Annotated in this window: 45 protein-coding genes and 1 tRNA gene (1 of these 46 running past the window's edge); 21 read left to right on the forward strand and 25 right to left on the reverse strand. The window is 61.5% G+C overall.

The features are described 5' to 3' along the window. The first annotated feature begins 83 nt into the window (after positions 1-83). Positions 84-422, forward strand: a complete 339-nt coding sequence (locus AC1RTP_RS23860; RefSeq protein ID WP_055934726.1) for a P-II family nitrogen regulator — start codon at positions 84-86, stop codon at positions 420-422. On the opposite strand, the gene AC1RTP_RS23865 is transcribed toward AC1RTP_RS23860, so the two are convergent. From AC1RTP_RS23865 to trxB, 5 genes are all read right to left on the reverse strand, one after another. After that, a complete protein-coding gene (locus tag AC1RTP_RS23865; protein ID WP_498611132.1) occupies positions 423-1658 on the reverse strand; it encodes a GGDEF domain-containing protein in 1236 nt (411 codons plus the stop codon). It abuts the gene before it with no gap. Continuing rightward, positions 1655-2881, reverse strand: coding sequence for a GGDEF domain-containing protein (locus tag AC1RTP_RS23870; RefSeq protein WP_498611133.1), 1227 nt, complete (start codon positions 2879-2881; stop codon positions 1655-1657). Before AC1RTP_RS23870 ends, AC1RTP_RS23865 begins: the two co-directional genes overlap by 4 nt. A 100-nt stretch (positions 2882-2981) precedes the next feature. Further along, complete coding sequence (locus AC1RTP_RS23875) at positions 2982-3608, reverse strand: trimeric intracellular cation channel family protein (RefSeq protein WP_498611134.1); 627 nt, start codon at positions 3606-3608, stop codon at positions 2982-2984. Between the two features lie 19 nt (positions 3609-3627). Next, on the reverse strand, positions 3628-4326 hold the full coding sequence (locus AC1RTP_RS23880) for a Smr/MutS family protein (RefSeq protein ID WP_498611224.1): 699 nt from the start codon (positions 4324-4326) through the stop codon (positions 3628-3630). Further along, on the reverse strand, positions 4314-5264 hold the full coding sequence (gene trxB, locus AC1RTP_RS23885; protein WP_498611135.1) for a thioredoxin-disulfide reductase: 951 nt from the start codon (positions 5262-5264) through the stop codon (positions 4314-4316). Before trxB ends, AC1RTP_RS23880 begins: the two co-directional genes overlap by 13 nt. A gap of 180 nt (positions 5265-5444) precedes the next feature. Between trxB and AC1RTP_RS23890 the strand changes: the two genes are divergently transcribed. The 8 genes from AC1RTP_RS23890 to AC1RTP_RS23925 all read left to right on the forward strand — a co-directional run bounded on the left by AC1RTP_RS23890 (position 5445) and on the right by AC1RTP_RS23925 (position 13005). Next, complete coding sequence (locus AC1RTP_RS23890; RefSeq protein WP_498611136.1) at positions 5445-7838, forward strand: DNA translocase FtsK; 2394 nt, start codon at positions 5445-5447, stop codon at positions 7836-7838. A gap of 8 nt (positions 7839-7846) precedes the next feature. After that, positions 7847-8467, forward strand: coding sequence for an outer membrane lipoprotein chaperone LolA (lolA, locus tag AC1RTP_RS23895; protein WP_498611137.1), 621 nt, complete (start codon positions 7847-7849; stop codon positions 8465-8467). 3 nt (positions 8468-8470) lie between these two features. Next, positions 8471-9787 carry a replication-associated recombination protein A gene (locus AC1RTP_RS23900; RefSeq protein ID WP_498611138.1) on the forward strand — a complete coding sequence of 439 codons (1317 nt, stop codon included), beginning with the start codon at positions 8471-8473 and terminating at the stop codon, positions 9785-9787. A 64-nt stretch (positions 9788-9851) separates the two neighbouring features. Beyond that, positions 9852-10589, forward strand: coding sequence for an alpha/beta fold hydrolase (locus tag AC1RTP_RS23905; protein WP_498611139.1), 738 nt, complete (start codon positions 9852-9854; stop codon positions 10587-10589). 36 nt (positions 10590-10625) lie between these two features. Beyond that, entirely contained in the window at positions 10626-11114 is a 489-nt protein-coding gene (locus AC1RTP_RS23910; protein ID WP_498611140.1) for a hypothetical protein, read from the forward strand. Between the two features lie 134 nt (positions 11115-11248). Further along, positions 11249-11446, forward strand: a complete 198-nt coding sequence (locus tag AC1RTP_RS23915) for a hypothetical protein (protein ID WP_498611141.1) — start codon at positions 11249-11251, stop codon at positions 11444-11446. Between the two features lie 97 nt (positions 11447-11543). Then, a complete protein-coding gene (serS, locus tag AC1RTP_RS23920) occupies positions 11544-12833 on the forward strand; it encodes a serine--tRNA ligase (protein ID WP_498611142.1) in 1290 nt (429 codons plus the stop codon). 82 nt (positions 12834-12915) lie between these two features. Beyond that, positions 12916-13005, forward strand: a tRNA-Ser gene (locus AC1RTP_RS23925). Positions 13006-13133: 128 nt separating this feature from the next. On the opposite strand, the gene AC1RTP_RS23930 is transcribed toward AC1RTP_RS23925, so the two are convergent. The 5 genes from AC1RTP_RS23930 to AC1RTP_RS23950 are packed head-to-tail and all read right to left on the reverse strand — an operon-like array spanning position 13134 to position 18724. After that, entirely contained in the window at positions 13134-14186 is a 1053-nt protein-coding gene (locus AC1RTP_RS23930) for an alpha/beta hydrolase (RefSeq protein WP_498611143.1), read from the reverse strand. Beyond that, a complete protein-coding gene (locus AC1RTP_RS23935; protein WP_498611144.1) occupies positions 14183-15268 on the reverse strand; it encodes an alpha/beta hydrolase in 1086 nt (361 codons plus the stop codon). Before AC1RTP_RS23935 ends, AC1RTP_RS23930 begins: the two co-directional genes overlap by 4 nt. A gap of 2 nt (positions 15269-15270) precedes the next feature. Continuing rightward, on the reverse strand, positions 15271-16437 hold the full coding sequence (locus tag AC1RTP_RS23940) for a (R)-mandelonitrile lyase (protein ID WP_498611145.1): 1167 nt from the start codon (positions 16435-16437) through the stop codon (positions 15271-15273). A gap of 13 nt (positions 16438-16450) precedes the next feature. Next, complete coding sequence (locus AC1RTP_RS23945; protein WP_498611146.1) at positions 16451-17863, reverse strand: MFS transporter; 1413 nt, start codon at positions 17861-17863, stop codon at positions 16451-16453. A gap of 9 nt (positions 17864-17872) precedes the next feature. Continuing rightward, positions 17873-18724: an aldo/keto reductase gene (locus tag AC1RTP_RS23950; protein WP_498611147.1), complete on the reverse strand. Its 852-nt coding sequence runs from the start codon at positions 18722-18724 to the stop codon at positions 17873-17875. A 123-nt stretch (positions 18725-18847) separates the two neighbouring features. On the opposite strand from AC1RTP_RS23950, the gene AC1RTP_RS23955 reads away from it, so the two are divergent. Next, complete coding sequence (locus AC1RTP_RS23955) at positions 18848-19816, forward strand: LysR family transcriptional regulator (RefSeq protein WP_498611148.1); 969 nt, start codon at positions 18848-18850, stop codon at positions 19814-19816. 32 nt (positions 19817-19848) lie between these two features. Here AC1RTP_RS23955 and AC1RTP_RS23960 read toward each other — a convergent pair whose 3' ends face one another. The 4 genes from AC1RTP_RS23960 to AC1RTP_RS23975 form a co-directional block, all read right to left on the reverse strand. Further along, positions 19849-20820, reverse strand: coding sequence for an XdhC family protein (locus AC1RTP_RS23960; protein ID WP_498611149.1), 972 nt, complete (start codon positions 20818-20820; stop codon positions 19849-19851). Further along, entirely contained in the window at positions 20820-23015 is a 2196-nt protein-coding gene (locus AC1RTP_RS23965; protein WP_498611150.1) for a xanthine dehydrogenase family protein molybdopterin-binding subunit, read from the reverse strand. The genes AC1RTP_RS23960 and AC1RTP_RS23965 overlap by 1 nt, the downstream gene beginning before the upstream one ends. Beyond that, a complete protein-coding gene (locus AC1RTP_RS23970) occupies positions 23012-23470 on the reverse strand; it encodes a (2Fe-2S)-binding protein (protein ID WP_498611151.1) in 459 nt (152 codons plus the stop codon). Before AC1RTP_RS23970 ends, AC1RTP_RS23965 begins: the two co-directional genes overlap by 4 nt. Before the next feature lie 107 nt (positions 23471-23577). Next, entirely contained in the window at positions 23578-24462 is an 885-nt protein-coding gene (locus AC1RTP_RS23975) for an AraC family transcriptional regulator (protein ID WP_498611152.1), read from the reverse strand. A 129-nt stretch (positions 24463-24591) separates the two neighbouring features. Here AC1RTP_RS23975 and AC1RTP_RS23980 point away from each other — a divergent pair, with 129 nt between their 5' ends. Further along, the gene (locus AC1RTP_RS23980; protein WP_498611153.1) at positions 24592-25641 is read left to right on the forward strand and encodes an NAD(P)-dependent alcohol dehydrogenase; all 1050 of its coding nucleotides are present in this window, start codon (positions 24592-24594) and stop codon (positions 25639-25641) included. Further along, on the forward strand, positions 25638-26837 hold the full coding sequence (locus AC1RTP_RS23985; RefSeq protein WP_498611154.1) for an MFS transporter: 1200 nt from the start codon (positions 25638-25640) through the stop codon (positions 26835-26837). Before AC1RTP_RS23980 ends, AC1RTP_RS23985 begins: the two co-directional genes overlap by 4 nt. Here the strand turns inward: AC1RTP_RS23985 and AC1RTP_RS23990 are convergent. Further along, positions 26827-27720, reverse strand: coding sequence for a LysR family transcriptional regulator (locus AC1RTP_RS23990; protein WP_498611155.1), 894 nt, complete (start codon positions 27718-27720; stop codon positions 26827-26829). The two genes, AC1RTP_RS23985 and AC1RTP_RS23990, sit on opposite strands and share 11 nt — an antisense overlap. Before the next feature lie 63 nt (positions 27721-27783). After that, complete coding sequence (locus tag AC1RTP_RS23995) at positions 27784-29319, reverse strand: alpha-L-fucosidase (RefSeq protein ID WP_498611156.1); 1536 nt, start codon at positions 29317-29319, stop codon at positions 27784-27786. A gap of 197 nt (positions 29320-29516) precedes the next feature. Between AC1RTP_RS23995 and AC1RTP_RS24000 the strand changes: the two genes are divergently transcribed. The 6 genes from AC1RTP_RS24000 to AC1RTP_RS24025 all read left to right on the forward strand — a co-directional run bounded on the left by AC1RTP_RS24000 (position 29517) and on the right by AC1RTP_RS24025 (position 41625). Further along, positions 29517-31508 (forward strand): sialate O-acetylesterase, encoded by a 1992-nt coding sequence (locus AC1RTP_RS24000; RefSeq protein WP_498611157.1) that lies wholly within the window; start codon positions 29517-29519, stop codon positions 31506-31508. A gap of 26 nt (positions 31509-31534) precedes the next feature. After that, the gene (locus AC1RTP_RS24005) at positions 31535-33433 is read left to right on the forward strand and encodes a glycoside hydrolase family 97 protein (protein WP_498611158.1); all 1899 of its coding nucleotides are present in this window, start codon (positions 31535-31537) and stop codon (positions 33431-33433) included. A gap of 12 nt (positions 33434-33445) precedes the next feature. Then, positions 33446-36379, forward strand: coding sequence for a TIM-barrel domain-containing protein (locus tag AC1RTP_RS24010; RefSeq protein WP_498611159.1), 2934 nt, complete (start codon positions 33446-33448; stop codon positions 36377-36379). Between the two features lie 30 nt (positions 36380-36409). After that, complete coding sequence (locus tag AC1RTP_RS24015; RefSeq protein ID WP_498611160.1) at positions 36410-37771, forward strand: glycoside hydrolase family 27 protein; 1362 nt, start codon at positions 36410-36412, stop codon at positions 37769-37771. A 90-nt stretch (positions 37772-37861) separates the two neighbouring features. After that, positions 37862-39034: a helix-turn-helix domain-containing protein gene (locus tag AC1RTP_RS24020; protein ID WP_498611161.1), complete on the forward strand. Its 1173-nt coding sequence runs from the start codon at positions 37862-37864 to the stop codon at positions 39032-39034. A gap of 230 nt (positions 39035-39264) precedes the next feature. Next, a complete protein-coding gene (locus tag AC1RTP_RS24025) occupies positions 39265-41625 on the forward strand; it encodes a dockerin (protein WP_498611162.1) in 2361 nt (786 codons plus the stop codon). A 68-nt stretch (positions 41626-41693) separates the two neighbouring features. Here the strand turns inward: AC1RTP_RS24025 and AC1RTP_RS24030 are convergent, their stop codons facing one another. Both AC1RTP_RS24030 and AC1RTP_RS24035 read right to left on the reverse strand, forming a co-directional pair. Continuing rightward, positions 41694-44087, reverse strand: a complete 2394-nt coding sequence (locus AC1RTP_RS24030; RefSeq protein ID WP_498611163.1) for a dockerin — start codon at positions 44085-44087, stop codon at positions 41694-41696. A gap of 121 nt (positions 44088-44208) precedes the next feature. Continuing rightward, the gene (locus tag AC1RTP_RS24035; protein ID WP_498611164.1) at positions 44209-45264 is read right to left on the reverse strand and encodes a glycoside hydrolase family 62 protein; all 1056 of its coding nucleotides are present in this window, start codon (positions 45262-45264) and stop codon (positions 44209-44211) included. 242 nt (positions 45265-45506) lie between these two features. Here AC1RTP_RS24035 and AC1RTP_RS24040 point away from each other — a divergent pair, with 242 nt between their 5' ends. Further along, positions 45507-47093 (forward strand): GH39 family glycosyl hydrolase, encoded by a 1587-nt coding sequence (locus AC1RTP_RS24040; RefSeq protein ID WP_498611165.1) that lies wholly within the window; start codon positions 45507-45509, stop codon positions 47091-47093. A gap of 25 nt (positions 47094-47118) precedes the next feature. Here AC1RTP_RS24040 and AC1RTP_RS24045 read toward each other — a convergent pair whose 3' ends face one another. The 7 genes from AC1RTP_RS24045 to AC1RTP_RS24075 form a co-directional block, all read right to left on the reverse strand. Then, positions 47119-47742, reverse strand: coding sequence for a glutathione S-transferase family protein (locus AC1RTP_RS24045; RefSeq protein WP_498611166.1), 624 nt, complete (start codon positions 47740-47742; stop codon positions 47119-47121). Between the two features lie 13 nt (positions 47743-47755). After that, positions 47756-48760 carry a GlxA family transcriptional regulator gene (locus AC1RTP_RS24050; RefSeq protein ID WP_498611167.1) on the reverse strand — a complete coding sequence of 335 codons (1005 nt, stop codon included), beginning with the start codon at positions 48758-48760 and terminating at the stop codon, positions 47756-47758. A 12-nt stretch (positions 48761-48772) separates the two neighbouring features. Further along, positions 48773-50209 (reverse strand): efflux transporter outer membrane subunit, encoded by a 1437-nt coding sequence (locus AC1RTP_RS24055; RefSeq protein WP_498611168.1) that lies wholly within the window; start codon positions 50207-50209, stop codon positions 48773-48775. After that, the gene (locus tag AC1RTP_RS24060) at positions 50206-53301 is read right to left on the reverse strand and encodes an efflux RND transporter permease subunit (RefSeq protein ID WP_498611169.1); all 3096 of its coding nucleotides are present in this window, start codon (positions 53299-53301) and stop codon (positions 50206-50208) included. The genes AC1RTP_RS24055 and AC1RTP_RS24060 overlap by 4 nt, the downstream gene beginning before the upstream one ends. Then, positions 53298-54392, reverse strand: a complete 1095-nt coding sequence (locus AC1RTP_RS24065) for an efflux RND transporter periplasmic adaptor subunit (protein ID WP_498611170.1) — start codon at positions 54390-54392, stop codon at positions 53298-53300. The genes AC1RTP_RS24060 and AC1RTP_RS24065 overlap by 4 nt, the downstream gene beginning before the upstream one ends. 263 nt (positions 54393-54655) lie before the next feature. After that, complete coding sequence (locus tag AC1RTP_RS24070; RefSeq protein ID WP_498611171.1) at positions 54656-55297, reverse strand: HD domain-containing protein; 642 nt, start codon at positions 55295-55297, stop codon at positions 54656-54658. Beyond that, complete coding sequence (locus AC1RTP_RS24075) at positions 55294-56175, reverse strand: NmrA family NAD(P)-binding protein (protein WP_498611172.1); 882 nt, start codon at positions 56173-56175, stop codon at positions 55294-55296. Before AC1RTP_RS24075 ends, AC1RTP_RS24070 begins: the two co-directional genes overlap by 4 nt. A gap of 181 nt (positions 56176-56356) precedes the next feature. Here AC1RTP_RS24075 and AC1RTP_RS24080 point away from each other — a divergent pair, with 181 nt between their 5' ends. Next, positions 56357-56971 carry a TetR/AcrR family transcriptional regulator gene (locus tag AC1RTP_RS24080; RefSeq protein ID WP_498611173.1) on the forward strand — a complete coding sequence of 205 codons (615 nt, stop codon included), beginning with the start codon at positions 56357-56359 and terminating at the stop codon, positions 56969-56971. Positions 56972-57249: 278 nt separating this feature from the next. Next, positions 57250-57671: the 5' portion of a substrate-binding periplasmic protein gene (locus AC1RTP_RS24085; RefSeq protein WP_498611174.1), read on the forward strand. It continues 337 nt past the right edge of the window; the window shows 422 of its 759 coding nt (coding positions 1-422); it begins with the start codon at positions 57250-57252; its stop codon lies beyond the right edge, outside the window.

Here is a 57671-nt window from a genome sequence, read left to right on the forward strand (position 1 = left end):
AGGCCGGATATAGAACTGCGACTTTCCTCGTCTACGAATCGCTGGAAACACCTTGCAAAAGGGAGGCGTCCATATAGAACGCAATGAAGCAAATTACCGCCATCATCAAGCCATTCAAACTGGACGAAGTGCGTGAATCGCTGGCCGAAGTCAATGTGACCGGCCTGACCGTGACGGAAGTGAAAGGCTTCGGCCGTCAGAAAGGCCACACCGAGCTGTATCGCGGCGCGGAATACGTGGTCGATTTCCTGCCGAAGGTGAAGGTGGAAGTGGTGGTGGACGACAGCGTGGTCGATACTGCTGTTGACGCCATCATCAAGGCTGCGCGTACCGGAAAGATCGGCGACGGCAAGATCTTCGTGCAGAACATCGAGCAGGTGATCCGCATCCGCACCGGCGAGACCGGCCCCGACGCAGTTTAACTAAGCGTAGCGAACGCAATCACGGCCGTCGTTCTTGGCCGTGTACAAGGCCCGGTCGGCGCGCGCCAGCAGCATGTCCGGCCCGGCATCCCCCGCCTCAAGGCAGGCAATCCCGATACTCAGGCGCAGTGCCACGTGCTGTCCCTCATGCAGTACTTGCAGCGCCTGGGCGCCAGCCCGCAGGCGTTCCGCGACGGCCTGTGCTTCGGCCATGCCGGTTTCCGGCAGCAGCATCGCAAATTCTTCCCCGCCCAGGCGGCCCGCCAGGTCGCTGCCACGGCACGCCGTAGCGCAATGGCGGCCGACGGCAATAATCGCCAGGTCGCCGGTAGGGTGGCCGAATCCATCATTGATCGACTTGAAGTGGTCGATATCGATCATCAGCAAGGACAGCTTGTGGCCATAGCGCCGCGCGCGTTCGATTTCCTGCCCGGTGGTGGCGATGAACTGGCGGCGGTTGGCGATGCCGGTCAAGCAATCGGTGGTCGCCAGTTCGTGGAGTTCCTGGTTGCGGTCCTCGATGGTCTTTTCCAGTTGCAGGCTTTCGACTTCCAGCGCTTCGGCCCACGATTGCAGTGAGTCGCGCGCATTGTCGCTCTCGATGCGGAACTGGGTGGCGATCACCAGGATGATGCTGGCGCCGCTAAGCAGGTAGGAGGCCGCCTGCATGGCGTCGGTCTGCAGGAAGTCGTTGATCGTTGCATGACCCGACATGCTCACCAGCGCCTGCAGCACATGCCAGCCGGCGCCAATGCCGAACAAGGCGCACAGCACCACGCGGCCATTGCGCGGCGCGTGACGCGAAAGGAAAACGAAAGCCGCCACCAGCAGTGGAATGCGGATCAGCGAAGTCAGGACGATGCGCGCGTGGATATTGTTGTCGCCGTAGCTGTACCAGGCGTAGGGCAGGGCGGTCAGCAGCAGGAAGAGCGCCCACGGCCAGACCTTGAGCAGGATTGGCCGCGGCTCTGGTGCGTAGCGCACCGCACCGCGCAGCAGCAGCACGGCATTGGCGCTGAGGAGAACTTTCGCCAGCACGATGGACAGGGCCATTGGCAGCTCGCTGCGCATGCTGATCAGGATCCACGCGACGCCCTGGCAGATCGCGGCAAGGCTCCAGTTCGAGCCGGCGGAACGATCATCGCGCACCGCGTGCAGGCCGAAGAAGGCGACGCCGATCGCCAGGCAGGCGATGCCGAGGGTCAGGGCGCAGGTGCCGACGTGCAGTGGATTCACGCCGCCTCCACCCGGTTACGGCCGCCGTGCTTGGCGCGGTACAGCGCCGCATCGGCGCGCGCCAGCAGCGTGTCGAGCGATGTATCGCGCGAATTGAGCGTAGCGACGCCGAAGCTGGCGGTGATCGGATGCAGCACGCCCGACTGCGCCGGGGCGATATTGGTAATCGCACGGCGCAGGCGTTCGGCGGCCAGGTGGGCGGCAATCGCACCGGTCTCCGGCATCAGCAGGGCGAATTCTTCGCCGCCAAGGCGGCTGGCCAGGTCGACGTGGCGTGCGCTGGACTGGCAGGCTTGCGCGATCACTTGCAGCAGCTTGTCGCCGGCCGGGTGGCCGAAATTGTCGTTGACCTGCTTGAAGTGGTCGATGTCCAGCAGAAGGATGGCCATCGGCAGGCGGTAGCGCGTGGCGCGTTCCAACTCCTGCCGGCCGCGCTCAATGAAGTGGCGGCGGTTGGCAATGCCGGTCAGGCTGTCGGTGGTGGCGAGGCGCGTCAGTTCGGAAGTGCGTTCAACGACAACGGTCTGCAGCATGTCGCGTTTTTCCTTCAGGCGTTCGGCGTGGGCAGCCAGGTCGTCGCGTACCTGCTCGCTCTCCAGCCGAAACTGGAAGGCATTCACCAGCATGTGCAGGATGCCGCTCACGGCGAACATGACGGCGAAGGTGGCGCCGCCTTCGAGGAAGTTGGTGACGTGGTCGCCCGACATGAGAATGCTGGCCAGCCGCACCAGGCTCCAGGCGGCGGCCAGTGCCAGGATGTCGCTCAGGTGGCGCGTGCCGGCGGGCAGGCCTGGGCGGTTCAGCAGCATCATGAGAGTGGCGCCGTAGAACAGGCCGCGGAAGGCGGAGACCAGGCCGATGCGGCAGTACAGGCTGGGGTAGCCGTAAGTGAACCAGGCGAAGCCCGCCACTGCAAGCGCCACACAGGCAAGGTAGCCCCGGTCGTTGTGGCGCGCGCCGACTAGCATGGCCGTGCCGCGATGGATGAATGCGAGGCTGACCACTGTCAGTGTGTTGTCGCCAACCGTGCCGACGAAATGGGGCAGGCTGGGGGCGGAAGCGGTGATCAGTGCTGCGACGCCGCCGGTAAAGGCTGAAATGGCCCATTGACCGCCGGGCGAAGTCGCCAGCGCGCGGTCATGCAGTCCGCGGAAGGCGCAAGCAATCAGGATCGACAGGAAGCCGATCAGAGTGGTTGCAGTGGCGACATCAAAAGTAAACACGGTCAGGCAGGCGCAGCTATGAATTGCGCCATTATATCTTTCGTTTCCCTACCGTAAGTTTTAACTTTTCAATTGAAAGTTTATGGATGATACCGTTACCCTATGGCCGGCTGATCTTCAGGTCGAAGCGCCAGGCCAAGAGGCGCATCACCGTGATCAGGCCCGCGCTGGACCACAGGGCCACATCGTCCGACACTTGGGTATATTGCAACGCGATATAGAACCAGCAGCCGAAAAAGGCGCAAATCGCATATGGTTTGCCGTCGCGGAAAACCATTGGCACTTCGTTGCAGATAATGTCGCGCAGGACGCCGCCGAAGATGCCGGTCACCACCCCCATCATCACGGCGACAAAGATCGGCATGTCGGCCGCCAGCGCCTGTGCCACGCTTGCCACGGCGAACAGGCCCAGGCCGACCGCGTCGGCGATCACGATCAGCCGTTCGGAGACGATGTGCCGGATATGCTTGACGAAAGGCGCGGCCACCAGGGCCACCACGAACAGCAGGATCGTATATTCCTGGTGGGCTACCCAGAACAGGGGGCGCTTATCCAGCAGGATGTCACGCACGGTACCGCCGCCGAAAGCGGTAATGAAGGCGACAATGAAGACGCCCACGATGTCCATGCGCTTGCGGCGTGCTTCGATGAATCCGGAGAATGCCCCAACCAGGATTGCAACGACTTCGATGACGGTGATGAGGGAGACGGCGGGGACTATTTTCATAGTCCGAACGATAACATTGCTACCTGACTGGCTGCAAGGCGCTGCGCAACAACACCATGATGGCGCCTTCGCCGCCTTCTTCGGCGCGGGCCTGGCAGAAGGCGATCACGCCGTCGGTCTGCACCAGCCAGGAATGGACCATGGATTTCAGCACCGGCTCGCCGCCGCGCGAACCGAAGCCGCGGCCGTAGATCACGCATACGCAGCGGTAGTTGCGGCGCTTGGCCTTGAGCAGGAAGTCGTCAACCGCCTGGCGCGCCTCGTCGCGGCGCTTACCGTGCAGGTCCAGTTCGTCCTGCACCGGCCAGTGGCCCTTGCGCATTTTCTTCATCACGTCCGGGCCGATGCCGGGCGCGCTGAAGTTCAGGGACGGGTCTTCTTCCAGGTAGTGGTCGACCTCGAACATGTCGGACAGCATGGACTCGTTCAGTACCGCTGCATCGTCGGCTGCCTGTTCTTCGGCAGTCAGTGGACCGCGCTTGCCGCCCAAGGTAGGGCGGTTCGCCACGGCCGGGCCCTTGGCGGGCGGCGGCACGTAGCGGTCGGACGGCTTCATTTTCTGCACGCCGGCCATCGAGGACTGGAACACATTGGCAGCGGCGGCAGCGGCCTTCTGCTGCTTGGCGGCCTCCTTCTCGGCGGCCGCGCGCTGCTCTCCCTGCTCCTTGAGCTCTTTACCCAGTCCTTTCAGGTCGGCGAAGCTTTTCACTCTTGCGATTCCAGGTAGCGCTGCGCGTCGAGTGCGGCCATGCAGCCAGTGCCGGCGGAGGTGATGGCCTGGCGGTAGATGTGGTCCTGCACGTCACCGGCGGCGAACACGCCCGGTACGGAAGTGGCGGTGGCCATGCCTTCGGTGCCGGTGCGGGTCTTGATGTAGCCGTCCTTCATTTCCAGCTGGCCTTCGAAGATGCCGGTGTTCGGCTTGTGGCCGATTGCGATGAACAGGCCGTGCACGGCGATGTCGGTCAGGCCGCCGTCATTGTGCTTGACGGTGATCGCGTTCACGCCGGACTGGTCGCCCTTCACTTCGTGCAGGGTGGAGTTCAGTTTCAGCTCGATCTTGCCTTCTGCGACCTTGGCCATCAGGCGGTCCACCAGGATAGGCTCGGCGCGGAACTTCTCGCGGCGGTGCACCAGGGTGACTTTGGTGGCGATGTTCGACAGGTACAGGGCTTCTTCAACAGCGGTATTGCCGCCGCCGACCACGGCCACTTCCTGGCCACGGTAGAAGAAACCGTCGCAGGTGGCGCAGGCGGATACGCCGCGGCCCATGAATTCCTGCTCGGTCGGCAGGCCCAGGTACTGTGCCGAGGCGCCGGTGGCGATGATCAGGGAGTCGCAGGTGTAGGTATTGCTGTCGCCCACCAGGCGGATTGGCTTCTCGTTGAGGTGGGTGGTGTGGATGTGGTCAAACACGATCTCGGTCTTGAAGCGCTCGGCGTGCTGCAGGAAACGCTGCATCAGATCCGGACCCTGGACACCCATCGGGTCGGCTGGCCAGTTTTCCACGTCGGTGGTGGTCATCAGCTGGCCGCCTTGCTCGACGCCGGTCACCAGCATCGGGTTCAGGTTGGCGCGGGCGGCGTAAATCGCGGCGCTGTATCCTGCAGGACCGGAGCCGAGAATCAGGACTTTGGCGTGTTTGGTAGTAGTCATATGCGGATTCTTTACCTTGTTGGAGTGTCTTGTATATGGGTGCCGGACTGGAAAGCTACAAGTCCGGGCCCAAGCAAACCGAAATTATATGCGAAGCATGCATTTAACATGTACCGGAAGGCCGTTTAACCTTGATATGCCTTAGAATAAGCGCAATTATGGAATTTTTGCCTCCAAGCAATGAGTAAGAAGAGTCAAAAGAGTCAAGAGACAACTTCTGGTTACACTCGTGCCGCCACCGAACGCCAGCCGCTTCCCAATCGGCTGGTGCGCCTGCTGTCGGAGGCGCGCTTCTTCGCGCTGTTCGTCGTCTGCGTCTATTTCATCCTGATTTTGGCCAGCTATAACCGGCTGGATCCGGGCTGGTCGCACAATAATGTGGTGCCCAAGGTGTTCAACCTGGGCGGCCGCGGCGGCGCCTGGCTGTCGGACCTGATGCTGTTCATCTTCGGCTTCTCCGCCTGGTGGTGGTGCGTCTATATGCTGCGCGTGGTGTGGCAGGGCTATCGCCGCCTGACCAGCAAGTTCGTGCTGGAGAAGGAAGAAGACCCGGAACACAAGCAGGTAGGCATGATCCGCCTGGCCGGCTTTGCGCTGATGCTGATCGGTTCCATGGGACTGGAATTCCTGCGCATGTACACCATGAAGGTGCAGCTGCCGCGCGCCCCGGGAGGCGTGCTGGGTGAGCTGATCGGCCATGGCGCCCACGTGGGCCTGGGCTTTACCGGCGCCACCTTGCTGCTGCTGCTCTTGTTCGGCACTGGCTTCAGCCTGTTCTTCCACGTGTCGTGGATGTCGGTGGCCGAGAAGATTGGTGAAGTCATCGAGATGGGCATCGACTGGTTCCGCGCCCGCATGGAAGACCGCGAAGACCGCCGCCACGGCGATGTGGCCGTGGTCAAGCGCGAAGAGAAAGTCGTGAAAGAGCGCGTCAAGCACGAAGAGAAGCATCCGAAACCGGTCGATGTGCCGGCCGATGCGCCGCCAGCACCTATCGTCAAGATCGAACCGCAGGTGACCCAGGTGGTGCAGTCCGAGCGCGCCATCAAGGAAAAGCAGGGCACCCTGTTCCAGGAAATCGAAAACACCGACCTGCCGCCGCTGTCGTTGCTGGACGAGGCGCCGCCGCAGCAGGAAACCGTGGCCGTGGAAACGCTGGAGTTCACCAGCCGCCTGATCGAGAAAAAGCTGTCCGACTTCGGCGTGGAAGCGAAAGTGGTGGCCGCCTATCCGGGCCCGGTCGTCACCCGCTACGAGATCGAACCTGCCACCGGCGTGAAGGGCAGCCAGATCGTCAACCTGGCGCGCGACCTGGCGCGTTCGCTGTCGCTGACTTCCATTCGCGTGGTGGAAACCATCCCCGGCAAGAACTACATGGCGCTGGAGCTGCCGAATCCAAAGCGCCAAATCGTGCGCCTGACCGAGATCCTCGGCTCCAAGGTCTATAACGACAACCACTCGCCGCTGACCGTGGCGCTGGGCAAGGACATCGCCGGCAAGCCGGTGGTAGCCGACCTGGCGAAGATGCCGCACTTGCTGGTAGCCGGTACCACCGGCTCCGGTAAGTCCGTTGGTATTAACGCCACCATCCTGTCGCTGCTGTACAAGGCCGACCCGCACGACGTGCGCATGATCCTGATCGACCCGAAAATGCTGGAAATGTCGGTGTACGAAGGCATTCCGCACCTGCTGGCGCCTGTCGTCACCGATATGCGCCAGGCCGGCCACGCCCTGAACTGGGCCGTGAACGAGATGGAACGCCGCTACAAGCTGATGTCCAAGCTGGGCGTGCGTAACCTGGCTGGTTATAACGCCAAGATCGCCGATGCCGCCAAGCGCGAAGAGAAAATCCCGAATCCGTTCTCGCTCACGCCGGACGCGCCGGAACCGCTTGAAAAGCTGCCAACCATCGTCATCATCATCGACGAGCTGGCCGACCTGATGATGGTCGTCGGTAAGAAGGTGGAAGAACTGATCGCCCGTATCGCCCAGAAAGCCCGTGCGGCAGGCCTGCACTTGATTTTGGCGACGCAGCGCCCATCTGTAGACGTGATCACTGGCCTGATCAAGGCGAATATCCCGACGCGTATTGCGTTCCAGGTATCGTCCAAGATCGACTCGCGCACCATTCTTGACCAGATGGGTGCGGAAGCGCTGCTGGGCATGGGTGACATGCTGTATATGCCGCCGGGGACTGGCTTGCCGATCCGTGTGCACGGCGCTTTTGTGTCCGACGATGAAGTTCACCGCGTGGTGAACCACCTGAAGGCGCAGGGCGAACCGAATTACATCGAAGGCATCCTGGAAGGCGGCACGCTGGAAGAGGGCGGCGGCGATGCCATGGCCGGCGCCGGCGGCGGCGGGGACACGGAGTCGGACCCGATGTACGACCAGGCCGTGCAAGTCGTGCTGAAGCACCGCAAGGCCTCGATCTCGCTAGTGCAGCGCCACCTGCGCATTGGCTACAACCGGGCCGCGCGCCTGCTGGAACAAATGGAAAACAGCGGCGTTGTATCGGCCATGCAGTCGAACGGCAACCGTGAAATCATCGCGCCTACCGCTTCGGCGGAATAAGGATTCTTATGAAGCACACCAAACAATTCGCGGCCGTGCTGGCCGCCGGCCTGCTGTTTGCGGGCGTGGCCAATGCTGCGGCGTTGGACCAGTTCAAGGCCTTTGTGAGCAGCACCAAGGCCGCCAAGGGCGAGTTCACGCAAAAAGTCGTGGCGCAGGGCAGCAAGGACAAGCTGTCTTCCGGCACCTTCGTGTTCGCCCGTCCGGGTAAATTCATTTGGTCTTACACCAAGCCTTACGACCAGGTGCTGCAAGCCGACGGCGAACAGCTGTTCATCTACGACAAAGACCTGAACCAGGTCACCACGCGCAAGCTGGGCGACGCCCTGGGCTCCTCGCCGGCCGCCATCCTGTTCGGTTCCAACGACCTGGAAAAAAACTTTACCCTGTCCGAAGCCGGCGCCCGCGATGGCCTGGAATGGCTGAAAGCCACGCCCAAAGCCAAGGACTCCAGCTTCGAGCAAATCCTGATCGGCCTGAAAAACGGCACGCCGGAAGCGATGGAGCTGAAAGACAGCTTTGGCCAGACTTCCGTCCTGTCGTTCAAGAAGTTTGAAAAAAATCCAGCGCTGAATGCAACGTCCTTTAAATTTGTCATGCCGAAGGGCGCGGACGTCATCAACAATTGATGCATGATGACGCAAGACCTGTTCGCACCCGAGCCCACCCCGCCGCTGGCCGAAGCGCTGCGTCCGCACACCGTTGCGGACGTGATCGGCCAGAGCCACCTGCTGGGCGAGGGCAAACCGCTTAACCTGCTGTTCAAGTCCGGCAAGCCGCATTCCATGATTTTGTGGGGGCCGCCGGGCGTGGGCAAGACCACGCTGGCGCGCCTGTCCGCACGCGCCTTCGACTGCGAGTTCATCGCCATTTCGGCGGTGCTTGGCGGGGTGAAGGATATTCGCGCCGCCATTGAACAGGCGGGGCAGTTTGTCGCCAACGGCAAGCAGACCATCCTCTTCATCGACGAGATCCACCGCTTCAACAAAGCGCAGCAGGATGCACTGCTGCCGTATGTGGAATCGGGCTTGGTGACCCTGATCGGCGCCACCACCGAAAACCCATCGTTCGAAGTCAATTCCGCATTGCTGTCGCGCGCCCAGGTCTATGTGCTGAAGGCACTGACCGAAGAGGAAATGCGCCAGCTGCTGGCCCGCGCCCGCGAACGCTCCATGCCGGACCTGGAATTCGACGAGCTGGCGATCGACACCCTGATCGGCTATGCCGACGGCGATGCGCGCCGTTTCCTGAACCTGCTGGAGCAGACCAAGACCGCTGCCGCCACTGCCCGCACCGACAAGGTAACCGGCGAGTTTGTGCAAAACGCGCTGACCCTGAACGCGCGCCGCTTCGACAAGGGTGGCGACAACTTCTACGACCAGATCTCGGCCCTGCACAAATCCGTGCGCGGCTCCAATCCCGACGGCGCCTTGTACTGGTTCTGCCGCATGATCGACGGCGGCGCCGACCCGCGTTACCTGTCGCGCCGCATCGTGCGCATGGCCTGGGAAGATATCGGCCTGGCCGACCCGCGCGCCCTGACCATGGTCAACGACGCCGCCGAAACCTACGAACGCCTTGGCTCGCCGGAAGGCGAGCTGGCGCTGGCCCAGGCCGTGATCTACCTGGCCGTCGCCGCCAAGAGCAACGCCGGCTACAACGCCTACAACGCCGCCATGGCCTTTATCCGCCGCGATAAATCGCGCGAAGTGCCGGTCCACTTGCGCAACGCCCCGACCAAGCTGATGAAGGAGCTGGGCTATGGCCATGAATACCGCTACGCCCACGACGAACCGGACGCCTATGCCGCCGGCGAAACCTATCTGCCCGATGGCATGGCCGAGCCAGGCTGGTACCAGCCCGTCCCGCGCGGCCTGGAAACCAAGATCGCCGACAAGCTTGCCTACCTGCGCAAGCTGGACGAAGAGGCGCGTAAGCGAAACCCTTAGATAGTCTATTTACTTTCCCTCCGCCTGCCGTTAAAGTGTTGTAAATATTTTAATGGAGGGCGGGATGGTGCAGCGTCTGATAGTTGATGGGGTGACCGTGCATATCGACGGCGCTGGTGACGACGTCATCATGATGATCCACGGCTGGCCGCATGACCGCAGCCTGTGGGACGCCCAGGTCACTGCTTTCTCGTCCAACTACCGTTGCGTACGATTCACCTTCCCCCAGCGCGCCAAGGGCAGCCACACCATTGATGAGGTCTCCCGGCTGTACGCCGATACCGTGAATGCCGTCAACGGCGGCCGCCCCGTCATTTTGATGCTGAGCGACTGGGGTTGCGTATTCGGCTATCAATTTGCACTTCGCTATCCGGAGCTGGTCAGCAGGGTAATTAGCGTTGGTATAGGCGGTTCCAGCCAGATGACTTACCGCGCCTCCCTCGACTGGAAAACCCGGCTGCGCCTGGCTTTTGCCCACCGCCGCCTGGCGGCCGCCAGCGGCAACAGCCACTCCGCGCGTGAGGCAAGCTCCAAGTTGCAACTGCCCCACGTGGTGAGCTGGCTGCGCGCCAGTTCGCCTGCCGCGGGAACGCTGCCATTCAAGCTGCGCTGGCCCATGCTGTATATCTATGGCAAACACAAGCCATTCCACTTCCATACTCGCAGTTTCGAAGCCGCCGTGCAGGCCAAGCCCGACAACAAGGTGATCGCCTTCCGCAGCGGCCACTGGGTCATGCGCGAAGCACCGGAAGCCTTCAACAGCGCCGTCCTGGGCTGGCTGGCCCAGGTGAAGGCCGCATGATTTGCAATTGTTAGTCCGGCACTTTATAGTGCTGTAATGAAATTTTCCAAACTCATTTTCCTGCTGTCCTCGCTGACAGTTTCGCTGGGCGCCACCGCTGGTGAGCGACTCTATCTGCAAATCCCGGCAACATTCGCGCAGAACGCGCCCGTCATGCCCCGCATTAAGTCCGAATGCGACCTTGAGCGGGAAATGGCCGTCGGTGCGGAAGCCGGGATCAGCAAGCGCTACAGTCCCGTTACACTCGCCACCAAAGACGAAGACGTTGGCAACGATAAGTTGGTCAAGGTGACCATCCTATCCGTCGATGGCATTGGTGGCGGTATTTGGACGGGAGGCAAGTCGATGACAATTAAGGCCGAGCTCACGCAGGGCGAAGCTGTGCTGCGATCGAGGACGTTCCAGCGTGAGGCGGGCCACTCCGGCTTTTTCGGCGGCACTTGCGAGATGCTGCATAAAGTGACTCGTGCGCTGGGCTCCGACGTGGGCGTATGGCTGAAGAAAACCACCGACGATCCAACGTAACAACAGCATTTCAGCGTTTCATCCCGCGTTTTTTGCACTTCGTCGCAAGTGCAAGGCGGGGCAGGGAGCCTTTAGGTACAGTGTAACCATGGAAGCACGGAAGTACTTTAAACACTGACCTGAAGGAGAACATCATGAAAGCCCTGAAACACTTCGAAGCTACATTCGTTATCGCAGCCGCCCTGGCCATCGTGACCAGCTTCGCGACCGCCACCACCCCAGTGCTGCACGTAGCCGCCGACCCAGTGGTCGCAAAAGCAGACAGCAGCATTCCAACCGTGGTCGTGGCAGCGAAACGCCTGACCGCAGCCGAAAAAGCAGCACTGATCTGACAGCACGACGCCGGAGGGCGCAAAACTCGGTTGTTGTGCTGTCATCTTGGTACAATTGCTCCTTTCGACTAAACCTCGCAGCGGCAGCAATAACAACATGATTGACATCCAACTTCTCCGTAAAGACATTGATACTGTCGCCGCCAAACTGGCGACCCGCAAGTTCCAGCTCGACGTAGCTGGCTTCAATGCCCTGGAAGGCGAACGCAAGGCCATCCAGATGCGTACCGAAGAACTGCAAAGCAAGCGCAACTCGCTGTCCAAGCAGATCGGTATGATGAAGGGCAAAGGGGAAGACACCACCGCCGTGATGGCCGAAGTAGGCGGCCTGGGCGACGAACTGAAGGCCAACGAAGTGAAACTGGCCGACGTGCAGCTGAAGATGAACACCTTCCTGCAAGCTGTACCGAACCTGCCGCACGAATCCGTGCCAGCAGGCGCCGACGAAACGGGCAATGTGGAAGTCCGCAAATTCGGCACCCCGCGCAGCTTCGACTTCGAAGTCAAAGACCACGCCGACGTGGGCGCCCCACTGGGCCTGGACTTCGAGACCGCCACCAAACTGACCGGTTCCCGCTTCAGCGTCATGAAGGGCGGCATCGCACGCCTGCACCGCGCACTGGCGCAGTTCATGCTGAACACCCACACCGACAAGCACGGCTACACCGAGTGCTACACCCCGTACATGGTCAACGCCGAGTCCCTGATGGGCACCGGCCAGTTGCCTAAGTTCGAAGCCGACCTGTTCTCGGTGAAGAAGGGCGGCGCGGAAGGCGAAGGCCAGAACTTCTACCTGATCCCGACCTCCGAAGTGTCGCTGACCAATATGGTGCGCGACGAGATCGTGGCCGTCGAGACCCTGCCGATCAAGGTCACCGCTCACACCCCGTGCTTCCGCTCCGAAGCCGGTTCCGCCGGCCGCGACACCAAGGGCATGATTCGCCAGCACCAGTTCGACAAAGTTGAACTGGTCCAGGTGGTGCATCCTGAGAAGTCGTACGAAGCGCTGGAAGAAATGGTCGGCCACGCCGAATTCATCCTGCAGTCCCTGGGCCTGCCATACCGCGTAATGCAGCTCTGCACCGGAGACATGGGCTTCGGCGCCGCCAAGACCTACGACCTGGAAGTGTGGCTGCCGGCGCAGAACACCTACCGTGAGATTTCCTCGCTGTCGAACTGCGAAGCCTTCCAGGCCCGCCGCATGCAGGCGCGCTTCCGCAACGCGCAAGGCAAGCCGGAACTGCTGCACACCCTGAACGGCTCCGGCCTGGCAGTGGGCCGCACCCTGGTCGCCGTGCTGGAGAACTACCAGCAGGCCGACGGCTCGGTGGAGATTCCAGCGGTCCTGCAGCCATACATGGGCGGCCTGACCAAGCTCGTTGCATAAAGATGAAAATAGCCCTTCCATTTTCCGGAAGGGCTGCTATAATCTTGGCTCTCAACGGCGACCACCGTTGCTAGCAGTACCTGGAGAGGTGGCAGAGTGGTCGAATGTACCTGACTCGAAATCAGGCGTACGTTAAATCGTACCGTGGGTTCGAATCCCACCCTCTCCGCCAAGAACACTGAAAAAGCCCTTGTAAATCAAGGGCTTTTTCTTTTTTCTTCATCTGACTTCTACGGCCTATCCACCTTCCAGCGCACCGCAGTTCGAATCCCTCTCATTCCGCCATAATTGAAGGCTGACTCATAGCGTCTTGGCGAAGAATGGCGTCAACTGGGCTAATGCAGCCTCAACGAATTTCGGTACCCAGTAAGTCTCAATATGGGTTGCGCCTTCAATCTTGAACAGCGTCTTGTTCTTTGCGCCGGTAGCCTTGGCGAAAGCTTCCTCCGTCATGTACAGGCTATCGGCTCGGCTCCCCGCAATCATCAATAGTGGCTGCTCGATCAGCTCAATTTGGTCAGTGGCATCCCAGCGCATCAAATCCAGCAAGCTGCTCATTGTGTATCTAAAGGTTGATCCGGGGTGCGCGTGTGTTCGCCAATAGTATTCATACCCCTGTCGATACATCGCGAAAGGGAGGGCTGCGATCTGCTCGTCGGTCATGTTGGCGTCGCCCGCATAGATGATCTTTCCCCCAGCTTTCTCTTGAGCTCTCGCATCGGAAGCTTGCTTCAGACGTTGTTGTACCGTAGCGAGCTGTGAGTCTGCGAAGCCATTGCGGCGAACCCGTCCAGAATTGAACATGCTGAGCGTTGCAACTGATTTGAATCGCTTGTCCGACTTTGCGGCGGACAGCGAATAGCCACCGCCTCCACAGATACCAAACAGTCCAAGGCGTGCGGCATCGACACCGGGAAAGCGGGTGATGAAATCCGCCATGCCATGAATATCTTCGATTCTGAAAGTAGGTTTGTCCACGCTGCGAGGTTGACCGCCGCTACTACCCTGGTAAGCCGCATCCGCAGTGATGGTGATATAGCCGCGTTCAGCCATATGCTGGGCGTACAGGCCAGCAACCTGCTCCTTCACACCACCATTGGGATGTGCGACGACAATTGCGGCATATGATTTTTTTGGGTCGTACCCTGGAGGAGTGTAAACATTGGCGGCAATACTCAGGTCGTTGAGATTGTAGTGAACCGTGTGGATATTGACCTTTCCCGGTTCGTTCTTTGTGATCGCGCCATCGTAGGCGAGGGTGAATGGATTCTTTTTGAAGTCGGCCGCGATGCCTGCCTTCGCAAGCACGACGGACAGGACGGAAGCTCCAAGAATCTTATAAATGGTATTCATTTGATCTTCTCTGCAAGGAATTGCGACACGTGATCGGCAATCTGGGTGTTGTTGAGGTCGGACATCAGAAAATGGGTGTTGCCGCGTATGCCGATCTCGGGAAGATGTACGAGACGAGCATCGCCTCCATGCCTGTTGATAGCGGCGACCCACAGGCGGGCCATCGCGAGTCGCACACGCCAGTTGTCCTGACCGCGTTCGGAGGTTGGCTGTTCTGGAAAGTTGTCGCCGTAGTAGATGACGATCGGTATCCGGGTGAGCTTCTGGAAATCTTCTGGCGACACGGTTTCTGGCGATAGCGTTCCCGCAGCGCTCGGCATCGCGGGTGGCAATTCGCCGTGTGGGAAGATGAATCCGCTACCCGGCTCAAAGGCCACAATCGCTTTAACATTGGGGTTCTTGATCGCTGTCAGCCAACCGGGCCCGCCGCCCTGCGAATGTGTGAACAGGATCGCTGGCCCGATCTTGGTGAATAGCGCGGACATGGCATTCGAAATGACGCCAGCGTCATAAGAACCAGTGTTAGGCGTAACTGAGCGGAAGAACTGGTTGAGCGTTTCCGGCTTGCGGTCAAACTGCACGTTGTCGAAGTAGTTTGGCCATTTTCCAAGGCGGAATTGGTCGAAGAAAAGCTGATCGTTTGGCACCGGCTCAATCGTTATTGCGACCATGCTGTTGCCGGCCCGCCCCCGGCGTGGCTGGTCAACCAGATAAACGGGGAAGCCCCGACGCAAGAACATCGTCTGGAAACCTTCGCGCCCATCCGAGGTGGTTTCCCAGCTACGCGCCGATTGGAACGCGCCATGCAGCATGACGATGGGTAAAGCCTTCGCATTCTGCGGAATCTGGTAGAAGGCGTAGAGGTGATCCCCGTGGAAGCTTTGTCCCGTTGCGGTCGGTTTGTTGTTGTCGTAGATGCCGTCGTTCTTATGTTGGGCCCCACCTACTGCAAAGCTGCCTTGGGTTTGGATCATCAAGGGTTCCAGAGCGCCGCCGCGTCCATCGGATGGGGCAGCGCACCCGCTGAGCAAAGCCGCCATGGCGATGACAACGGCGATTAATGATGTGGCTTTGATTTTCATTCTTAACCTTTCGTTGTTGCGGCAAGGGCCTGCGTAAGTGCGTCTTTCGCGCGGCTGGCGCTATCTGGATTGCCAAGCGTTGAGAGGATTTGAATCAGTTGCCGTAGCTGTGCGACGCTCAGGCCCACGCGCATGCTGGCTCGCATGTGGGAACGTAGCTGTGCCTCGACGCCAGGCATGGCAGCGAGTGCTCCGAGCGTGGCTAGTTCCCGGCTCTGCCAATCCAGGTTGTCGCGTTCGAAGATGTCGCCGAATAAATGCGTTTGGAGGAATTGGTTGATGACAGGCGCGAAGTCGAATAGCGGACCCTGTACCGCTCCTCCAGAGATTTCGGCCTGATTTGCTTTGCCTTTCGCAAGGAGAGCACTCCCAGTCGCGGTTGCTTTGCTTGGTTCGCGGCCCGGCTCATCATGGATTCCGCGTTGTTTACGGGCGTTGACAACTTTCATTAACTCGCCGAGCGCGTTGAGACTCTTTGGAAATCCCGCATAGGCATAAAGCTGTATCAGGACCTCCTTAATTTCACTGACTGTCATCCCCGCATCGAGCCCTTTGTTTATTGCGGCGTTGAGTTTTTGCATATCGCTGCTAGCCATGAAGGATGCGATCAATGGAATGGCCTGCTGTTTTGCCGAAAGCACTTCCGCGGAGGGACGTGCGGGTTCGTTCGCCGCGGTTAATCCCGCGCTAACAAGTGCGGCTTGATATTCCTGGTCCGACACCTTGGTTTGCCAGGCGACCGAGTTCCCGTCCAATTTTTCGGCGATCGCGACATGGGCCATGGATCCTTGGGAGGCCGCCCCATGCCAATAGCGTACGTTGGCAGGAATCGTGGCGACGTCGCCGGGGCGCATTGCGCGGGCCGGCTGCCCCTCTTGCTGAACCAGGCCCATACCGTCTGTCACGATCAGGGTTTGACCTAGCGGGTGAGTGTGCCAAGCGGTTCGGGCACCAGCCTCAAAGGTCACGATCGCGCCGCCCGAGCGTCCTGGTGACGATGCCTGGAAAGGTGTGCTGATTCGGACTATGCCGGTAAAGACGTCTGCTGAACCTGCGGTAGTCGACATGGTGGCGGCAGCACGTACTTCTACAACGGACGTCGGTTCTTCCGCTTGCGCCGATGAAACAGCCACCAGTCCGCCTACAAGAATACAAAGAAATGACCTCACAAAGATCTCTCCGTCAATGGGATTGAGTTCTGCCTCGCGGCGAAACGATGAACGTCCAGGACACACAAAGCGCCAATGCAAACAAAAGGGCTGCAACGTCCATCACCGCTGAAATTCGATGAGAAAGTGCCTGGCTGTCTTCTGCGCCGGCGGGTGCCGCGTTGGCGAAGATGAACACCAATAAGCCAAGCCCAAGTGCGCCACCTATTTGATGGGCGACGTTGACAAGGCCGGACGCAGCGCCTGCGTCTTCGCGGCTGACACCAGCCACTCCGGCGGCCGTCAAAGGCCCCAGCAGCAGGCCCTGGCCCAGCCCGATAAGAAGCATGGGCGGCGCGACATTGGTCCAGTACAGGGCATTGGCATCGGCCTGGCCTAACCAAAGCAGACCCGCGATGCCCAATGAAAGACCAACCAGGATGAGCCGCTCATGGCCGAAGCGTCTTGCCAACTTGGGTACCGCAATTGCGGCCGCAAAGTTTGGCAGGGTTACCGGCAAAAATGCGAGGCCAGCCTGCAGAGGGCGCAGATGCAATACGCTTTGGAGGAACTGGGTGGAGAAGAACCAGAAACCGACGGCGCCGCCAAGGAATAGCATTCGAGCGAGGTAAGCGCCCGCACGGTTTCGATTGGCCAGCAAGCGAAGTGGAAGGATGGGCTGAGGAACCTTGCGCTCGATCAGGACGAATATGGCGGTCATTACCACACCACCGAGCAGTGAGGCTTGCGCTACTAAGTCATGCCAGCCGGATTCCGCCGCCTGTACAAGGCCGTATACAAGAGAAGTCATTCCCATGGTGGAGAAAATGGCGCCCATCGCATCGAGTTGACCGGGCCGCAACGGTGTTTCGACGATATGCCGCCGTGCGGCGAAGATCAGCAGCAAACCGATGGGAAGATTGATGAAGAATCCCGCCCGCCACGACAGCAGGTCGGCGAACAAACCTCCCAGCACCAGGCCCAGTGTCGCGCCGACGCCAGCCGCAGCGGCATACAACGACAAAGCGCGGGTGCGTTCGGGACCCTCGGCGAAGTTCGTGGACAGCAGGGCCAGCGTGGACGGCGCCAGCACTGCTGCACCAACGCCTTGGATAGCACGTGCTACGAGCAACCACGTCGCCGACTGGGCAGCGCCAATCGCCATGGAAGCCAATGTGAATAGAGTCAGGCCCACGATGAACATACGTCGCCGGCCGAGGATATCGCCGGCCCGCGCGCCGAGCAAAAGCAGACCGCCGAAAGCAAGGGTGTATGCATTGGTCACCCATGAAAGCTGCGCCGCGCTGAAGCCGAGGCTAGCCTGAATACGTGGAAGGCCTGTGATGACGATTGAGATGTCGACCACGATCATCAGGTAGCTGGCGACGATGATCGCCAACACCTTGTTTGAACTTTGTGTCGGCGGATGTACTGCAAGGTTAGTCATGGCCATCGTTCAGATGTCCAGTTTGCGCTCGGACATCCACTTGACGATTGCCGGATCCCGGTGCGAGAAGAAGCTGCTGGTGTTGGTGTCGAGAGTCTGGATGCCTGCCATGTCCGCGTCATCGAGTTCGAAGTCGAAGATGGAGATGTTTTCCAACATGCGCTCCTTGCGCACTGATTTCGCCAGCGAGACGATGCCGCGCTGCGTTAGCCACCGAAGCACTACCTGGCCAACCGTTTTTCCGTGACGCGCGGCGATGCCCAGCAGCACCTCGTTTTGGAAAAACCCATTGCGACCTTCCGCGAACGGAGCCCATGCTTCGGCCTGCACCCCGATATCCTTCATGAACGAGGCGCTCTCCAATTGTTGCTGGAATGGATTTACTTCGACCTGGTTGACCGCAGGCGGGATCTCGTTGAAAGCCTGGATATCCATCAGGCGGTCCGGATGGAAGTTGCTGACGCCAATGGCGCGCAGCTTCCCTGCGCGATAGGCGTCCTCCATCGCGCGCCACGAGCCATGGACATCCCCGAATGGCTGGTGGATCAAGTAGAGGTCCAGGTAGTCGAGCTGCAGCCGGCGCAGTGATTTCTCAATGGCTTGCTGCGTACGCTCGTAGCCTGTCTCCTGGACCCAGAGTTTGCTGGTTACGAAGAGTTCCTCGCGCGGAATCCCGCTCGATTGAAGGCCTTTGCCGACTGCCTCTTCATTCATATAGGAAGCTGCAGTATCAATCAGTCTGTAGCCGGTTTCGATAGCGTCGACGACGCTGCGTTGGCACTCGCTGGCGTCAGCAATCTGGAAGACGCCATAGCCGGCGATAGGCATTTCGAGGCCGTTGTTCAATGTGACATGTTTCATAAGTCGGTTTCATTGGTCGGTGATGGGAGTTCACTTTAGTCAATCGACTGACATCTGAATAGTGATAAATCGGTTGATTTATCCGCATCAAACTGATGATAATTGCCCGAGGAGGATGCGCTTATGGCAATCAACGAGCTTCGGTCAATCACGACCTTCATTAAGGCCGCAGAGCTGGGCAGCCTGCGCAAAGCTGCGCAAGACTTGGGTATAAGCCCACAGGCAGCAAGCAAAGCGCTCTCCCAACTGGAGGCCCATCTGGACGCCCGCCTGTTTCATCGCACTACGCGGATGATGTCACTGACCGACGCCGGTCAGCGTTTGCTTGAAGACGTACAACCGGCCGTACTGGGCATGCAGCGCGCCCTGTTGAATGCGAAAACAGCAAGGGATGAGTTCGCCGGACCGTTGCGAATTGCTGGTCCCCGGTCGACGTTCCAGCCGATACTTTGGCGCCTGGTCGAGGAGTTTTGCGAAATGCACCCGGGTATTCAGCCTGACATTTTGCTGGAAGATCGCGTTGGCAACTGGGTGGAGGATCGTGTCGATGTAGGGTTCCGGCTTGGGCGATCTCCTCACGAAGGTGTCATTGCGCGCCGGCTGTTTCCCCTGCAGTTGGTGACTTGCGGTGCTCCAGCCTATTTCGAACAGCATGGTGTGCCGAAGAATCTGGGGGCATTGTCATCGCATCGCTGCAGTGCATTCAGGAATCCCGGTACGGGTAAGGTCGTTCCTTGGCATGTAAAGCTCGGCGAGCAGACCGTGGACCAACCGGTCGTACCCGCAATTTGCAGCAATGATGAATTGTTCGAACTTCAGGCTGTCCTTGCCGGCAAAGTGCTGGCGCAGTTGGCCGGAGTGACTGCGGCGCCCCTAATCAGGTCAGGCCAGTTGGTCCCCATCCTTCTTGATCACATGCCGGACATCGCCAGTTACTTCGTATACTTTGGCAGTAAAACCTCTCAACCGGTCCGGGCACGCGCGTTTATTGATTTGGCGGTTCAAAGATTGGCGGACAATCCGGATTATGTACTAGGCAAGGACGAATTATTAAGTGCCCAAAGAAGGGCAAGTCGCGCAATGGGTGAATAATGTGACAGTCATCGGGCCGCACGAAAGGTAGATCAAATGCTGCCGGGGCGCAGCGCAATCGGCGCTCCGTTGCGTACTGCCGTCAATTCCGCCACGATGGCGACGGCAATTTCCGGCGGCGTATGGCTGCCGATGGGCAGGCCGATAGGGCCATGCAGGCGCCCCAGTTCCTCGGAAGAGAAGCCGAAGTGGTGCGTGAGCCGCTCGCGCCTCCTGCTGTCGTTGAGGCGAGAACCGACTGCGCCAACATAAAAGGCGGGCGACCGCAAGGCCTCCAGCAGTAGCATGTCGTCCAGCTTGGGATCATGCGTCAGCGCCACGACGGCGCAGCGTGAATCCGGGCGCATGGATAAGAAGGCGTCATCAGGCATGGAGGTGACAATCCTGGTGCCCGGCACACGCCATTCGGCGCCATATTCTTCGCGCGGCTCGCATAGCGTGATCTCGTAACCAAGTGCCTGCGCCATCTGGGCAAGGTAGTAGGAAATTTGGCCTGCGCCGACGACGAATAAGCGCCATTGCGGGCCGTGGACCGTTTGCAGTTGCTGGCCGTCCCAACTCAGTGTGTCGGCGCGCTGCGCCTCACCCAGTGTTGTGCTGCCCTGCGCCAGGTTCACTTGCCGCAGCACCAACTCGCCACGCTCCAGCCGCGCCGCAAGTTCATCCAGTTGCTCTGCGTCCAGCTGAGGTTCTACCACCAGTTGCAGCGCTCCGCCACACGGCAGGCCAAAGCGCGCCGCCTCGTCCTGGGTGACGCCGTAATCCAGGCTGAATGGCAGGTGCTCGCCCAGGCGGCCGTCGCGCATGCGGGCAATGATATCGTCCTCAACGCAACCTCCTGATACCGAGCCAACCGCCACACCGTCGTCACGTATCACCAGCCATGAACCGGCAGGGCGGGGCGCGGAACCCCAGGTGTGCGCTACCGTGATCAGAGCGTAACGCCGTCCTTCGGCCGCCCAGCGGCGGGCGGCCTCTAATACCTGTAAATCGACACTCTCCATCAGGCCTTCAACTCCTCCGTGCGGATCGGCAGGCTGCGTACCCGTTTTCCGGTGGCGGCAGCCAGTGCGTTTGCCAGAGCCGGGGCGAGTGGCGGCACGCCAGGTTCGCCAATGCCGGTTGGCTTCTCGGCGGACGGGACGATATGAACTTCCACCTTGGGCATTTCGTTGATGCGGATAGGTGCGTAGTCGTGGAAGTTGGACTGCTCGACTGCACCGGCCTTCAGCGTGATGGCGCCATGTAACGCCGCCGACAAGGCAAAGCCGACGCCTCCTTCAACCTGCGCGCGCACGACGTCCGGATTGACGACCATGCCGCAGTCGACAGCGCAAACGACGCGATCGACAGTGAAGCTGCCATCGGCTCCCACGGTCACTTCGGCCACTTCGGCGACGTAGCTGCCAAAGGCTTCATGAACCGCGATGCCGCGTCCGCGCCGCGTGCCGTCGGCGCCTGCCGGCAATGGCTTGCCCCAGCCGGCTTTTTCGGCGGCGAGCTTCAGTACGCCGGCGTGGCGCGGATGCTTGTCGAGCAGGGCGAGGCGGTAGGCCACCGGGTCTTGGCCGGCGGTGTTTGCCAGTTCGTCGATAAAGGTTTCGGTGGAATAGGCGGTGTGGGTCGAACCGACCGATCGCCACCAGTGCACCGGCACCGGAATATCGGACGGCGAGTGCAACTCGACGCGCATCGCAGGAATACCATACGGCAGGTTTGCCGCCCCCTCGACGGAAACGGCATCAATGCCATCCTTGATCATACCGCTGAAGACCGTACCGGCCAGGATCGACTGGCCGACCAGGCGGTGGCGCCATGCGGTGGGACGGCCATCCTCGCCAAGCGCGGCTTCCAGCGCATGGTGGAAAGCAGGGCGGTAATAGGCGCCGCGCATGTCGTCTTCGCGCAGCCAGACCATCTTGATGGGCGCTCGGGACTTGCTGGCCCTGGCGATCTGCACCGCCTCCAGCACGTAGTCCGCGTCTTTGCTGGCACGGCGGCCGAAACTGCCGCCGGCGTAGAGCATGTTGATCTTCACTTTCTCCGGAGGGATGCCAAGCAGCGCGGCAACCGCTGGCTGGTCGATGGACTGGAACTGCGCGCCGTACCACAGCTCGCATTCGTTCTCGCCAATGCGAACGACGCAGTTCAGCGGCTCCATCGCCGCATGGGCGAGGTAGGGGAAGTCGTAGGATGCGCGCAGCACGCGGCCAGAATGCGCGAAGGCAGCGTCGGCATCTCCCGAGTTGTGTGCCACCAGGCCAGGCTGCGGCGCCAGCGTGTGGAAGCGCGCGAAGATTTCCTCGCTGCCCAGCTTGAAGGCTTTGGATTCATCCCATACGATCCTGAGCGCGTCGCGGCCCTTCTTCGCGCTCCAGGTGTCGTGTGCCAGCACGGCTACGCCGGTCGGCATTTGCACCACGCTGACCACGCCTTTGATGGCTTTGGCCTTGCTGGCATCGAAGGATTTGACGGTGGCGCCAAAGCGCGGCGGGTGTGCGACCACGGCAGTCAGCATGCCGGGAAGGTGCACGTCCTGGGTGAATTGCGCGCGGCCATTGACCTTGTCGGCGCTATCCTTGCGCGGCGCGTGCTTGCCGATCAACTTGAAGTCCGCAGGCGATTTCAGCGGCACGTCGGCCGGTACCGGCAACAATGCCGCGGCCGGCGCCAGTTCACCAAAAGTGGCTTTGTGCCCGCCGTGCGTGACCACGCCTTCACTTACCCGGATCTCGCCGGCCGGGACTTTCCAGTGTGCGGCGGCGGCCGACACCAGCATGGCGCGAGCGCTGGCGCCAGCCTTGCGCATCTGCTCCCAGGAATTGGCCATGGCGGTGCTGCCGCCAGTGCCCTGGAACGGGCCGAATGCGAGGTTGTTGTAGCGGCGCGCGTCGGCCGGTGCGCCTTCCACGCGAACCTGGGACCAGGCCGCGTCCAGTTCTTCAGCGACCAGGGTGGCCAGGCCGGTGTAAGCACCCTGGCCCATTTCAACGTGTTTGGCGATGACGGTTACAGTGCCGTCCGTTCCGATGCGAACGAAGGCATTCGGTTCGAATTCAGGCGCGCCGGCAGCGGCAGGAACAGCGGCTTGCGTGCCGGGCAGGTAGATGGCCAGCGTCAGGCCGGCGGCTGCTTGCACGGCGCTGCGCAGGAAGTCGCGGCGGCTGCCGTTTTCAATGCGAGGGGAAGTGATGGTCATACCAGCTCCTGTGCAGCTTCGTGGATGGCGGCGCGGATGCGCACGTAGGTGGCACAGCGGCAGATATTGCCCGCCATGGCAGCGTCAATATCGGCGTCAGATGGCTTGCGATTGCCTTCCAGCAGGGCGACAGCGCTCATGATCTGGCCGGACTGGCAGTAGCCGCACTGCACCACGTCGAGTTTTTTCCAGGCATCCTGCACCACCTTGCCAATGCGCGCGCGGTCGACGCCTTCGATAGTGACGATTTTTTTGCCGACTGCCGCGGATACCGGCGTGCTGCAGGAACGAATCGGTGTGCCATCCAGGTGCGCCGTGCAGGCGCCGCACAAGCCCATGCCGCAGCCATATTTGGTACCAGTCAGCTGCAGCTTATCGCGCAGGACCCACAGCAATGGGGTATCGGCTGCGACGTCAACGCGTGTCGTCGTGCCGTTGATATTCAGTGTGATCATTCCGTACTCTCCGCTCTGATGGAAATGCAAGCTTGCATTCTAGGGAGCGGGATTTCACAACTGATAGCACGATTCCACCGATTTCTTGCCTGATCCTCTTTGGCGTATCAGGCTGCGGCGGCTTCGCGCCGCATGGTCTCGATATCGCGCTTGGGCGGTGCACCGAACAGGCGGCTGTATTCGCGGCTGAACTGCGATGGGCTCTCATAGCCGACCTTGAATGCTGCACTGGCGGCGTCCAGCTGCTCGTTCAGCATCAGGCGGCGCGCCTCATTCAGGCGCAGCCATTTTTGGTACTGCAAGGGGCTCATCGCCGTCAGCTGGCGGAAATGCAGGTGCAGGTTGGATGCGCTCATTTTGACGTGAGCCGCCAGGTCGTCGACGCGTAAGGGCTGCGCGTAGTGCAGGCGCAGCCAGTCGAGCGCACGTGCGATGCGGAAGCTCTGGCTGCCGGTGGAAGCGATCTGGCGCAGGCGTGCGGACTGGTCGCTGAGCAGCAGTCGGTAGTGGATTTCACGTTCAATTAACGGCGCCAGCACGGGCAGGGATTCCGGTTCGTCCAGCAGTGCGATCAGGCGCCGGAATGGATCCGCCAGAGCGGGCGTCAGGCTGCCGATAGCCGCCAGGCCCTGGCTGGAACTGTCGGCCGGCGCCGGTAGCTTGCTGTGCGTCGACAGTTCGGCGATGGTGCGCAGGTCAAGCTTGTAGACCAGGCCGAGGCAAGGCTGCCCGGGGCTTGCTTCCAGCACCTGCGAGCTGCCGGGGAGGTTGAGCGCAGTCACCATGAAGCGCTGCGCGTCATAGCGGTAGTTTTGCTCGCCGATGACCAATTGCTTGGCGCCTTGGGCGACCATGACGATGCTGGGCTCAATCAGGCAGACGTGCGGCGTGGTCGGCGCATTGCGCCGGTACAGGTACAGATTGGCAATGGGGGACTGGTAGTCTTCCTGGTCCACAGTCCATTGTGCGATAGCGTCAGCCAGGGTTTTCATGCGGCTAGCATAACATCGCAGCCGGATTCATTCATGAGCCGGATTGATAAGGCCATGCAAATACCACAGCGTTTTAGCCGTGCTTTTCTCTTTATGATGCGGCCTTTAAGTTTTTAAAGGAAGCTTGCCATGACGGTCAAAGCATATGGCGCCCACGCTGGCGACCAACCCCTCGTCTCCATGGATATCACCCGCCGCGAGCCGGGCGCACACGATGTGCTGATCGATATCGCCTTCTGTGGCGTTTGCCATTCCGACCTGCATACCGTGCGTGCGGAATGGGCAGGCACGCAGTTCCCTTGTGTTCCAGGCCATGAAATCGTTGGCCGCGTAGCCGCGGTCGGCGCCCATGTGAGCAGTCACACAGTTGGCGACCTGGTTGGCGTGGGCTGCATGGTGGACAGCTGCAAGCACTGCCAGGACTGCGATGAAGGCCTTGAGAATTATTGCGACAATATGGTCGGTACTTACAACGGCCCGACCGCGGATCTTCCAGGTTGGACCATGGGCGGTTACTCGCAACAGGTTGTGGTGCACGAGCGCTATGTGCTGCGCATCCGCCATCCGGAGCAGGACCTGGCAGCGGTGGCGCCATTGCTTTGCGCCGGCATCACAACTTATTCGCCATTGCGGCACTGGAGTGCCGGCCCAGGCAAGAAGGTAGGCGTGGTCGGCATCGGCGGCCTGGGCCACATGGGCATCAAGCTGGCGCGTGCCATGGGGGCGCATGTGGTGGCGTTCACCACTTCGGAATCGAAGCGCCAGGATGCACTGGCCCTCGGCGCCAACGAAGTCGTCATATCGCACAATCCGGCGGAAATGGCATCCTATGCCCAGAGCCTGGACTTCATCCTCAATACGGTAGCGGCCCCGCATGACCTCGATGCTTTCCTGGTTCTCCTGAAGCGTGATGGGACTATGACGCTGGTCGGCGCGCCTGCGACGCCGCATCCGTCACCCAATGTCTTCAACCAGATCATGAAGCGCCGCGCCATCGCCGGTTCGATGATCGGTGGTATTCCCGAGACACAGGAGATGCTGGATTTCTGTGCCGAACACGGCATCGTGGCCGATATCGAGTTGATCCGTGCTGAAGAAATCAACGCCGCCTACGAACGCATGCTCAAGGGGGACGTCAAGTACCGCTTCGTGATCGACAACGCGACGCTGGCGAAATGAACCCGGTTACGATGACGGCAAATGCCCGAGCGCCGGCGCGGGAGGCGTGGGGCGCGGTGCTGGCGATGGCGCTCGGTGCTTTCGTGCTGGTGGCATCCGAATTCATGCCGGTCAGTTTGTTGACGCCTATCGCCGCCGACCTGCATATCACCGAGGGTCAGGCCGGGCAGGCAATCTCGATCTCCGGCGCTTTCGCCCTGCTGGCCAGCCTGTTCATTGGTTCGCTGGCGGGGCGGCTGGACCGCAAGCTACTGCTGCTGTCCATGACGGTGCTGATGATGGTTTCGGGATCGGTGGTGGCGTTCGCACCGAATTACCTGGTCTTCATGTCGGGTCGGGCTCTGATCGGCGTTGCCATCGGCGGCTTCTGGTCGCTCTCGGCGGCGACTGCAATGCGCCTGGTTCCCGAGCCGCAGGTGCCGCGCGCGCTGGCCATCGTCAATGGCGGCAATGCGCTGGCCACCGTCATCGCCGCGCCGCTGGGCAGTTTTCTCGGCGCGAGCATCGGCTGGCGTGGCGCTTTCTTTTGCGTGGTGCCTGTCGCGGCGCTGGCCTTCGCATGGAAGTTCGCCAGCCTGCCTGCCATGCGCAGCGAGGCGGAGCAGGGCAGCGGCAAGGTGTTCCGTTTGCTGGCACGGCCGGTGGTGGCCTGGGGAATGCTTGCGGTAAGCCTGTTCTTTATGGGGCAGTTTGCCTTGTTCACTTACTTGCGCCCATTCCTGGAGAGCGCAACGCAACTCAGTGTATCTGGCCTGTCGCTGATGCTGCTGTTGATGGGTGTAGCGGGTTTTGCTGGCACTAGCCTGATTGGCAGGTTCCTCGGGGATAGGCTGTATCGCACGCTGGTTGTGATTCCGCTGGTGATGGCGGCGATCGCCGTTGCTCTGGTTACATTCGGCAGTAGCCGGGAAGCGGTGATGCTGTTGCTGGCGGCCTGGGGCCTGTTCGGCACCTCGGCACCGGTCGGCTGGTGGACCTGGCTGGCGCGCACTTTGCCGAGCGATGCCGAAGCAGGCGGCGGGCTGATCGTGGCCGTTGTCCAGTTGGCGATCATGCTGGGCGCCACGGTTGGCGGTCTGGTGTTCGATGCCCACGGCTATTGGGCTACCTTCTATATGAGTGGTGCCTTGCTGGTAGCAGCCGCTGTCACGGCCTGGCTGGCGGCGCGGGCCAGCCGCACTGCCATCAGCCCTTGAACCTGATCGCCTCGATCACCAGCGCCAGTGCGCGTGAAGAATTGCGCCGGCTTGGGTAGAACGCATGCAGACCTGGGAAGGAAGGGCACCACTCCTGCATGACGCTGACCAGGTGGCCCGCGTCCAGGTGCCCGCGAACCATGTTCTCCGGCAGGAAGGCGATGCCGCAACCGGCCAGTGCTGCATCGAGCATCGGATAGACACTGGTGAACAGGGCTTGGCCGCGCAGCCGCGCTTCAATCGGACGACCCTGGTCCAACAGCTCCCAGGCATAGATCCCTCCGCTGCTAGGCAGCCGCAGGCAGATGCAGTTGTGGCGCATCAGTTCCTGTAGCGAGCCTGGGGCAGGGTGTTGCCTGAAATAAGCCGGCGAGCCGACGATCAGCATTGGCACATCCGCCGTCAGGCGCACTGCAACCATATCCTTTTCCACCTGGTCGCCATGGCGTACTCCAATATCGTAGCGCTCCGCAGCGATATCGATCAGGCGGTATTCCGAATTGATTTCGACATTCAGGTCCGGGTACTGCAGGAGCAATGGCGCGATGCGCGGCCATAGCACGGTATTGACGGTGTGGTCGATAGCGGTGATGCGCACCGTGCCGGACGGCTTGTCGCCAAGGTCGCTGATGGCCGTAATTTCTGCCTCAATTTCTTCCAGACGGGGCGCCACATTTTGCAGTAACCGCTCGCCGGCTTCAGTCGGCGAAACACTGCGTGTAGTGCGCGTCAGCAGGCGCACGCCAAGCCGGCTTTCCAGGGAGCGGATGATGTGGCTAAGCGCCGACTGCGTCATGCCAAGCTTCGCTGCGGCTCGGGTGAAGCTTCGCTCCCTGGCAACAGCAAGGAAAACAAGGATATCGCTGATGTTATCGCGCGCCATTCGGTGGTCCGGTGTTGATTTGGGCCAATAATACACCCCGGCTACGGCCCAAGGGGCGTGATCTTAGAAGCTGATCCGGAAGCTCGATGCCATGCCAGTCGGCAGCGTGGCCGGCACCTGGATCGTCAGCACCTCATCGGACTGCTCCCAGCGCATCGGCTGCGTGCTGCCCAGCAGCGTGACGGACTTCACCGGGCGGGACTCCAACCCTGCTTTCCGGCCCAGTGATTGGATGCGCACCGCGGCAGCCGGCGTGCCAAGGGTGATGGCATAGAGCGCTCCGTCTTTGGTGGTAAAGCGAATGTCTTGCGGCGTGTAGGCGGCGTTCTCGTTGAAGTGGCCGGACAAGGCCTTGGTCGGTCCCTCGCCAAACACCTTCCAGGGGCGCGTCCCGTAGATCGCGTCGCCGTTGACCGCCATCCATTCGGCCATCTCCTGCAGGAAGCGCATCGGCTCCGGCGGCAAACTGCCGTCCGGGTACTGCACCACGTTCAGCAGCAGGTTGCCGTTCTTGCTGACGATATCGGCCAGCATATGCACCACTTCGCTGGTGCTCTTGTATTTGTAGCCTTCGCTGTAGAACCAGTCGCCGATCGAGGTGTCGGTTTGCCACGGCAGGGGATTGATACCGCCCATCACGCCACGTTCCATATCCTGCACGCCGGCCTCGCGGATGAATTCACCGGAGCCGATGTCCTTGTGGTTGTAGACCGCCTCCAGTTTGCCGCCGTGGTTGGCGATGCTGGCGTTGTAGAAGTTGGCCAACAGGGTGCGGCCCACCTTATCGAAAGGAATGCCGCCGTCGGAATAGAGCAGGTCGGGTTGATAGCGCGTCACCAGGTCGGTGATGCGGTTGAACCACTCCTGGTGGAAGCGCGCATCGCTGGTGTACCAGGTGCTGGAATCGCGGTAGGGCTGGCCGGTCGGGCGGTGATACAGCGCCGCATATTTCGGATCGGCGCCGTCATACGGTACCCCAAACATGGGCCAGATCTGGTCGTAGCCATGGTTGGGCGCCCACCAGGCGTAGCTGGCGCCAAGGTGTTCGGAAACGCCAAAGCGCAGGCCGGCCTTGAGGGCGGCCTTTTTCCAGTCGCCGACGATGTCGCGTTTCGGGCCCATCTTGACGGCGTTCCATTCGTGGTAGCGCGAGTCCCACAGGTCGAAATTGTCGTGGTGGACGCCCATGCTGACGAAGTAGCGTGCGCCGGCCTTTTTGTACAAGGCCATCAATGCATTCGGGTCGAACTTCTCCGCTTTCCAGAGCGGAATGATGTCCTTGTAGCCCGACTTGGATGGGTGGCCATAGTGTTCAAGATGGTGTTTGTATTGGTCGGTGCCGTAGATGTACATATTGCGCGCATACCAGTCGCCGGCGCGCGGTACCGATTGCGGCCCCCAGTGCGACCAGATGCCGAACTTCGCATCACGGAACCAATCGGGGGTCTGGTAAGCCTTAAGTGATGCGGCATCGGCCCGGAATGGCCCGGATACGGTACTTAGCTGGACGGGAAATTCTTCGGCGTGGACTGCCGGGATGGGCATCAAGCCAAGCAGTGGGGCGGCAAAGGCGAGCAGCGTGGTGCGGCGATTCGGCATTGGATTGTTCTCCGGATTCTGTGAATTTCTATTGACGGGGAAAGAGTAGGGACAATCTGCTGCCCGGGCAAGCGATAGCAGGGCTTTTTGGGCGAGAGTGCGAAATATCGTTGGTCCGCTTGATAACTTTCGCAATTGCCACCCCTCTGTAGCTACTCGCACAATGGAACGATCCACTTTGTCCAGAGACGCAAAGAATGATATCGCCAACAAAGAAGTACAACCGCCTAGGATTCAAGCGCGCACTGTTCGGCGGGCTGGGTGCATTTGCGATTGCCGCAAGCATGCCGTCCGCAGCGGCCACACCGGCTCCCACTTTCGCCGCGATTTTCGGCGATCATGCGGTACTGCAGCGCGACCGGCCAATTGAGGTATGGGGAAGGGCACAGGCAGCAACTGTGGTCAACGTTAAGCTGGGCAGCGAAACTGTGCAGGCCACCGCCGACAGCGCCGGGAAATGGCGGGCGCAGCTGCCGGGCATGCCGGCAGGCGGCCCCCACGTGCTGAGCGCCAGTACGGACGGCGGCACGACCACCTTGCATGACGTCCTGGTGGGCGATGTCTTCCTCTGCGGCGGGCAATCGAATATGGAACTGGCGATGGCCAACGCGACCAATGCGCCGATGGACGTGGCATTCTCCGCCAACCCGAACATCCGCTTTGCCAATATTCCCCGTGACAGTTCCGCCCAGCTTCATGAAGAATTCAAGACCGCTCCGCAATGGCAGGTGGCGGGCCCGCAGAGTACCGGGCAGGCCTCCGCGGTGTGCTATTACATGGCCCGCAGCTTGCATCGCCAGTACAACATCCCGGTAGGTTTCATCAACGCCAGCTGGGGCGGCAGTTCGATCCAGAGCTGGATCAGCGGTGAATCGATGCGCAAGCTCCCCAGCTATGGCCGGGCGCTCGACGTGGTCAATAAATACGCAAGCGATGTGGCGGCGGGCATGCGGGCCGAGGAAGAACGGCAGGAAGCATGGTGGGCCGGCGTGGATCCCAAGGCCCGTGCGCAGCATGCCTGGGCCAGCCCGAAATTCGACGACCGTGGCTGGCCGAGCATGGAGCTGGGACAGCGCTGGAGCGAATCCGGCATCGAAGCGGTCAGGAAGCATCGCGGCGTCGCCTGGTTCCGGACGACGGTGGAATTGACCGCGCAGCAGGCCGCTGGCGCGACGCATTTGCAGCTCGGCCAGATCGCCACCGCCGACTCGACCTGGGTCAACGGGGTGTGGGTCGGCGCCAATACCAACTGGTGGTCGGGACGCGACTATGCGCTGCCGAAGGGCGTGCTCAAGGCCGGGAAAAACGTCGTCGCCGTGCGCGTCCTGGACGACGATAACGGCGGTGGTATGGTGAGTCCGGCCGACCAGCGCGCCTTGCGTGCGGACGACGGCACAAGAATCGTATTGCCATCGCGCTGGAAGTACCAGATCGGTTCCCACGTGAACGCCAGCCAACCGCCGACCCCGTGGGAGCCTCCGACCAGCCTGACCACGCTGTACAACGGCATGATCGCTCCGCTGCGAGGGTACAAGTTCAAGCTGGTGGCGTGGTACCAGGGCGAAGCAAACGCCGGTGCGGCGGATGAATACCGTACTTTGCTGCCGCTCCTGTTCGAGGATTGGCGCAAGACCTTTGCCCAGCCTGAGCTGCCGTTCATGGTCGCGCAGTTGACGTCCTTTGGATCGGTGGCGACCAAGCCCGGTTATTCGTCGTGGGCGGAGCTGCGCCAGGCTCAATCGCTAGTGGTGCGCAACGATGCGCACGCCGGATTGGCAGTGACATTCGACTTCGGCGACCGTTCCGATATCCATCCCGCGCAAAAATCCATTGTCGGCACACGCCTGGCGCGCGCGGCCCGTGCGGTGGTGTACGGCGAAAAGATCACGCCCGGCGGGCCGGAAGCAATGTCGGCAAGCCGCAGCGGGAACGATATCCTGGTCCGGTTTGCCAATACCAACGGCGGCCTGCGCACCTATTCGTCGGACGTTGCGATTGGATTCGAAGTATGTGAAAAAGATGCCTGCAAGTTCGCCCCGGCAGTGGTGGAAGGCGATGCGGTTCGGCTGAAGGGCGCTGCGACAGCGGGCGCAAGCAAAGTGCGCTATGCCTGGGCCGATGCGCCGTTTATCAACCTGTTCAGCGCGGACGATTTGCCCGCCGACGGTTTTGAAATGGATGTCAATTAATGAAGACGATGATGAAAATGAAGACAATGAGCGTGTTATTGGTTTTGACCGTGGCCAGCGGTGCGGCGCTGGCGCTGGAGAGCCCGAGCAAACAACTGGATGTATCGGTCGTCGTCAAGCCCGACAAGACCCTTTCGTACAGCATCAAGCGCAATGGCCAGGCAGTGCTCTTGCCTTCCCCGCTCGGCCTGAAGCTGGCAGGCGCGGATTTCACGCAAGGTTTGAAACTGGTGGAGACTTCCACGGTCAGGCAGGTGTCCGACCAGTATTCGATGGCGGTCGGCAAGCGGCGCGATATCCAGTACCGCGCCAATGAACAGGTGTACTCGCTGGTCAACGCCGCCGGCAAGAAGATGGATGTGACGTTCCGCGTGTCGGACGATGGCGTGGCATTCCGCTATGTCGTCGCCGATTCGGCAATCCCGGTGAAGCGCTTTGTCGGCGAGGCCACCGGTTTTGCCTTCGATCCGAAGGCGCGCGCCTTCCTGCAGCCGATCGCGGTGGCCAAGAGCGGCTGGGGAAAAACCAACCCGTCCTACGAAGAGCATTACCAGGTCGATATTCCGGTCGGGCAGCCGTCGCCACTGAAATCGGGCTGGGTGTTCCCGGCCTTGTTCCGCAGCGGTGACACCTGGGTGGCGCTGACGGAAGCGAATATGGATGGCGGCTTCCACGCCTCGCGCCTGGCGACCGACTCGCCGGGCGGCTTGTATCGCATCGATGGGCCGACTGCGAAGGAGGTTTTCACGAACGGTAAGCTTCTCGCGGAAACCAAGGGCACCCTGGCGACGCCATGGCGCGTAGTCGCCGTAGGAGCGCTCGACACGGTGATGAACTCCACCCTCGGCACCGACCTGGCGGCTCCCGCCATCAAGTTCGACGCCAAGCTGGTGCAGCCCGGCCATGCCTCCTGGAGCTGGCCGCTGCTCAAGGACGGGGCTACGGTATTCGATGTGCAGAAGAAGTTCGTCGACTATGCGGCGGACATGAAATGGGATTACACGCTGGTCGATGCCGAATGGGACAAGCAGATCGGCTACGACAAGATGGCTGAACTGGCCGGATATGCCGCCGCCAAAGGCATCGGCCTGCTGGCTTGGTACAACTCCGCCGGCGACTGGAATACCGCGCCGCAGACGCCGCGCAGCAAGCTGCTGACGCACGATGCGCGCGTGAAGGAATTTGCGCGTCTGCACAAGATGGGGATCAAGGGCGTCAAGGTCGACTTCTTCGGCGGCGACGGCGTTTCGATGATCCAGTACTATGTCGGCATCCTGAATGACGCTGCCGATGCAGGCCTGCTGGTGAACTTCCATGGCGCCACGCTGCCGCGCGGCCTGGAACGGACCTACCCGAACCTGATGACGGCCGAGGCCATCCGCGGCCTCGAGTTCACCACGTTCGATCAGAAGGACCACGATGCCGTGCCGGGGCATGCGGTGAACGCCGCCATGATCCGCAACCTGTTCGACCCGATGGATTTCACGCCGATGGTATTCGGGGACATCCCGCAGATCAAACGCATCACCCGCAATGGCTTTGAGTTGGCCGAATCGGTGTTGTTCCTGTCGGGTATCCAGCACTTCGCCGAAATCCCGGAGGGGATGGCGACGGTGCCTGAATACGTCCGCGGCTTCCTGCGCGATTTGCCGCGCCGCTGGGACGACAGCCGTTTCCTGGCGGGCTATCCGGGTTCGCATGTTGTCGTAGCGCGCAAGGCCGGCAACAGCTGGTATGTGGCGGGCATCAATGCCGACCAAGGCGAACGCTCGGTCGAGCTTGACCTGTCCTTCATCGGCAACCGAAAGGGCGCGATGATCACCGATGGGGCGGGGCAGCGCGACTTCAGCCAGAAGGAGCTCGCCTCCGGCAAGGTGCGCGTGACGCTGAAGCCGCGCGGCGGTTTTGTCGCAGTGTTTCGCTGACCGGGCGGCATCATGAGCCATCTGACGAAGACCATCTTGGCCGCCTCCCTCGCGCTGGCGTTCGTTTGGACCGCGCCGGCCGTCGCAGCCGCCCCGGCCGCCAGTGGACTGGACGAGAACGGCCACCTGCTGGCTGTATCTGCCGCCGCCCACGAAGGATTCAGTTACGTGCGCCTGGAGCACGGCGTACAGTTCCGCATCGGTGGCATCACGAAGAACGTGATCTTTTACGGGCCCGAGACGGCCCGCGTCAATGCCAACCTGGGTGAGAATCACTGGACCAGTCCGAGCATCGTTGTGGTGGCCAAGCCGGCTTCCGTGCCCTTCACGCTGGAAGAGGGGGCGGACACGCTGACCATCAAGAGCGCCCGCCTGTGCATCGCGGTCGACCGCAAGACGGGCGCCCTGACTTTCATGGACGGCGCCGGCCGCCTGTACACACGGGAGTCGGAGCAGCCGCAGTCGGTCAAGCCGGTCCAGTTAGCGGGCGCTGCGTCGTATGAGGTGGAGAACCGCTTTACCCTCAAGGCGGACGAGGCGATCTTCGGCTTTGGTTACACTGACAGCGACGCCGTCAACCGCCGCAACCAGGATCTGCTGCTGGTGCAGACCAATCTGGGCGTTATCATTCCCGTCATGATGTCTTCCGAGCGCTATGGCATTTTGTGGGATACCTATTCCAAGATGCGTTTCCACGATGGGACGGACGGCGCCAGGCTGTGGGCCGAAAACGCTCCTGGCGGCGTTGATTATTACTTCATGGGCGGCCGTTCGATGGACGACGTGGTGGCCGACTATCGGCGCCTGACCGGTGCGGCGCCTATGTATCCGAAGCAGGCGTTCGGCCTGTTCATGAGCAAGGAGCGCTATCCGACGCAGCAGCGGCTCGTCGAAGTGGCCGAAACGTTCCGCAAGGAGCGTTTCCCGCTCGATTACATCGTGCAGGACTGGCAGTACTGGGGTAGCGACAAGGACGGCAGCTGGAGCGGCATGCGCTGGGATGAGGTGCGCTATCCCGACCCGGCCGGTATGACCGACCGGCTGCACAAGCTTAAGCTGAAGCTGATGGTCTCGATCTGGCCCTCGGTCGGCAACGACACGGAACTGGGCCGGGAGCTGGACCAGCACGGCCTGCGCTTCGAGCCGCTGCACTGGATTTCGCAAAAAGCGCGCGTCTACGACGCATACAGCCCGCTGGGACGGCAGATCTATTTCAAGCATGCGAAGTTCGGCCTGTTCGACAAGGGCGTGGATGCGCTGTGGATGGATGGCACCGAAGTGGAGGTCGGGTCCGCAGCATGGGACGCGGCTCAGAATGAAGCCGACATCAAAGCGCTGGGCAGAAACGCGCTGGGCGATTTTTCCCGCTACCTGAACCCCTATACGCTGCTGACGACGCAGGGCACATACGACGGCCAACGTGCCACCAGCAACAAGCGCGTGTTCACACTGACCCGCTCGGCCTGGGCCGGCGCCCAGCGCACCGCCGCCGCATCGTGGTCCGGCGACATCTTCGCCAACTGGGATACCTTGCGCAAGCAGGTGAGCGGCGGCGTCAACGTCACCATTACCGGCAACCCGTACTGGACCCAGGATACCGGCGGCTTCTTCGTCGCCCGCGATTTCCCGGGCGGCGAGAAAGACCCGGCTTACCGCGAATTGTTCGCGCGCTGGTTCCAGTATGGCGCGTTCAATCCGATCATGCGCGTGCACGGCACCGACATCGAGCGCGAGCCCTATATTTTCAAGACGCTCGATCCGGAGGTCTACAAGTCCCTGCTCGACGCCGCCAACCTGCGTTACCGCCTCCTGCCGTACACCTATGGCCTGAGCGCCAAGGTGACCAGCGACCATTACACGCTGATGCGCGCCTTGCCGATGGACTTTGCGCAGGACCAGGGGACCTATGGCATCAACGATGCGTTCATGTTCGGCCCTTCGTTGCTGGTGCACCCTGTCACACGGCCGATGTACCGCATCCAGCCGCCGCCGCCGGCAACCATCCCGAGCGAGTACCTGCGCACACCGGACGGCCAGCCCGGCCTGGCGGGCCAATATTTCGAAGGGCGCAACTTTGAGGTCCCGAAAGGCTATGTGATCGACAAGGTAATCGATCATTCCTGGCCGGCCCCGCCGCTGGCCACCATTCCGGCAGGATTGAGCCAACTGGACGACTTCTCCGCGCGCTGGACCGGCACGCTGGAGGCGCCGGAGGATGGCGAGTATGAAATCGGCGTGGAAGGCGACGATGGCTACCGCCTGTCCCTCGACGGCGCGGTTGTGCTTGAGCGTTGGGAAAACGGCGGCAAGCGGCTGGCCAGCACGCGCCAGCTGCTGCGCAAGGGCCAGCGCGTCAAATTGACGCTGGAGTATTACCAGGCCACTTCGGACCGCAGCCTGCGCCTGGCCTGGCGCACGCCAAGCGCTATCCGCTCCCTGGCGGAGAACAAGCCTGCGGCCGACGCGAGCATGCGCACCTACCTGCCGAAAGGCACTGCCTGGTACGACTTCTGGACCAATGAGCGTCATGAAGGAGGCCAGAGTGTGGTGCGCGACACGCCGCTCGATATCGTGCCGTTGTATGTGCGTGCCGGCGCCATCCTGCCTATGGGACCGGTGCTGCAATACGCCACCGAGCAGCCGGACGCGCCTTACGAAATCCGCATCTACCCGGGCGCCGATGGCAGCTTCACTTTATACGAAGACGACAACGAGACCTATGCCTACGAAAAGGGCCAGTCCGCACGCGTCGCTCTTGGCTGGAACGACAAGTCCCGGACGCTGACGATCGGTGCCCGTAAAGGCAGCTTCCCGGGCATGGCGAAAGGCCGCACCCTGAACCTGGTGCTGGTAGACCAGGCCAATGGCAAAGGCATCGCCACCGCCAAGGCGACAAGGAGCGTGCGCTACGAAGGTAAGCCGATGGCCGTGAAGCTCGGCCAATGATGACCACAACTTCTAACCGAATCGAATCCTATGACTAAGCTGTCGCGACGCCAACTCCTTACCTCCATGGCCACTGCCGCCGCAGTCGCGCTGCCCGGCGCAACGCTGGCGGCTGCCACAAAGTCCGCCAGCCGCGCCGCACTGGCGCCGACGCCGCCGATGGGCTGGAACAGCTGGAACTCTTTTGCCACCACCATTACCGAAGCCCAGGCGCTGGAAAATGCGCGCATCATGGCGCAGAAACTGCTGCCGTCGGGCTATGATGTCTTCACGGTCGACATCCAGTGGTATGAGCCGAATGCCACAGGTTACGAATACCGCAAGGACGCGGAATTGGCGATGGACGAATACGGTCGCCTGCTGCCGGCGCCGAACCGGTTCCCTTCAGCAGCGCAGGGCAGGGGATTCAAGGGCCTCGCCGACCAGATCCATCGCATGGGGCTGAAATTCGGCATCCACGTCATGCGCGGCATCCCGCGCCAGGCAGTGCGCTTGAATACGCCGATCCTTGGCACCAGCCTGCGCGCTCAGGATATTGCCGACACCAATGCGGTCTGCACCTGGAACGGGGATATGTACGGCATCGACATGACCAAGCCGGGTGCGCAGGAGTATTACAACTCGATTTTCAAGCTGTACGCCTCGTGGGGCGTCGACTTCGTCAAGATGGACGACCTGGCGCGCCCCTACGACAAGAACTGGCGCGAGATCGAAGCCGCCCACAAGGCGATTCTTGCTTCGGGCCGGGCAATTACGCTCAGCATCTCGCCCGGCGAGACCGACCTGAAATGGGCCAGCCATGTGCCGCACTATGCGCAGATGTGGCGCATCTCCGACGATTTCTGGGACGAATGGAAGCTGCTGAAGGAACAATTCGACCGCCTGGAAAACTGGAATCCCGTCATGGGCGAAAACTCCTGGCCCGATGCCGACATGCTCCCGCTCGGCCGTCTCGCGATGGGTTCGCGCGATACGAAGTTCACGCCGGACGAACAGCAGACGTTGATGACCTTATGGAGCATCGCGCGCTCACCATTGATCATGGGCGGCGACCTGCGGCGCCTTGATGCCGCTACGCTGGCCCTGCTGACCAATCCGGAAGTGCTGGCCGTGAACCAGAAGAGCCAGCAGAACCGCCCGCATCGCGCTGACCCTGGTACGCGCATCTGGAGCGCGCAGCCGAAAGGCGCCAAGGGAGTCCATTACCTGGCACTGTTCAACACTGAGGATGCGCCGACGGAGATCGCGTTTGACTTGTCGCGCCTGAACCTGGGTGATAGGACCGTTGCCTTGCGCGACCTGTGGCGGCGCCAGGACTTGCCTGCCGTGCATGGAATCATCCGCCAGAAATTGGCCCCGCATGGTGCGATCCTGTTGCGGCTGATCTCGTGAGGTGCAGCCGCTTCGCTCGTTGAACTGATATGATCCAATGCACTGGCCCAGCAAGAGGCTTGGCATTTGGAGACAGATTAAGCAACGAGAATGATGCAAAAATTCTATAAACAGGCCTTGTTGGCACTGATTGGCCTGGTGATCGCCGATGCGTTGCTGGCGTTCTTCCTGATCAACCAGAGTTACTTATCGATTCCCGTGTTGGCAGCCGAGGTCCCGGGTGCTGGTTGGCAGTACATGACCAACACCGACCAGACCGTCGGCGGGACTTCGAGCGCCAGGATACCGGATCCGAAGCGCAGGCAGCTGCGCTTCGATTTCAACGTGACCAGTGTTGTACAGTTCCCCTTCGCCCAGGCTGGGATGATACTGCGCGATGCCAAAGGGCGGGTGGCGCATGTTGACTGGACCAGGTACAGCGAGATTTCCTTTTTAGCGAAATGCGCACCGTCGAATTCGATGACCCTCTGGATTTCGACCTTCGACGACAATGTCTCGAAGCCCGACGACTTTCTGACGTACCGCACGCCGGGGACTTATTTCTCCTGCAATGAACGGGGTGTCCCGGTTTCGCTGGACTTGTCGCGCCTTGCCATTCCGGACTGGTGGTTCTATTCGGTCAAGCTGGACCTGTCGCACCAGGGATATAGCTTGAACAAGGTTTCGAAGGTCATGTTCGGGACCAGCAGCCAAAGCCCTCTGAACGTCGATTCTTACCTGGATATCAGCGAACTTACTTTGCATGGGCGTGACTATCGCTATGTAGCCGCCCTTGTCATTATCCTGCTCGCGAATTGGCTGGTATTTGCGCTGTGGTTTTTCCGCAGCCACGCAGCCGCACTGACCTCAAGCCTGAACTCCAAAATGAAGGCGGACCTGCCGCTAATGGCCTATCGGGAACTGACTTTGGAGCCGTATAAAGACAAGGAAAAAGCTGCGGTACTGCGATACATCGCCACAGATTACACCGATGCCGAACTGGACCTGGATAGCGTGGTTTCCGCGACCGGGACTAATCGTAACAAGGTCAATGAAATCTTGAAAACAGAATTGGGGATGACCTTTACCAGTTACCTCAATAAATTGCGCTTGACCCAGGCCGCCCGGCTGTTGGTCGAGAAAAGCTCCGCGACGATTTCAGAAATCGCCTATTCAGTCGGCTACTCCAACGTTTCCTATTTCAATAAACTGTTCAAAGAGGAATACGGCTGCACGCCGAAATATTTCCGCTCCTTGTCCAGCCAGCAGAGGCAGGACGAGTGACTCCCTTGCACTATTGGTGCAATTCATTGCAGACCGGGTTAACACTGGCGCTTCGCACTCTTCAACTTTCTGCAGAATGCAAAGCGTTGGCGCGGAATTTCTATGGAAGATGGATCGACGCTGGGTAATGTTGTTTGGAAAATCACCGAGTCTTACCTGCCGCATTTGCTGGTGCGGGCTCGGGGTTTTTACATTCAAACATTGATCCATTTCTATGGAAGGAAGACAGGATGAAAAGGCAATACAACGCGAAGTACGACGTCAAGCGCGCGGTTCCGACCCTGTTGGCAGTACTGGTCGCAGGCGTCGTGGCCGGTTGCGGCGGCGGCTCCGGCAACTCCGGCTCCGGCGCCGGCGTCAGCACGGCGGCAAGCGTTACTGTCCAGGCCGCAGGCGTCGCAGCCGGCAGCTGGAGCAGCGTGAAGTGGGGCGGCGGCGGCTACGTCACCGGCCTGGTCTATCACCCGGCCAACGCCAGCCTGCTGTACGCCCGCACCGACGTCGGCGGCGCCTACCGCTGGAATGCGGCCGATTCGACCTGGACGCCGATCACCGACGGCCTGGGCTTCAGCGGCGGCGAGGGCCGGTACCACGACGTGGAGAGCCTGGCCCTGGATCCGGCCAATGACCAGAAGGTCTACATCGTCACCGGCGACACCACGAAGAGCGGCGCCAATGGCCGCCTGTATATTTCCAGCGACCGGGGCAACAACTGGACCTGGGTCAGCCTGCCGTTCCTGGTGGGCGGCAACGATACCGGCCGCGGCGTTGGCGAGCGACTGAAACTTGACCCGACCAATCCATCGACCATGTTCTATGGCTCGCGCACCGCGGGCCTATGGAAGAGCACGGACTCGGGCCAGACCTGGGCCCAGGTGACCTCGCTGTCTTCCACCACGATTTCCGGCAGTTCGCCGCCGATCGGCGTCGAGCACCTGATGTTCGACAACTCGGGCGTGGGCACCGGCCAGACGACCTGGATCATGTATGCGGCGATCGCACCCGACTACGCCAACGCGGCGGGGCTGAGCTCCGTGCTGTACAAATCGACCAATGGCGGCGCAAGCTGGACGCCGGTACCGGTGCCGACCCAGGCCGCCGGCTTCCACATCCCGCACATGGTGCGCGCCAATGACGGCAACTTCTACGTGGTGTTCAACAAGAACGCCGGCGAAGGCCCGAGCGGGCCTGGTTATCTTTATAAGTTCGGTGGCACGGTTGGCAACGGCAGCTGGACCCTGCTAAGCACCAGCAACCAGGGCGGTTACGGCGGCTTGTCCGTCTATGGCACAGGCTCGACCGCCCGCATCGCGCTGGGCGTGACCGGCACCTGGGGCAATTACTCAGGCAAGCAGGTCGTGCAATTGTCCGACAACGGCGGCCAGAGCTGGCGCGAAATCGCGGCGAACATGCCGGGCGACATCGCCTCGGGCTGGGTCGACGATGTCGAGATCGATCCGGCCAACCGCGACCACGTCATGCACGTGCACGGCGGCGGCATCGTCGAAACCTGGAATGCTTCGGCGGCCACGCCAACATGGGCGAACAAGGTCAACAACCTGGAAGAGACTGCGACGCTGGCCCTCACCACCCCGCCTGCTGGCGCGACCTACAAGTTCATCAACAGCTCGGGCGACATTGGCACCTGGGTCGATACCGACCTCGCGACGAAACCAACGAAAGGCCCAATGAACTGGTGGAGCAGCGGCAACGCGGCCGACATGGCTTGGTCCGATCCGCAATACATCGCCGCCGTCGGCGTCGATAATGCGAACAATCACGTGGGTGTCGGCCACTGGTCCGGCGACGGCGGCAATACCTGGGCCAAATTTGCCACCCTGCCAACCGGCGCCGCTGCCGGAACCGACGGCGCGGCCAACGTCGCCGTCACCAGCCGCAACAACGTGATCTGGGCGCCGAACGATGCGATACCGTCCTACACCACTAATAATGGCGCGAGCTGGAGCGCGACCAACCTGCCGGCGCTGACCCTGATCGGCGGCGCACCGCGCAGCTACCGACTGAAGGTGGACCGCAAAAATCCGAACAAGGTGTATGCCTACGATTCGGGCGGCGCATGGTGGAACCAGTGGTCCGATACCGCGCACTTTTGGTACTCGGCCGATGGCGGCCATACCTATACCGAGCGCACTTCCTTCAAGGCGACCAGCCCGATGGTGACGTTCTTCGGCAATACCTCCATGGCGGTGAACCCGAATGTGGAAGGCGACGTATGGCTGGCCGACGGCAATGCCGTGTACCATTCGGTCGATGCCGGCGCCAGCTGGGCCAAGCTCAGCACCTTCGCGTCGATCTGGGGCAGCAACAGCTGGCCGGACGTGCAGGGCGCCACCGTGGTCACCCTCGGTAAAGCGGCTGTCGGTTCGCCGTACTCGGCCGCCGTGTACGTGGTGGGCGTGGTCAATGGCAAGTGGGGTGTGTACCGTTCCGACGATGCGGGCGCCACCTGGTCGCGCTTCAACGACGACGCGCACCAGTTCGGCGGTATCTACCACCTGGCTGGCGACTGGAATACCTACGGCAGGATCTATGCCGCCGGTAACGGCCGCGGCGTGCTATATACCAACTAAGCAATCGCGGGAATGAAAAAATGGCGCGGGCCGCAAAGCCCGCGCCATTTTTTATGGGGAGAAGGAACTTAGTTGGAGTACAGCAGGCCCCGTCCGGTGCCGGAAACGTAGATCCGGCCATAGGTGTTCTGGTCCGCCGCCATTACGCCGATGCCGCCGAACTGGTGGGCGTCGTCGTTGAAGCGGGTCCAGCTGGCGCCGGCGTCGTCGGAGCGGTAGACGCCCCATACGCCGTTGACCACGCCCACCACGTAGATCGCGGCCGAATACTTGGCGCCGTTGGCTGCCTTGCCCAGTGCGATCAGGCTCGCGCCCTGCGTGCCCGCGCTCGTCGCGAAGTTGTTCAGCTTGGTCCAGGTGGCGCCGGAATCCACCGAGTGGTAGACGGTGTTGCCGTCAGCCAGCCACAGGTCGCCTTCTGCGTTCGGGTTGACTGCAACCGAAGTCTCCCAGAATGCTTTAGGCGCCAGGTTGGCCGTTACCGAGCCCTGGCTTAAGGTGAAGTTATGGCCGCCATCGGTCGATACATAGAACTTGCCTGCCGTAGCCCAGCTTGCACCGCCCGAGTCGTAAGCATAGACCTTGTTCGGGTTCTTGCGGTCGGCGACCAGGTGGTAGCCCCGGTCCCAGCCTGGCGCGACCGCCGGAAGCGACGGCAGGTTGGTTGCGGTCCAGCTTGCGCCATTATTGGTGGTGTAGGAAGGTACCGAATTGGCTGGCGCCCAGATGATGCTGTTGCGAGCGGGGACTGCGACGCTGGCGGCGGCGCCGGTATTGGCCTGTGCGCCGGCAGGCAGGGTCGCGAAGTTCGACCAGGTCTTGCCGCCGTCGCCGGACCAGAAACCGAAGCCGCCTGCGCCGGACCAGTTCGCCACGCCTGCGCCGGCAATGAACAGCGGATCGGCCCAGGCCATGTCGGCGGTGTTGCCGTTGCTCCAGTTCGGGGTAGGGCCCATGGTCGGCTTGGTGGCCATGTCCGTCTGCAGCCAGGTGCCGATGTCGCCGGCGCTGTTGATGAACTTGTACGGCGCGCCGGCTGGCGCGGCGGTCAGCGCCAGGGTGGCGGTTTCCTCGATATTGGTGATCGCGCCGCTCCAGCTTGGGGTCGCCGCGGAGGCGTTCCTGGTCTCGATGATGCCGCCGCCGTGCACATGCAGGATGTGGTCGCGATTGGACGGATCGATTTCGACGTCATCGACCCAGCCCGACGCGGTTTCGCCAGGTGTCATCGCTTCGATTTCGCGCCAGGTCTTGCCGGCGTCGTCGGACAGCTGCACGATCTGCTGGCCGCTCCAGTTGCCCCAGGAGTTGGTCACGCCCAGTGCGATGCGGGTGGTGGCGCCGCTGCCTTGCACCGATACGCCGCCAAGGCCGAAGTTGGTGCCGCCATTCGGGTCTTCGCTCTTCAGCAGGGTCCAGTTGCTGCCGTCGAACTTGTAGAAGCGGCCCGGACCGCCGGCGCCTGGGCCGGTATCCTTGGTGAATACGACGTAGAACATGCCGTCCGCCGCGCGCACCATGTGCGGGATATGGTAGCCGGACACTGGTGTCGCCACCGGAGCCCACGTTGCGCCGCCATCAGTGGATTTGTACATATTCGAGCTCAGGCCCGCAACGCTCACATAGTCCGGCGCGACGGCGGCGTAGATGGTCTGGGTGGCCGTGCCGCTGCCCTTGGTGCCGGTGTCATACACCACCAGCTCGACGCCCATTGCGCCGCCGGCTGCACTGATCTGGTCCGATGTCATCTTGACGGACGACAGTGCCGTCACCTGGGCCCAGGTCTGGCCCGAGTCGGTGCTCTTCCACAGGCCGGAGGCGCGCGAACCGTAGAACAGGGTAGAAGGTTTGTTAGGGTCGACCATCAGGCGTTCGCCCATTGCCCGGCCCGGATTGTTGCCACCCAGCGCGAAGGGCAGGTCGACGTGCGTCCAGTGGTCGCCGCGGTCGCTGGAAAGATACAGGCGGCCGTTGCCTTCGAACGTGTACATGCCGGTCGCCATGTAGACCAGCTGGTCGTTGTTCGGATCGACGGCGATGCTTTCGATGCCGTGGTATTTGCTCTCGGCCGCGCCGAAGCCCAGGCCGTCGGTAATTGGCGTCCAGGACGAGGTGGCCTGGTTCCAGCGATAGGCGCCGCCGATGTCGGTGCGCGCATACAGTAGATTGGCGGTGGTCGGATGGAAGATCAGGCCGGTGACATAACCGCCGCCGCCCCATTTCACGCTACTCCAGGTCGTAGCCTTGCTGGCGGGGGGGCTGCCGGTGTTGCCGGTATCGGTTCCGGTCCCGGTTCCGGTGCCCGCGCCGGGCGTGCTACCGGTGCCATTTGAAGCCGGGGGAGGGCTGGTGTTGCCTGGTGCGCCTGTACTACCTGAGCCGCCTGAACCGCCTCCACAGCCTGCGGCGAGGCCCGCTGCGATGAGCGAAATGACGATCGCCCGCATCTTGAATGTCTTCATTTGATTCTTTCCAATAGTGTTTGTCTCCAAGTCGATTGTGGGAGGAGCCGCATTCCATGGCAATTCTCAAGATCGCCAATGCGCTGAATGAAATTTCACAACGGGGCACGTTGAAGTGAAGTCAGTTGCGTGGGCCGGGACAGAGTGCGCTCACTGGATTTTCCCCCTTCGCGGTGATTACTCCGAGGCGATAGGGGATCTTGATGTAATCGCCGATCCTCACTGCCGGGTCATTGCCCTGGAAGAGGTACTCGAGCGGACGGCACGGATCGATTGTCATGGTTTGATCGGGATTCGTTCGAATCATCTCGCCATGGGAAATGCCATCCGACCAGCGTTGTTCAACGTTGTCGCTGCTAGCGAAAGTGTTCATTGGCGCGGAAGAGAAGGGTTCCCATTTTCCATCCAGGCCATTGCTCTTCCAGATTCGGAAGTAACGCCCTTTCGGCGAAATTGCCTCGACCAGGGTGATGTAGGTTTGTGTGTTCGCAATCCGGTAGGTATTGCTGGCCTCAAACAAGTCCTCGGTCTTTTCGTTCATGACGGCGACCGTGTTACGGAAGCCATTGGGGAACTGACCTAGATCGGTTTCGGAACGCAGCAAGCGTCCGTGGTCATCGGTATTGAACAGATAGCATTTTTTCTCATCGCAGATCACCCAGAAATCCAGCCAGCCATGGCCTTGCGGTTGCTTGATGATGTCGGGCGCGACGGGCAGCAAAGGTTTGGGTGCGCTCCACGATGTGGGGTCGCTGATATCGTTCGAGGTCGAGTAAAGCGGGTCGCCGCCTTGGTAGATCAGGTACCAGGTCTTCTGCGGCGCGAAATAGAATACCTGTGGTGCCGCTCGATAACCTGGCCCCATCGGGGACCTATCAAGTGGCGCAATCATTGCGGACGGTGCATCCGACCACTTATCGAAGCTGGTGTACGCGAGTCCCCAGCCCGACGAACCGGCGGTCGTCATGAAGACATGGTATTTGCCGTTCACGTGGACGATCGACGGATCTTTCACGGCATAGATTGTCTGGCCCGGATCCGATTGAGGAGAAACAAGCGGCGGGCTGGATACCCAGTTAAATGCGGCTGCTGTGGACGTTGGCGCCTGCAGGGCAGTGCTACACCCTGCCAGGATGTTCAACAGGGACAAGCCGATAATGCATTCGATAATTTTCATATTCACATATCCGAGGAAGGAGTCATCGCCGACCCTGCGGTGGGGAGCTTCTCTAGTATCTTGAATGTAATATTTGTCCTTGGAAATCATAAAAAATACCAACCACCTTTATGATTGTGAGGGGGTTATGAAAATCACCGATCCCCTGAATGATTTAGTCCAAGCCCGATCCCATTCGTATCCAGGCTGAATTCCCGGTGTTAGCATCGCCGCATCATAAGAAACCATCAGGAGTCAGTCGGATGAAGCACCTGCAGCACATTTGTCTCGCGGCCTTGGGCGCTGCCTGCCTAACGAATTCCGTGGCGATGGCCGCCACGCCCTCCAAACCTGCCGCACGCCAGATCGTGCTTGACGCCGCCAAGGCGGAGCAAACGGTGGACCGCTTCTTTGACTTGTCGGTCGGTTCCGATTACCCGGGCACCTTGCGGCGCGACGACAGCATGGCGCAGCTGAAGACTTTGGTTGATGAAACCGGTTTCCGCTACATCCGCTTTCATGCCATTTTCCACGACGTGCTGCAGACCGTGAAGAAGGAAAACGGCAAGCTGGTTTACGACTGGACAGGCATCGACAAACTGTATGACGACCTGCTGGCGCGCAAGATCAAGCCTTTCGTCGAACTTGGATTTACTCCTAACGCGCTGGCTACTTCGAAAGCGAAGATCTTCTATTGGGAGGGCAATACCTCGCACCCTGAGCTGAATGGCTGGCGCGAGCTCGTCACCGCCTTCGTCCAGCACTGCCAGCAACGTTATGGCAAGGAGGAAGTGCGCAGCTGGTTCTTTGAAGTCTGGAATGAGCCGAACCTGGACGGCTTCTGGGAGCATGGCGACCAGAAGGCGTACTTCGAACTGTACGACGTTACGTCCAACGCGATCAAAGCCATCGATCCGGCTTTACGCGTGGGCGGCCCGTCCACTGCGGGCGCGGCGTGGGTGCCTGAGTTCCTTGACCATGTCGCCAAAAGCGGCGCGGCGGTTGATTTCGTGACCACCCATACCTACGGGGTCGACAGCGGCTTCCTGGACGAGAAGGGCGTGGAAGACACGAAACTGTCGCCGTCGTCGGATGCCGTCATTGCCGACGTGCGCAAAGTACGCAATGAGATCACTGCGTCGAAATATCCGAAGCTGCCGCTGTATTTCACTGAGTGGAGCACCAGCTACAACCCGCGCGACAAGGTGCACGATTCCTATATCGGCGCGGCCTATATCCTGAACAAGCTCAAGGGAACGCAGGGCCTGGCGCAGGGCATGAGCTACTGGACTTACACCGATCTGTTCGAAGAACCGGGCCCGCAGACCAAGCCGTTTGAAGGCGGCTTTGGCCTGATGAACCCGCAGGGCCTGCGCAAAGCGCCTTACTTCTCGTACAAATATCTGCACGCCTTGAGTGGCAAGGAGATTCCGGCACAGGATGGCCAGGTGATGGCGGCCAGCGACGGCAAGGCCGTGCGCGCCGTGGCATGGGACTTCCAGCAACCGCAGCAACCGCTCAGCAACCGTTCCTTCTACAGCCGCGTTCTGCCGGCTACGCCGTCCGCACCGCTGGCGTTTTCAATCCGTCATGCCAAGCCTGGAACGTACCGCCTGCAGGTGCGCCGTACCGGCTTCCGTGCCAACGACGCCTACACGGCCTATATTGAGATGGGTATGCCGGACAAGCTTACGTCTGAGCAGCTGGAAAAGCTCCAGGCTTTGACCAAGGATGCGCCGGAAATCGAACGCGAAGTCAATATCGGCAAGTCGGGCGGCTATTCGCTCACCGTGTCGATGCGCAGCAACGACGTGGTGCTGGTAACGCTTGAACCGATCGAAAAGCGCTAGCGCGGTGCACCCGTACGTTTGCCGTTCAATTGGTGAATACATCCATGCCGCGTTGTACGCCGGGGCGCTGGGCGACGTGCTCATACCAGGCGCGCATTTTCGGCAAGGCGGACCAATCGAGAGCATCTTTGTAGGCGAACGCAATGGTAAAGGCTGCGATGTCGGCCAATGTGAATTCGTCGCCAGCAATGTACGCATGCGAACGCAGGAACTCTTCGGCATACGAGAGCCTGGCGAGGAATTTGCTGTCCAGGATCTGCGCCGCGGCGCCGGCGGAGGCGCTTTTCAGCTGAAACGATGCGCTGCTTGGGACGATTACCTCGGTCAGGAAGTAGAAGAATCGCTCAAAGACCTTGGTGCGAGCGAGCGGAGTTGTGCCCAGCAGGCCGGAGGCGGGTGCAGCTTCGGCCGCATGGAACATGATGGCGTTGGACTGCGTGATGATGGTGCCGCCGTCCTCGCCGCCGGTGATGGCCAGCGCAGGCACTTGCCCAAGCGGATTGACTGCCAGATACTCCGCCTGTTTGTGTTCGCCGCTGCGCAGCAGGACGCGCTTGACCGTAAAGGGCAATCCCGCCTCGGACAAGGCGATCGCCGCGCGCAAGCAGTTGCCGGTCGGTGCGCCGTGCAGTATCCATTGCTGATTCATGATGCTTCTCCTGTTATCGTGACATGTTGCCGAAACGGTTTCGGTAATCGTTGGGCGAGACGCCGTGCGCTTTGAGGAAAGCTCGCCGCATGCGTTCGTCGTCGCCAAAGCCGGTCTGGTGGGCGATGATCTGGATGGAATCGGAGGTCGATTCCAGCAGGCGGCGCACGGTCTCGACCCGGAACTGTTCGATCGCCTGGGCCGGACTCTCGCCGGTCTCGCGGCGATAGACCCGGGCGAAATTGCGCGGACTCATATTGGCCTGCGACGCCAGCATGGGGACCGACAGGTCGCGCCCCAGGTTTTGCCGGATCCAGGTGTGCAGGTCGTCGAAGCGGCCGCGCGCATCCTGCATCTGCTTGCGCAGTTCGACGCTGAACTGGGCTTGGCCGCCGCCACGCTTGAGGAACAGGACGAGGTTGCGCGCCAGCGTCAACGCCTCCGCATGGCCGATGTCTTCCTCGACCATCGCTAGCGCCATGTCGATGCCGGCGGCGACGCCGGCGGATGTCCACACATGGCCGGAACGGACGAAAATGGCATCGGGCCTGACCAGGACGGCCGGGTACTCGCGTTGCAGTCTGTCGCAAGCCGCCCAGTGCGTGGCGGCCTCGCGGCCATCCAGCGCGCCCAGTTCCGCCAGTATGAAGGCGCCTACGCAGACCGAAGCAATCCTGCGCGGGCGCTGCAGGTGGCGCCGCAAGGTGGCGCGCAGGGCCGCCGTAGCGGCCGGGATGTAGGCCGGGCTGCCGCCGGTGATGAGCAGGGTATCGATCTCATTTTCCAGGATAGCATCCAGCCGTTCCGATGCCAGTACCAGGCCGGCGTCCGTGGCTATCGGCCCGCCGGTTTCGGTAGCGAGACTGACATGGTAGACCGGCGTCTTGTCCGCGTACCGGGCGTCGTTAAAGACCTGAAGCGGCGCTGCCACATCGAGCAGCTTGGCCTGGTCATGAACCGCGATAACGACCTTGCGCCGCGGTTTCGGCACGGATAAGGGGGCAGGAGTGGTCGACATGGGTCCTCCGTTTTAGCTTCCGGTGGAGCCGCTGGTCCAGCCTCCGCCCAGCGCCTTGTACAGGCTGATGCGGTTCTGCAGTTCCGCCAGGCTGGTGCGGATGCTCTGTTGCTGGGCGCCGAACAGGGCGCGCTGCGCATCGAGATATTCAAGGTAGCTGGCTTCGCCGCCCTCGTAGCGCAGCTTGGCTAGCCGGTAACGCACTTGCTCCGCTTGTTCCTGCGCCTGTACTGCGCGCAGCTCCTCGTCCAGCGTCGCCCGGCCCGACAGGGCGTCGGCCACCTCGCGGAAGGCCACCTGGATGGCTTTGTCATACTGCGCGATGGCGATGTCCTTGTCGACCCTGGCCACGTTCAGGTTGGCACGGTTGCGGCCTGCATCGAAGATGGGCAGAGTGATCTGAGGCAGGAAGCTCCAGGCGCGGGTGCCGGCGGCGAACAGGCCGGACAGCTCGTTGCTGGATGAGCCGAAGGCGCCGGTCAGTGATATGCGCGGAAAGAAGGCCGCGCGGGCCACCCCGATATTGGCGTTGGCGGCGCGCAGCAAGGCTTCCTTGGCGCGGATATCGGGGCGCGCGGTCAGCAGCTCGGACGGCAGCCCGGCGGGCAGTTCGGCCATGACCGCGCTGTCCCAGCCACTGCCCTGGGATGGCAGCAGCTCGACTGGCAAGGCGCGGCCAGTCAGGACGGTCAGCGCATTCTCGTCCAGCGCGCGCTGGCGCGTGGCCTGGGCCAGCGCCACCCTGGCCGCCTGCAGCAGGGACTCCGACTGGCGCAGCTCGTATTCGGAACTGGCGCCTTGTTCGCGCAGCATGACCTGGCGCTGGTGCGATTCGGTGCGGCTGGCCAGGGTCTGCCGGCTAAGCGCCAACAGGTGCTCGTCGGCCAGCACGGACTCGTAGGCCGAGGCGACTTCCGCCACCAGGCTGATGTGCGCGGCGCGCCTGGCTTCCTCGCTTGCCGCATAGCGTTCCAGTGCAGCCTCGCTCATATTGCGGACGCTGCCGAACAGGTCCAGTTCGAAGGCGGTGACGCCGACGCTGGCCGTGTAGGCGCTGGCCACACCGCCTTTGCCGCCGGGCGCAGTCTGGTCGGGCACACGCTGGCGTGCGCCTGACAAGCCCGCGTTCAGGGTCGGCAAGCGATCGGCCGACTGCACCTGGTAGAGTGCGCGGGCCCGTTCGATATTGAGCGTGGCCACCCGCAAGTCGCGGTTGTGTTCCAGTGCGATGGCGATGACCTGCTTGAGCTTTTCGTCCTGGAAGAAGTCCTGCCAGGCGATGTCGCGTGCCGCCTGGCTGCTGGCGGTGGCCAATGCCGCTGGCGGCGAAGGCCAGTTGCCGGCCACCGGCAGGGCAGGGCGTTCATAAGTCGGCGCCAGCGAACAGGCCGAAAGCAGCAGCCCAGCCAGGATGAGTGGAACTGTCTTGAGTTGGGTCAGGGTGTTCATGCTGCTTCCTTTTCAACGAGGTGAAGTGCTTCGGTTTTGGCGCCATGCTTGCTGACCTTGAACCACAACGAATACAGGGCCGGCAGGAACAGCAGGGTCAGCACGGTGCCGACGCCTACGCCTCCAATCAGCACATAGGCCAGCGGACCCCAGAAGCTGGAATGGGTCAGCGGGATGAAGGCCAGCATGGCCGCCACCGCCGTCAGGATCACGGGACGGGCGCGGCGTACGGTCGATTCCACCACCGCCTCATACTGGCTGGCGCCGTGCGCCAGGTCATGCTGGATCTGGTCGACCAGGATCAGCGTATTGCGCATCAGGATGCCTGCCAGGCCGATCAGGCCCAGGATTGCGGTGAAGCCGAACGGCTTGTTAAACAACAGCAGGGTCGGTACCGCGCCCACCAGGCCCAGCGGGGCAGTGGCGAACACCATCCACATGGTGGCGAAGGAGCGCACCTGCAGCATGATCACCAGCAGCATCAGGATGATCATCAACGGGAACATCTTGGCCAGCGCCGCGTCGGCCTTGGCGCTTTCCTCCACCGAGCCGCCGGTGTCGATGTGGTAGCCGGCCGGCAGGCTGGCTTTCAGGCTGGCCAGTTGCGGCAGGATGGCGTTGGTGACGTCTGGCGGCTGGGTGCCGTCACGCACGTCCGCCTGGACCGAAATGAACGGCTCGCGGTTGTAGCGCTTCAGGATGGCGTCTTCCATGCGTGTTTCGAAGTGCGCCACCTGCGACAGCGGAACGGCGGCGCCGCTGGCGGTGGTCAGGGTCAGGTTGGCGATGTCTTTCAAACCGGCGCCTTCCTTACGCGGGCTGCGGATGACCACTTCCACCGAGCGCAGGCCTTCGCGCACCTGGGTCGAGGGGATGCCGTTGAGCAGTGCTTGCAGCTGATTGGCGGCGTCGCGCGGATTCAGGCCAACCTGGCGCAGGCGTTCCTGGTCCAGCACCAGATGCTCGGCCGGAGTCAGGTTGCCCCAGTCCACGTGCACACCCTTGGTGTTGGGATTCTTTTCCATGATGGCGCGCACCTGTTCGGCGATGGTGCGCACCTGGCCAACGTCCGGGCCAAGCACGCGGAACATCACGGGATATGGCACGGGCGGGCCGAACACGAATTGGGTGGCACGCACGCGCGCCTGCGGGAAGCGGCCCTCGGCGATCATCTTCTGCATTTTCGCCTTGAGCACAGTGCGGTCGTGGGCGTTCTCGGTCAGCACGATCATCTGCGCATAGGCCGGATTGGGCAGCTCAGGATTGATCGCCAGGAAGAAGCGCGGCGTGCCCTGGCCGACGTAGCTGGAGACGATCTTGGCCTCCGGTTCCTTTTTCAGCGCATCCTCGATGGAGTGGACCACGGCATCGGTGGCGCTGAACGAGCTGCCAGGCGGCAGGTTGACTTCGATGGTCAGCTCGGGACGTTCGGAATCGGGGAAGAACTGCTTCTCCACCGCGCCCATGCCCACGCCGGCCAGCAGGAACACGGCGGCGGTGACGCCGGCGCTGATCCACTTGTGGTCCACGCACCAGCGCACCAGAGCGCGCAGGCGCTGATAGTTCGGGGTGCTGTAGATGGCGTCGTGGCCGCCGCTCTTGACGGGGATTTCCGGCAGCGACTTCACGCCCATGTACGGAATGAAGTACACCGCCACCACCCAGGAAGCGAGCAGCGCGAAGGCCACTACCCAAAAAATATTGCCCGCATATTCACCGGCGGTCGACTTGGCAAAGCCCACCGGCAGGAAGCCGATGATGGTCAGCAGGGTACCGGACAACATTGGGGCAGCGGTCGAGCTCCAGGCGTGCGTCGCAGCGGCGATGCGGTCCAAGCCTTCCTCCATTTTCACCACCATCATTTCGATGGCGATGATGGCGTCATCCACCAGCAGGCCGAGCGAGATGATCAGCGCACCCAGGGTAATGCGGTCGAAATCGCGTCCGCTCATCAACATGATCACGAATACCGCGCCCAGGGTCAGCGGCACGGCGGCGGCCACCACGATGCCGACGCGGAAGCCCAGCGTCACCAGGCTGACCACGATCACGACCGCCAGCGCGACCACGAACTTGATCATGAATTCGTCGATGGAATCGGTGATGGCGCGCGACTGGTCGGCCACCAGATTGAATTCGATGCCGGTGGGCAGTCCGCTGCTGATCGCCTTCCGTTCCGCGGCCAGTGCCTGGCCCAGTTCCAGGCCGTTGTAGCGCTTCTTCATGACGACGGCCAGGTCGAGCGAGGCATCTCCCTGGTTGCGGATGACGAAGGATGCCGGATCTTCGTAGCCGCGCTTGACGTCGGCGATGTCGCCCAGCTTCAGGGTACGCTCGCCAGCGGCGATCGGGATGTCCCTGATGGCGTCCACATTGTCGATGGCGCCGTCAAGGCGCAATTGCACGCGCGGGCCCTTGGTTTCCACGAAGCCGGCGGAGGTCACGTCGTTCTGCTTGCCCAGCGCGTCGATCACCGCTTGCGCCTTGATGCCCAGGGTCGCCAGACGCTGGTGCGAGATTTCGACGTAGATTTTCTGCTGCTGTTCGCCCAGGATGTTGACCTTCTGGACGCCAGGTACGCGCAGCAGGCGCTGGCGGATGTCTTCCGCTTGCAGTACCAGCTGGCGGTGCGGCAGCTGCTTGCCGGTCAACGCGAACAGCGCGAAGTAGACGTCGGAATATTCATCGTTGACGATGGGGCCGACAACGCCGCGCGGCAAGTTGATGGCTTCATCGCCCAGCTTCTTGCGCACCTGGTAGAAACTGTCTTCCACCGCCTTGGCCGAGGTATCGTCCTTCAGGTACAGCTTCATGATGACGCGGCCTGGTTGCGCGGTGGTTTCGACGCGGTCGTAGCTGTCCAATTCCTGCAGGCGTTTTTCCATGCGGTCGGCCACCTGGCGCTGCATTTCCTCGGCGGTGGCGCCGGGCCAGGCGGCGCTGATGGTCATGACCTTGACTACATAAGTCGGGTCTTCCGCGCGGCCCAGGCGCAAGAAGGCAAATGCGCCGGACGCCACGATGGCGATGATCAGGAACAAGGTAATGGCGCGCTCGCGTACGCCAAAGGCGGAGAGGTTAAAGCCGCTCATGATCCGCTCCCGGTCTTGCCGGCCAGCGGCGACACTTTCTGGCCGGGCTTCAGCAAGTGGCCGCCAAAGGCTACCACCCGTTCACCCTGCGCCAGGCCCTGCGATAGTTGCGCCTGTTCTTCGCCCAGGCGCGCGACCTTGACGGGGCGCAAGTTGACGGTGGAGCTCTTGCTGTCGATGACCCAGACGCCGGGCCCCTTGCCTTGATCCACCAGGGCGCTGACGGGCACGCTGATGCGCGGCGTTGCGCCGCCTTCCATTTGCACGGTCACGGTGGCGCCCAGCGGAGCATGGCTAGCCTCCCCGCCCAGTGTGTAGCGCGCCAGGTAAGTACGGGTTTGCGGATCGGCCACCGAGGCCAGCTCGCGCAGGGTGGCAGGCGAAGACTGACCCTGCTCGCTATACAGCACGGCGCTGGCGGGACGTCTCGCCAGCGGCAGTGCGTTTTCCGGCAGGTAGACCAACGCCTCGCGCGCGCCTTCGCGCGCCAGCTTGACGACGGTCTGGCCGGCGCCGACCACCTGGCCGACGTCGGCGGGGACTTCCATCACGACGCCGTCCATATCGGCCAGCAGCACCGAATAATCGCGCTGATGGGCGGTCTGGCGGGCACGCGCGCCTTCTGCGCTGGCCTGGGCGATAGCGGTGTCGGCGGCCGCCTTGGCCTGTTCATAAGCCTGGGTGGAGACCGCGCCGGAGGCCAGCAGCTTGCGCAGGCGCGCTTCCTCCGCCGCGGCCTGGACTTGGCGCGCCTGTGCCGCTTCCACAGCGGCGTGGGCAGCGGCGGCGGCCAGTTCGTAGTCGGTAGGGTCGATGCGCATCAGCGGCTGGCCCTTGCGGACCGTCTGGCCTGGGTCTACCAGGCGCTCGACCACCTTGCCCGCCACGCGGAAGCCGAGGCTGCTTTCGGTGCGCGCATGGACCACGCCGGTAAAGCTGGCGGCTTCGCCGCGGGAGGATTGCGCCATGATCGAGGCAACCTTGGCGGGAGCTTCAGGTTCGGTGGCGGGATGGCTGCAGGCGGCCAGGCTCAGCAGCAATGTTGCGCCCAGGATGCTGCGGCGCGGCAGGTGGAAGCGGATCGGTTTCATGTTGCCCTCAAAAAGTGAAAGTACACATTTAGAGTATGTTCAGGCGCTAAAAATAGCAAGGCATTTTTTGCGTTGTAAGGCTTTTCTGGCCATTCTGCGCCAATTTTGCCCGTTAGTCCGTCTGAAAATGTTTATTTAAGAGTGTTGGTGAACTTTAAATCAACCATCTGCGGCGACGCAGGCGCCTGCCGCAAGAGATTCACCCGGATCACGGGACTGACTCCGGGCGACTACCGGCAGCGCTTCAGCACCGGCCGCTAGGCTTAGCTGTCGAAGGGGGCGTCGTTGATCAGGTCGCAGACGTCGGGGCAGTGGAAGCCATGCACATGGCGCTTGCCGACATCGACTAGCCCTGTTCCCAGCGCCAGATGCGGCTTTTTGCGCACCACTTCCGCCACCGCTTCGGTAAACGCCTTCTTCATGCCGATGCGAGGAAAGAGGGCCAGGGTGTCGTCCACCAGGGAAGGCGTGATTTGATCCAGGTGCAAGCCGAACACGTCGACATGGGCGCCCAGGCTGATCAGCGCGATTTCGGGCTGCTTGCGTTCGACGATGCCGACGCTGGAGTGCAGCGCGATGGCGTCCCACAGCAGCGCAGCCTTTTCATCCGCATAGCCGTGCTGCTTGAGGAAGTGCGTAGCAGCGTCGGCTCCGTCGACCTCAAAGCGGCCATCCGCCGCAAATTCTTCCGTCAAACCGAGGTCGTGCAAGACCGATGCCAGATAAACCAGCTCGCGATCGTATTTCAGGGTTTGGCGGCGGCCGAGAAATTCTGCAAACCACCAGGTTCGGTGCAAATGGTTCAGCAGCGGCTTGGAGTGGACCCGTTCGATCAGCGCCACCGCTTTGCGGGTAAGTTCGGTATCCGGTGCGCTAATGCCGCCGATGGTGATGGGGGTGGTCATGGTTTAAAGGCTTCCCTGTAGGTGTCGACGAATTGCGCGACGGTTTGCGGCGCCTGCCCGGTGATCTCGCCGATCACACCATCAACGCCGCCAAAGATGCCGTTCTGGTAATCGACGGCAATCGCCAGGAAATGCTGGATCAGGAATTCGGGCAGCTGGTATTTCTTCAAGTGCTGCTCGTATTCTGCGAGCGTGACCGGGCTGTAGACGATGCGGCGGTCGAAAAGGCGGCTCAGCTCTTCCGCCAGCTCTTGCTGGCTGTATTCCACCGGCCCGTGCAGCGGGTAAGTCTTGCCGGCGTGCGCTGCGGGGTTGCTCAGGATGGCGGCGATCATGCGTGCCTGGTCGACTGCACCGATGGGAGCGTGGCGGCCCGATCCGAACGGCAAGGCGATCTTGCCTTGCTCCACCAGTACGTCGCGCACCCAGGGAAAGGTCAGCCACTCGGAAAACAGGGTGGGGCGCAGGTGGGCTGCCGGTACGCCAGACCAGTCGAGTACCCGCTCGGCGATCCAGTGGTCGCGCGCAGCATGGCTCTCGGAATCCCGGCGGGCTGAAATTTGCGACATGCTGACCACCATGTCCAGGCCGGCGCGCTGGGCTGCATCGGAAAAATAGGCGGTCGCCTGAATCAGGCCCGGTCGCACCGGATAGCACAGATAGGCCGCATTGACGCCGTCGACGGCGCGAAGTATGTCGTCGTGCACCAGCAGGTCACCGACGACAATCTCGGCGCCGAGGTTGCGCAGCGCCGCGCTGCGCGCGTCTTCGCCATGCACCATGGCGCGCACCGCGTGCCCTTGGTTCAGCAGGGTTTGAATGGTATGTACGCCAGTTTTGCCGGTGGCGGCTGTGATGAGATATTTGCGTTGTTCCATGACAGAGATTCCTTGATGGGGTTTGAGGTTATTTAGAGTATAGTAGTGCTCTAAAATGAGTCAAGGGAAATCTGAAGGTGGCGCATGTGCTGTGAGCGTATGTTTTACATTCCTTTTTTAAGATCATTGCTATAATCTTAGTAAGAGTGTTCCGTCAGTGAACTGGCACGGGAGGCGTGAAATGCGTAAGTCGAAAGCGGAAGCAGCAGAGTCGAGGAAGCGAATCCTGGCGACGGCCAAGGACATTTTTCTGCGCGAGGGGATTGCGGCGACAGCGATCTCCGACGTCATGGTGGCGGCTGGGCTGACCCAAGGCGGGTTCTACCGGCATTTCGAGTCGAAAGAGCATCTGGTGGCTGAAGCCAATGCGGTCGCCTATGAGAATATTTTCGCCGGATTGGAAGCGATGGCTGCGGGCAAGCCGCCGCGCGAAGCCATTGAAATCATCGTCCACGAGTATTTGCATCAGCTGCGGGCTCCCAAGCTGGAAATTCTCTGCCCGCTGGCCAACCTGTCGAGCGAACTGCGCCATGCTGATGAGCAGGTGAAGGCGGTAGTCTCCGAGGGGTACGCCCGCCTTGTGAGGTTTTTTGCCTCCTACCTGATGCGCCTGGATTACCGTGATTATGTCGGGCTCGCTGAGAGCATCGTCTCCGTGCTGGTCGGTGCGGTGTCGCTCTCCGGCACGATGCTGGCGCCCGCGGCAGCGGAGGCGATCCTGGTCAACGCTGAAGAAACGGTCAAGGCGCTGCTGCAACATGCCGACACCAGTGTGGCGCTGATCCGCAGGGCTTAGGGGATCAGACCATTGACGGCGTGATGCGCGCGCGCCAGGATCGCTTCCGTCAATTGCTTGTGCGTGGCGCGACGCGACAGCATCACAGGCCCAACAGGGTTTCAATGAATAGCCGCGTGGCGACGGCAATGATCCGCTGCCTGGTCTCGGCGGTTTCAGCTTTTGATTTCTTCACATGTCCTCCGTTTGGTACACAGGCACCTTGCCTGTTTTAGAGTTCTAGTCTAATCTTAACTTAGATTATGTGTAAGCTCTAAATGGGTGATTGGAGGCTGCTGATGAACACGTTGCTATGTGGCTTTGCGGTCGCCGCCGACATCATGTGCTCGGCGTGCCTGGCTTCGGACCAGTCGGCGCCGGTGCTGCACCTGTCAGCCAATTACTGGGCGCCATATACAGGGGAGGCGTTGGCGCAACAAGGTGTCGCATCCGAGATCGTGGTGACGGCGTTGCGCCGCGCTGGCTATCGCGCCAGCATCAGCTTCATGCCGTGGAGCCGGGCGTTGACGAGCACCTACCGCGGGCTCAGCGATGGCGTGGTGGCGGTATGGTCGACCCAGCAACGGCGTGCAAGATTGGTGTACAGCGACAGCTATTTGTCGAACCGCATGTTCCTGTTCTACGGAAGGGCGGGACGTTGCAATGACGGGCTGTCGACTGGTACACGCATTGGCGTCGGCCGGAATTACGAGTATAGCGA

Source organism: Pseudoduganella sp. GW821-FHT11H04, assembly GCF_058807935.1.

Coding starts and splice junctions, on each gene's coding strand:
- AC1RTP_RS23860 (WP_055934726.1), top strand. CDS start 84: ATGAAGCAAATTACCGCCATCATCAAGCCATTCAAACTGGACGAAGTG.
- AC1RTP_RS23875 (WP_498611134.1), bottom strand. CDS start 3,608: ATGAAAATAGTCCCCGCCGTCTCCCTCATCACCGTCATCGAAGTCGTT.
- trxB (WP_498611135.1), bottom strand. CDS start 5,264: ATGACTACTACCAAACACGCCAAAGTCCTGATTCTCGGCTCCGGTCCT.
- AC1RTP_RS23890 (WP_498611136.1), top strand. CDS start 5,445: ATGAGTAAGAAGAGTCAAAAGAGTCAAGAGACAACTTCTGGTTACACT.
- lolA (WP_498611137.1), top strand. CDS start 7,847: ATGAAGCACACCAAACAATTCGCGGCCGTGCTGGCCGCCGGCCTGCTG.
- AC1RTP_RS23900 (WP_498611138.1), top strand. CDS start 8,471: ATGATGACGCAAGACCTGTTCGCACCCGAGCCCACCCCGCCGCTGGCC.
- AC1RTP_RS23905 (WP_498611139.1), top strand. CDS start 9,852: ATGGTGCAGCGTCTGATAGTTGATGGGGTGACCGTGCATATCGACGGC.
- AC1RTP_RS23910 (WP_498611140.1), top strand. CDS start 10,626: ATGAAATTTTCCAAACTCATTTTCCTGCTGTCCTCGCTGACAGTTTCG.
- AC1RTP_RS23915 (WP_498611141.1), top strand. CDS start 11,249: ATGAAAGCCCTGAAACACTTCGAAGCTACATTCGTTATCGCAGCCGCC.
- serS (WP_498611142.1), top strand. CDS start 11,544: ATGATTGACATCCAACTTCTCCGTAAAGACATTGATACTGTCGCCGCC.
- AC1RTP_RS23930 (WP_498611143.1), bottom strand. CDS start 14,186: ATGAATACCATTTATAAGATTCTTGGAGCTTCCGTCCTGTCCGTCGTG.
- AC1RTP_RS23935 (WP_498611144.1), bottom strand. CDS start 15,268: ATGAAAATCAAAGCCACATCATTAATCGCCGTTGTCATCGCCATGGCG.
- AC1RTP_RS23945 (WP_498611146.1), bottom strand. CDS start 17,863: ATGACTAACCTTGCAGTACATCCGCCGACACAAAGTTCAAACAAGGTG.
- AC1RTP_RS23950 (WP_498611147.1), bottom strand. CDS start 18,724: ATGAAACATGTCACATTGAACAACGGCCTCGAAATGCCTATCGCCGGC.
- AC1RTP_RS23955 (WP_498611148.1), top strand. CDS start 18,848: ATGGCAATCAACGAGCTTCGGTCAATCACGACCTTCATTAAGGCCGCA.
- AC1RTP_RS23960 (WP_498611149.1), bottom strand. CDS start 20,820: ATGGAGAGTGTCGATTTACAGGTATTAGAGGCCGCCCGCCGCTGGGCG.
- AC1RTP_RS23965 (WP_498611150.1), bottom strand. CDS start 23,015: ATGACCATCACTTCCCCTCGCATTGAAAACGGCAGCCGCCGCGACTTC.
- AC1RTP_RS23970 (WP_498611151.1), bottom strand. CDS start 23,470: ATGATCACACTGAATATCAACGGCACGACGACACGCGTTGACGTCGCA.
- AC1RTP_RS23975 (WP_498611152.1), bottom strand. CDS start 24,462: ATGAAAACCCTGGCTGACGCTATCGCACAATGGACTGTGGACCAGGAA.
- AC1RTP_RS23980 (WP_498611153.1), top strand. CDS start 24,592: ATGACGGTCAAAGCATATGGCGCCCACGCTGGCGACCAACCCCTCGTC.
- AC1RTP_RS23985 (WP_498611154.1), top strand. CDS start 25,638: ATGAACCCGGTTACGATGACGGCAAATGCCCGAGCGCCGGCGCGGGAG.
- AC1RTP_RS23990 (WP_498611155.1), bottom strand. CDS start 27,720: ATGGCGCGCGATAACATCAGCGATATCCTTGTTTTCCTTGCTGTTGCC.
- AC1RTP_RS23995 (WP_498611156.1), bottom strand. CDS start 29,319: ATGCCGAATCGCCGCACCACGCTGCTCGCCTTTGCCGCCCCACTGCTT.
- AC1RTP_RS24000 (WP_498611157.1), top strand. CDS start 29,517: ATGATATCGCCAACAAAGAAGTACAACCGCCTAGGATTCAAGCGCGCA.
- AC1RTP_RS24005 (WP_498611158.1), top strand. CDS start 31,535: ATGAGCGTGTTATTGGTTTTGACCGTGGCCAGCGGTGCGGCGCTGGCG.
- AC1RTP_RS24010 (WP_498611159.1), top strand. CDS start 33,446: ATGAGCCATCTGACGAAGACCATCTTGGCCGCCTCCCTCGCGCTGGCG.
- AC1RTP_RS24015 (WP_498611160.1), top strand. CDS start 36,410: ATGACTAAGCTGTCGCGACGCCAACTCCTTACCTCCATGGCCACTGCC.
- AC1RTP_RS24020 (WP_498611161.1), top strand. CDS start 37,862: ATGATGCAAAAATTCTATAAACAGGCCTTGTTGGCACTGATTGGCCTG.
- AC1RTP_RS24025 (WP_498611162.1), top strand. CDS start 39,265: ATGAAAAGGCAATACAACGCGAAGTACGACGTCAAGCGCGCGGTTCCG.
- AC1RTP_RS24030 (WP_498611163.1), bottom strand. CDS start 44,087: ATGAAGACATTCAAGATGCGGGCGATCGTCATTTCGCTCATCGCAGCG.
- AC1RTP_RS24035 (WP_498611164.1), bottom strand. CDS start 45,264: ATGAAAATTATCGAATGCATTATCGGCTTGTCCCTGTTGAACATCCTG.
- AC1RTP_RS24040 (WP_498611165.1), top strand. CDS start 45,507: ATGAAGCACCTGCAGCACATTTGTCTCGCGGCCTTGGGCGCTGCCTGC.
- AC1RTP_RS24045 (WP_498611166.1), bottom strand. CDS start 47,742: ATGAATCAGCAATGGATACTGCACGGCGCACCGACCGGCAACTGCTTG.
- AC1RTP_RS24050 (WP_498611167.1), bottom strand. CDS start 48,760: ATGTCGACCACTCCTGCCCCCTTATCCGTGCCGAAACCGCGGCGCAAG.
- AC1RTP_RS24055 (WP_498611168.1), bottom strand. CDS start 50,209: ATGAACACCCTGACCCAACTCAAGACAGTTCCACTCATCCTGGCTGGG.
- AC1RTP_RS24060 (WP_498611169.1), bottom strand. CDS start 53,301: ATGAGCGGCTTTAACCTCTCCGCCTTTGGCGTACGCGAGCGCGCCATT.
- AC1RTP_RS24065 (WP_498611170.1), bottom strand. CDS start 54,392: ATGAAACCGATCCGCTTCCACCTGCCGCGCCGCAGCATCCTGGGCGCA.
- AC1RTP_RS24070 (WP_498611171.1), bottom strand. CDS start 55,297: ATGACCACCCCCATCACCATCGGCGGCATTAGCGCACCGGATACCGAA.
- AC1RTP_RS24075 (WP_498611172.1), bottom strand. CDS start 56,175: ATGGAACAACGCAAATATCTCATCACAGCCGCCACCGGCAAAACTGGC.
- AC1RTP_RS24080 (WP_498611173.1), top strand. CDS start 56,357: ATGCGTAAGTCGAAAGCGGAAGCAGCAGAGTCGAGGAAGCGAATCCTG.